The sequence below is a fragment of the Aeribacillus sp. FSL k6-2211 genome (assembly GCF_037966125.1).
GTDB classification, from domain to species: domain Bacteria; phylum Bacillota; class Bacilli; order Bacillales; family Aeribacillaceae; genus Aeribacillus; species Aeribacillus composti.
The window spans coordinates 272,662-330,332 of sequence record NZ_CP150190.1; the positions used below are offsets into that span (position 1 = coordinate 272,662).

Consider the following 57,671-nt stretch of genomic DNA (forward strand, 5'->3'; position numbering starts at 1 on the left):
AACGCTAGTAATTGGAATAGATGATAAATTTGCACCTATGGGGTTCCGGGATGAGAATAATGAAATTGTAGGGTTTGACATTGACTACGCCAAGGCAGCTGCCGAAAAAATGGGAACAAAGGTAAAATTTCAGCCGATCGATTGGAAAACAAAAGAATCTGAATTAAGCAGCGGACGGATCGATCTCATTTGGAACGGGTATACCATTACGGAGGAGCGCAAAAAGAAGGTTCTTTTTACAAAGCCTTATATGAAAAATGCACAAGTTGTGGTCACACTTGCTGATTCAAACATTTCTAAACTTGATGATCTAGAAGGCAAAGTGGTTGGTCTTCAATCTCTGTCTTCTGCAGCCGATGCGTTGGATAAAAATCCGATTAAATCGAAAATCAAGACGGTTACGGAGTATGCCGACAATGTTCTGGCATTGAAGGATCTAAAGCTAAAACGTGTTGATGCAGTAGTGATTGATGAAGTTGTCATTAAATATTACATGTCGAAAGAAAAAGATACTTATAAACTGCTCGATGAATCCCTTGCACAAGAAGAATATGGAATTGGTGTTAAAAAGGGTAATGAGGAACTGCTGAATAAACTGCAAAAAGCTCTCGATGAGCTGAATGAGGACGGCACTGCCGCCGAAATCTCGCAAAAGTGGTTTGGCGAAAATAAGGTATTAAAGTAAAATAGACCGAACTTGGATTTCCTTGAGAAACCCTGTTTTGCTTTTGGAGGAATTCTTTCATGTCCGTAGATTATTTCAACTCAATCATTAAGCCGATGCTGCTAGGGGCACAGATGACGGTTCTCTTGTTTTTGATCGTCATTGTGTTGTCAATTCCGCTCGGCTTCATACTAACACTTGCTGTAAGAAGCAGGTTCAAGCCTTTATCGTGGCTTACACAGATTTATATATATGTGATGCGGGGCACTCCATTGCTGCTTCAGCTGCTTTTTATATGTTTTGGACTGCCGATGATCCCTGTGATCGGAGATTATTTGGTATTAGACCGCTTTGTCGCAGCTTGTTTGGGTTTTATATTGAACTATGCTGCATATTTTGCCGAGATTTTCCGCGGCGGTTTGCTGGCTATTGATAAAGGTCAGTATGAGGCATCACAAGTCCTAGGCTTGAATAAATGGCAGACGATGACGCGAATCATACTTCCACAAATGTTCCGCATCGCACTTCCTGCCGTCGCTAACGAATCGGTTACACTAGTTAAGGATACCGCACTGCTCTATGCTGTTGCCGTACCAGAATTATTACACTATGCACAGACTGCTGTGAACCGTGATTTTACAATCGTGCCTTTCTTCATCGCAGGTATTATTTATCTGATCATGACGCTCTTATTAACTGTTCTCTTTAAGTGGCTCGAACGACGGTTCAAATTTGATTAAAAAGGAGTAGTGAGTGTGGTTCTCATTGAAGTATCCAACCTCAAAAAATCATATGGCAAGTTGGATGTATTAAAACAGATAACATTTGATGTTAACAAGAACGACGTAATTGCTGTGATCGGACCATCTGGTTCTGGTAAAAGTACAATGCTCCGTAGCCTGGTCCATCTTGAGGAAATAGACGGAGGCAGCATTTGTATATCCGGGGATTATTTGGTGAAGGACGGGATTTACTCAAAACCGCAGGAGATTAAGCGGATCACCTCTAAGATGGGAATGGTTTTCCAACATTTCAATCTCTTTCCTCACCTCACGGTTAAAGAAAATTTGGAACTTGCTCCTAAGCTAGTAAAGAAGGAGTTAAATGCGGAAATTGAACGACGCAGCACAGAACTTCTGAAGAAAATCGGGCTCTCCGATCGGGCATCAGCTTATCCTGCAAAACTTTCGGGCGGTCAAAAACAAAGAGTCGCCATTGCTCGTGCGCTTATGATGAACCCTGAAATCCTGCTGTTTGATGAACCTACTTCCGCCTTGGACCCGGAGTTAACCGGCGAAGTACTGCAAGTAATGAAGCAGCTGGCTGAAGAGCACATGACGATGATTGTGGTGACACATGAGATGGGGTTCGCCAAGGAGGTTGCAAACCGAGTCATTTTCATGGACAACGGGGAAATCATCGAATCCGGTCTTCCGACTGAGATTTTTACAAACCCGAAGTTTGAACGAACGAAAGCTTTCTTGAACCGCAGTTTGAAATAATCCGGGACGCTGTCTATTAGTAGATTACTTGACACTTGCTACTTAAAATAAATAGTAACTGATCAACAAATAAAACGTACTTTTAGCACATCCCAAATCCGTTTTAAATAAAACATATTAAGATTAGCAGCACAGACTACGGCCAAGTCTGTGCTGCTATTTTTGTACGCCCGTCAGAGTGTAATAATCTCTAGGGTGAAAGCCCCGAGCCGTGAAGGCAGAAGTAACGGTACGTACGGTGGTGTGAGAGGTCGGGGGTTAGTCACCCCCTCCTACTCGATTAGTAGAAGCGGTGAAAAGGTCATGAGCCCCGGAACCATAAGTTTGTTGTACAAATTCATTCGATGGGGTATGGAGCAGGATCATTTAGAAAGAGCCTTGCCTTTTTAGCATCGTTCCTAAGTGCTTTTTCTCAGTTTATTGATGAATTGCTCAGACAAAATGTTGAAGGAAAGAATATGGTCCATATACACTTCACCGATTTGTTGTATCTCTTCATTTTCATGCTGTAAAGAATATGGGAGAGTTTTTTCTATTAATGGTATATGTTTTTCTGGTTCTTGAACAATGGTGTTCCATGCACGTATGATCAGCTCTAAGTCTTCACTGAACAGTGCGCTTTCCAATTCTTCCGTCGGTAACGGCTCTGATAATAGGGGCATTTCATCCACGAACTGTTTTGAATAAAGTCCTTCTAAAAATTTTTCAAAGTTTTCAGCTAGCTCCTCTGTATTTGCACCAAGATAAAATATTTTCTGAGTTTCAAGGTGAAGGACAATATTTCCATTGGTACAAACTGCAATCGGGATGACGCTGCCTTCTAATTTCAATTCCTCAAGAGATAAAAAGCGGTCGATTTCTATAGCTTCCTTTTCCGTTAAAAAATACATTTTCTCCGCTTCTCCTTCGTGTAAAGCAGTCACGAAAGACGCATACTGATCCGGCAGTTTGTAAGGAAGACTATGTCTCTCTTTTTTTGCTTTATGGCGGCTATGATTTTCCTTCTCAAATTCCTGATCGTGGTGAAAAATTTGTGTTTTATAAAAATGGGTAATGGAAAATTGTTTTGCAGCTACCTTCCATTCCGTCATCGGATTGTCAAATAAAACACTTAAGATGAAGCTTTTGTTATTAAGATCCCCTTCTTCATAAAGCCAAAACATACCTGGTGTTAAAGGTATTTCGGATTGTTCCTCCTTGATTCCAGTAATCTCAATAACGATGGCATCCCCCTTGCTGAAACTGCCTTCCCCATTTAACGTTAATCTGAGTGCATCGTGATCGCGATGGATATATTGTAATTCTGCGTCATGTAATCCATCTTCCAAAATGCTGATCAGCTCTTCCGGCAGATTTTCGCGAATATGTTCAAAATGATTATTCGCTTCATCTAACACTTTTTCGCATTCCTCAATTTTAGCCTTCAACCAAATGATGAGTTCGTCCCGCACTTCCTTTGGCAGTGTCGGCTGATTAATGGTGCCGTCCAGAATATAGGGATGAAATGTTTCCGGCAATGTTTGCAATAATTCGTCTTTAATAGATTCAAGATCTTGCCGCAAATAGTCGTAAACATCCTCGCCGTCTTCTTCAAAGCTTTTGATAAAATCCATCCATTCTTCATCAGACTCGGGAATTGTAAGCAGGTGCGCCTTCTGCATTTTGTCATACCATTCTTTTGTAAAAAATTTCATTATATCTCTCCTTATATGCTATCCGCCATTTTTTCTCATATAATGAATTCATTTCTTATAAGCGTTTCACCTGCTAAAAAGGAGAAATTTAACAAAATAGGTGATGGGGGTGTCTAATAATTCGTTTTTACGGCTTATTGACGCCCCCATGAATGTTTTAGAAACGTTGATATATCGGTGTTTATGATTTTTTGTTTTCAATGGGGATCTGACTTTCTGGACAGCCCCATGATTGTACAGAAAAATATCCGGTTTTAACGGGCAGGATATAAAACAGAATTACTATCATGCATCTGAACTTAAAAGTAATTACTGTACAGAAATAGTGAAACTAATAGTTGAATAAATTCAAGTTCTATACTTACTAGACAACATCTTTCAAGCCTAACTGATCTGACGCGAAGAGAAATAGTTCGTCTACTTGCCCCTCATGACCGAACAGTATGGGAATTGGCGGAACCTTTTTGATATGTCTTTAGCAGCTTTGCTAAGCATATCAAAACATTAGAACGGTCAGCCCTGCTTGAAAGGACTGTGCAAGGACGAACGCATATTTGTCGTCTTACCTCCAAATCGTTTTCTACTGCTACAGATGGCTTCGATTTTATGAACATTTTTGGAACAGACAGTTTGACGTTCTTGAACATGAGCTGAATAAAGCAAAAAGGAGAAAAAAATAAAGTATTTGCAACAAATTCATTATTTTGTAAAGGGTGATGAGAATGGTTAGTACATCTACAATAACCTTAACGATGAAACGTTCTTTTGATGCCTCTGCAGATAGAGTATTTGACGCGCCACTTTGCATTCCCCCTGTTAATCCGAAATAAGAACGGGCTGGTCGTTGAGATAACGGATGGCACGGCAGAATACAACGAGAAAAACAACCGTTTATCACTGTTCTACGATCTAGCCAAGATGTCTGTCGTTCGTATGGCAAAGTCTTTAGCCCATAAGCATTTACCATATCAATGCACCGCCGTAGCATGACTCCGGGTTGGATGCGTTCTGACATTATGCTTGATCACTATGGTGTGATAGAAGAAAACTGGCGTGATGCCCTTGTGAAGAAACCCCATTTCATCATATCGGAAACGCCGCATTTTGTCGGCCGCTTTAGCCGGTGATCCGAAGGTTGCTCGCTGGAACGGTCAATCTGTGTCAAGCGGTCAGCTCGCGCAAGTGTATAGTTTTTATGATCTTGATGGCTCACAGCCAGATGCCTGGCGATATATCGGAGAAGTGCAGGATGCTGGAAAGCCAGCGAATGCTTTCGAGTACCGCTAACGGGAAGCGATAGCTCGATATGCACGGCAGTGCGGATCTTTATTTTCATGTTTAAAAAAGTGTCCAAGAAGTCGAACTTGATCACCAGACGCATGTTCGGCTTCTTCTTTTGTGGAAAATTGATGATATCTACTATTCTCTCGAAGCCTTGTAGCTGTATGGGAGTCGAAGGGTGAGGGGGGAGAAGGTGGATAGATAAGAGGAAGAAAGAATGATGAAAACCTGTGATAAAATATGCGTAGAAGGAAATTCTTTTTCAATTAATGGGAAGCAGTATAAAGGATTTGACAAAGATGGAGAGAAAAAATGACTTATTCGTTTATTTTTAAAGATTCATTTATGGATTTAACGAAAACTCGTATCCGTGAAATACAGACTGATGAAGAAGTGTTGCTTCATCCTAAATGGAGGTTCCAATTGGAAAGTATTCGTTTTTTTCTGGAAAAGAAGAAAATAAGGCAATATCTACAAAAGAACATTTCATACAAAACGCCTTTGTTGTGCTTCAACCAGACGGAAAAGAAATTGTACGAATTAAAAATTTGTCACTTCATAAGAAAAAATCTATTTTTAAAGAGCTTCGAATGGTTTATAGCCAGAACAGCTTTCATATAAACTCTACTCTTGCATTTAAAACGATAACGAATGGAAAAGAGGTCATTCTGACAGCGAAAAAAATTTCTTTGATATTTAAAAAATCTTTTAGAAATGTATGATTACGAAGTTCAAGTTCATCAAACGATGAACTTACCATTTATAGTGTGGGTGGCCATTTTCAAGGGGATCCATTTATTGATTAGACGTTAGATCCATTGTAAAAATCTCCTTGGACCTTTCCGGAATTCCTTTTTCTAACTCTTCTCCACGTAATGTTGCGGACATGATTTTTCCTAGTATTTTGTACTGGTTGCTGGTGAAAAGACGAGAGTCTGCGTGCATGACTGTGAGTAAGCGATGGTTTGGATTTTATCAGGTCAGTCAAAACGTATTTTTCGAAGACTATCAAATTGTTATATCAAAAAGGACAAAAGTGCGAAGGACCGTTAAGTTTTAGGAGGATTCACATGAAGGAATATGTAATTTTGGCGGTAGCCATCATAAGTGAAGTATTTGCAAGTTCAATGCTGAAAGTATCAAACGGATTTAAAAAGTTGTTTCCTTCCATCGGAGTCGTAATGGGGTATGGCGCAGCTTTTTATCTCTTATCTTTATCTCTAAAAGCAATACCGCTTGGTACGGCTTATGCGATATGGTCAGGCGTCGGTACGGCTTTAACTGCATTAGTCGGTGTTATCTTTTATAAAGAAAGTATTGATCTTAAAAAATGTTTAGGCTTAGTTCTAATCATTTGTGGAGTGGTTGTTTTGAAACTCAGCAGTTCTCATTAACGATGAGAGAGGAGGCAATTGTATGAAAGGTTATATCGCATTAGGAATTTCTATTATCAGCGAAGTATTTGGTACGACAATGCTTAAATTGTCAGATGGATTTACAAGTTTTTTCCCTTCCATTGGTGTTATAGTTGGTTATGGATTATCTTTTTATTGTTTGTCGTTATGTCTTAAGACAGTTCCGCTAAGCTTGGCCTACGCGATTTGGTCGGGGCTGGGGACAGCTTTTACAGCGTTAATTGGTGTTCTAGTATGGCGGGACCCATTTAATATTATTACATTAGTTGGTCTAGTATTGATCATTGGCGGGGTGATTTTATTAAATGCTCCAAAAAGTCCAGATAAAGTTTTATAAAACTGACCCCCTGTCTGAAGGGCGCAAGGAGTCAGCTATAGGTCTAAACGTTTGTATTTCGTTTATAGGCTGACTGCCGGTTCGTATTCTTTAATTCGCTGACGGACGAAATCAGGAATCGCTCTCGATTTTCCAGCGGCGGCATCATAATTGACATAGATCACTTCAGCCTGAACCAGCGGGTCTTTTTCTCCCGCTTTTGTGATGATAAACTCCATTGTCAGGCTAGAGCCGCCAATTCGTGATGTTCGGCACCAGATCTCAAGCGTATCTTTAAAACGGGCTGGCTTTTTATATTCCAGCGTTGATTTGACCATTGCAATATCAAATATATTTTCTTGGGCAAGCTCCTCGAGATCCCGCCCAAACACTTCCTCAAAATAGTCAATAACCGCAACGTCAATATATGTCAAGTAATGGGCGTTAAAGACAATTTTTTGTCCGTCAATTTCTGAGTAGCGCACCCGCAGGCGGTGTGAAAAACGGAATCCTTCCATTATGTACCCTCCTGAAAAAATGTTATTTTCATTATATAATGAAAATTCTATCAATTAAAGCGGGAAATAAGACTTTGTAAAGAAGTTCGAAATAAGCTGAGCATCTGTCAAAAATTCAAACATTGATGCTAAAGTTGCGTTCACCTCTTTGATTAGGACAGAGGTAGGAAATAACATAAAGAACAAAAATAAAAAAATATATTCAATAACAAACAAAAGTGTTATATAATTGAAATTACAGTAAAAACCAACTAGTATGTTTGGAATATTTTTATATTTATGCAAAAAGCGAAAATAAAAAATGTCATGAACTCTTCCCCCTTTCCTTGGCGCCGACGCTGGCATTTATCAAGCTAAAGAATTTAATTTGTCCAAAGGTGAAGGAATGTTCGACAGTTAGTGAAGAAAATTGAAACCGTTTACTTTAAAATTTCTAAATTTTCATAACAGTTCATAAAAACAGCATAAGGTACATTCATAATGTATTAGAAAAAAGTACTAGTTTACTAAAGGAGATGGATAATTTATGGTTATAAAAGAATCTTTTGAGCTAGCAAGGCAAGTCTATGAAAAATGGGGAATAAATATTGAAGAAGTATTAGAAAACTTGCAGCAAGCGTCAATCTCTATCCATTGCTGGCAAGGTGATGACGTAAAAGGATTTGAAGCAGATGCAAGCGAGCTTTCAGGGGGGATTGATGTAACAGGAAATTATCCGGGGAAGGCAAGAAATGCTGAAGAATTAAGGCAGGATTTAGAGAAAGCGCTGTCATTAATTCCAGGAAAACATCGTGTCAACCTACACGCCATTTATGCAGAAACAAATGGTGAAAAAGTGGAAAGAGATCAGTTAGAACCGAAACATTTTGAAAACTGGGTTAATTGGGCGAAAAAAATTGGTATAGGGCTGGATTTTAATCCTACCTTATTTTCGCATGAAAAAGCAGCAGATGGACTGACGTTGTCTCATCCTGATCCGGGAATTAGAGAATTTTGGATCAACCACTGTATTAGGAGCCGAAAAATCGGTGAGTACTTTGGCAAGGAGCTTGGAACACCATGCTTAACAAATATATGGATTCCGGACGGCTATAAGGACATTCCAAGCGACCGATTGACTCCAAGGAAGCGATTAAAAGAATCATTGGATAAAATTTTTAGTGTAGAGATCAATGAGAAATATAATTTGGATGCAGTCGAAAGCAAATTGTTTGGAATAGGATCTGAGTCTTTTGTTGTCGGCTCGCATGAATTTTATCTAGGGTACGCCTTACAAAATAATAAAATATATTTATTAGATACAGGTCATTTTCATCCTACTGAAACAGTCTCAAATAAAATTTCATCGATTTTGCTTTATAGCGACAGGCTTGCTTTACACGTATCGAGACCGGTTCGGTGGGACAGCGACCATGTCGTGATTTTGGATGATGAATTGCGTGAAATAGCGCTTGAAATCGTGCGCAATGATGCGCTGCATAAGGTTTTAATCGGACTTGATTTCTTTGATGCCAGCATCAATCGTCTTGCTGCATGGGTCATTGGAACGCGTAATATGATTAAAGCTTTATAGGAAATGGCGTAAAACCCCTATGGCTTTAGCCTAGGGGATGTAAGCTCTAATGACCTTGTTCTTGAATATATTTTTGGATAATCTCTTTGCTTACATTTCCAATACTACAAGAAAAATATCCATCACTCCAAAAGGTTCTTTCTTTCCAAAAATGTTGAGAAAGATATTCGTTATGCTTTTGCCATATTCGATAGGTTGTAAGTTGCTTCAATAATCTAACGATTTCAAGAATGCTCCATTTCGGAGAATAACGAATCAAAATATGAATATGGTCTTGGTCTATTTCTTGCTCGATAATTTGCCAACCATAACGATTAGATATAGATTCGATTTCGGTTTTAATATCATCACCAACTTTTAATAATAACTTTTTTCGATACTTACAAACAAATATCAAATGGCACAAAAGTAAATGCTTACTGTGATTTTCAGAAATGTATTCCATTATTTTTCTAAACCTTTACGAATTAATTCGTAAACTGCAACTGAAAAATTTTTAATATTGTTCTTTTTTTTGTACTCTTCGATTCTTGTTACTAAATCGACAGGAAATTTAATTAATTTTGGTATACGTTCCATTTTACAATCCTCCTCGGTATATACTATTGACATATATTTTAATTAAGTATATACTTTTAGTATATATTAAAGGAGGTGAAAAATCAATGATTGTAAATAAAGCATATAAGTTTCGGCTCTATCCGAACAAAGAACAAGAAATATTAATTAATAAAACCTTTGGGTGCTGTCGATTTGTATTTAATCATTTTTTAGCAAAATGGGATAATACTTACAAAGAGGCAGGAAAAGGTTTAACTTATAATTCTTGTTCTGCTCAGTTAACACAATTGAGCATTTTGCAAAATTAGATTTTTTGGATAAAAGTCAGTAGCGTTGCATAAAAAAATTTAATGTTTGTCAAGCTCAATAAAAATTCCAGTTATTTCATGTAACTGAATATTCAGACATACAATCTTTCTAAGCAAGCTTAAAAGGACAATGACGTCTTAATCGGCAGTCCATTTCCACAATTTGGTAATATATTACAGAAACATTGGATCATAAACTAAATCGTCTAGGTGTTCCACCTCCCCTTCTTCAAATTGGTACACGATGGTTTCAAAATCTTTTTCCCAATGGTATTTTTTCCGACCGTTGGACGTTCGAATTGGCTTTTTAAAAAGGGAGCGAACAAAACAGTCAAAACCTTTAAAAAGCAGATTCTGTAAAGTTCGCTTGATCTCTAATAAAGGACCATCGTGATTCACTTTTAATTGGAGCATGGCCTGTAAGCAATAGGTGATTAGGGCGATCCAAATTTGATTGTAAACGGCATTTTGACTTTTTCCATAAAATCTTTTTATCTTAAGGTGCTGTTTCATCCATTTAAAGAAGGTCTCTATCTTCCAGCGATATCGGTATAAATCTGCAATCTCTTCCGCAGAAAGATCAAAGCAATTGGTTATGATGATCACGGGATTCCCTTCGCTGTCGACCGTTTCGATCAATCGGAGAGGATGAGTCATTTTGGTATGATTACGGTCATTTCCTAAAATGACAATCTGATCCCTATAAATCAAACGTTCTGGATTGGGAATCCGTTCCGATAAAACTTCAATCTCTGCGTTCTTTTTAAGCCGGGTAATGAATCGCACCCCTTCTCGGCATAAGCGGTCGAACTGTTTGTAATCGACATACCCTCGATCAAACAAGTAAATCGCATTTGGATCGATTTCAATGAGTTCGTCCATCTGTGTGCGATCGGCATGTTTCGCGGGTAAGATAATCCCTTGATCCGGAACAGTGATATCCTTCGTTACAACAACCTTTAAATGGAGTCGAACACCAGCCTTTGTCTTACGAAAAGTTGCCCATGGATATTGGCTCAAACTCATGCTCATCGTGGTAGAATCAATGACCAGAAGACGACCAATGTTTCGGATGATCGGGGCATTTTTCATTTGCCCTTGGATCTTTAAGACCAGATATTTAAATACTTTTTCAAACAGTTGAGGGGATAATTGGCCTAATTTGCGAGAAAGTTGCGAAGTACTAATTGCATCAAATTCCAGATATGTCTGCAACTCTTCCTTGTCTTTCAAATGTTTGGCCAATTTTGTTAAGCTTTCCAATTCGTTTAACTGAGCGATGATACAAAGTTGTAAAAACTTATACGCCGTTAATTTTTTAATGTATTTGTCAACGTCAATCACATTAATTAGTTTTGAAAAAGTTATTGGATCGATCTCTTTAAATAGTTCATTTATTGTGGATTCTGTGGTATTCTTATCCATAATGGTTTCTCCTTATTCTTAGGATTTGGATAGGACTGCCAATCCTAATTATAAGGAGTTTTTTTATATCCAAAAAGATGAAATTTAACATAAAATTGGGCTTGACAAATTAAAATTAACTTAATGCAATGCTACTGATAAAAAATGAACTTGCAATTACTAAAATTAATAGAACTCCAATACTTGCAAAAATCTTAGATTTTTTCGTTGCCAGCACCGGTCTTCTTGATCTTGATCCCTCCCCTGCCGTCATTACATTTTGTGATTCTACGACTTTCGCGCCGCAATTCGTACAAAATGTTTGATTTTCTTCTAATTGGTGTCCGCATTGTTGACAATAGTTCAATCATATCACCTGCTTTCTTCATAAATTTCAAGGAAATTATACCATTTCATAAGGCTTTTGATAGATTTTCTGAATAATTAGACATTAAAACAAACAGCACTCTTCTTTAGAGGTTTTTCAAACATTTTTTAAGCTTCTATCAATCGGAGTGGAGACTTTGAACAAAAGGTGTTATATTTGCCCCTTTTTTCATTAAGTATAGGAAAACCCCCGACTGAGTTGAAATTCATACATTTTACTTATATAAGAAATTTTGTTATAATATTTATTAGCAACCAGTAGGTTTGAGTGCTAACAATATACGCCACTTTCATTTTTCATTCATCCATCTGTTGTGAACTTCATAATCATAGACTAATGGAGGGATGACAAATGAAAACATTACTGTTAGCTGGTGGTTTAGGAACACGTTTACGCCCATTAACTGAAAATTTGCCGAAACCGATGGCACCCATTGCTAACCGGCCATGGCTCGAACACCTCATCACTTATCTTCGCGATCAAGGAATCAACCAATTCGTAATAGCCTCACATCACTGTTCAGATGTCATAAAAAATTACTTCGGAGACGGCAAACGTTTCGGTGTAGACATTGAGTACTCTGATGAAACACATCAAATGGGAACAGCAGGAGCTATCAAAAATGCTGAAAGATTTTTGAAGGAAAGATTTCTTGTTGTAAATGCCGACATTGTTCACTTGCCAAACTTGATTCCTCTTCTTGAATTTCATGAACAAAGCGGCGGGATCGCCACAATTGCACTGACGGAAGTAGATGACCCTTCTTCTTACGGTGTCGTTCAACTGGACGATTCCAGCCGGATTTTGCGTTTTGTTGAAAAGCCTCGTCGTGAAGAAGCACCATCAAATTTGATCAATGCTGGTTTGTACATTCTTGAACCAGAAGTAATGCGCTACATTCCAGCAGGACGTGAAGTTTCTATCGAACGTGAAACATTTCCCACCCTTATTCAAAAAAGCAAAAGTGTATACGGAAAAATAAGCAGCGGTTACTGGTTTGATATGGGAACACCAGAACGTTACCGGAAAATTCATTGGGACGTTCTTGAAAATCGGAACCCGTTGCCTACTCGCGGAAATCAAGTTCAACCGGGCGTTTGGTTAGGAAAAGACACCAAAATCGGATCTGGCGTCCGCTTTATCCCTCCTGTTTTAATCGGGGATAATGTCGAGGTAGGCGATCAGTCAGTAATTGGTCCGTTTGCAGTGATTGGAGATCATTGCCACATTGGCTCCAAAGTGCATTTTTCAAACTCTATTCTTTGGGATCAATCAAGCATAAGCGATAATATTCGTGTCAACAACAGTATTATGGCTTACAAGACATTCTTAAATGAAAGTAAAGTGTACGACAACTTGATCTTGAACCAATATGAGAGGGTGATGCAAGCATGAGTCGAATTGCATATGTCAGCACATATCCTCCGCGCCGCTGCGGTATTGCTACCTTCACTGAACATGTATTTACAAACGTAAGCGCTGCTGGCAAACGCGGTAATCGTGACCCAATCATTGTACTTTATAATGAAAATGATGACAGAAATGTATATGAAAATAATCCGAGATTTTGGCCTTTGCCAATGCAAGATCGTTCAGCTTATGTGAAGATGGCCAAAAGGGTCAATCGAAGCGATATTTCTGTTGTAGTTTTGCAGCATGAATTCGGTATTTTCGGCGGTGAAGCGGGAGAGTACATAGTCGACTTTGTACGCGCATTAAATAAACCGCTCGTCACGACGTTTCACACGATTTTCTCTGATCCTAAGCCGCCATATCGGCAAGTCCAGCAGGAAATTGCCGATTTAAGCGACGCTATAGTCGTCATGAATCGCAAGGCTGTCTCTTATTTAGTCCGAGCGTATAATTTGCCCGAAAATAAAATTATCTACATTCCACATGGATCGCCTAAACCTCGAGATAACGAGCGGGTTCAGCTTCGCCGCCAGCTGGGATTTGAAGGCAGAAAAGTATTGCTTACATTTGGATTACTGAATCGCGGCAAAGGAATCGAGTCTCTAATTTCAGCCCTCCCAGAAGTTGTCCGTGAAGTACCGGAAACTTTATATATTATCGCGGGACAAACGCATCCTGAAGTGAAAAAGCGGGAAGGAGAATCATACCGTGAAGAGCTGCAAAACATGATTCGTCAGCTCGGATTAGAAGAGAATGTCCGAATGATTGACCGTTACTTTAATGAAGAGGAGCTCGTCTCCTACTTAACAGCGTGTGACCTATATGTAACTCCTTATCCGGGCTTGCAGCAAATCACAAGCGGAACGCTGGCTTATGCCGTTGGAATAGGGCGTCCGATCCTCTCCACGCCATACGAGCATGCGCAAGATTTATTAAAAGGCTGTGAAGAACTGCTTCTTCCGTATGGCGACATCAAAGCATGGGAACAGCGATTAAAAGAGCTATTAATGGATGACAATGCATTGCACCAATGGGAAAATCGAATTCGGCAGATTGGAAAGGCAACCCATTGGCCAACTGTCGGGATGCAATATTTGAAGCTGTTTGCCAAAATCGGCGAAATGGACTTGGATGAGAAGGGTGTGAAAGAGCCGAACGAAAGCGTGGTGAAACACGTTGCACCAACCAAATATTAATTTTGATCATTTGGAACGTTTAACTGACGATACAGGGTTGATCGAGCATTGCCTCGGCCGGATTCCGCGCCGTAAAGAAGGATATTCAACAGACGACAATGCGCGCGCCCTTTGGCTATGTATTGAATGGATAGAGCTTCTTCAAGATGAACCGTCTGAATTGAAGAGACTCTACGGAATGCTTGATCGGTATTTAGCCTTTTTGCTTTGGGCCCAAAGGGATGATGGATGGTTTCATAATAACTTTTATTATGACCGAACACCTGAATCGGAAACTCGTTCTGAAGATTGTCTTGGTCGATCAGTTTGGGCAGTGACAATGGCCTATTTAAAACTTAATGACAATGCCCGCCGCTATGTGGCAGCAGAAATTTTGCGCAATGCCCTTTCTGCATGCCGCAAGCTTCGTTTTGCCCGCAGCCAAGCATGGGTGCTGGCCAGCTGCAGCAAACTGCTCATGGAAAAGAAAAACAGCATTTCCTCTCTTGGAATAGCAGAAGATGAACTTAAACAATTGGCAGAGACATGCGAACATAGTTTATTAACAGCATACAAAGAGCACCGAACGGAAGATTGGCATTGGTTCGAAAAACAAATGACATATGCCAATGGAATTTTGCCTTGGGGATTATTTTTATCCTATCGATACAACCGTCGCAATGAAACATTGCGAATTGCCAAAGAGAGTCTTGATTTTCTCATCGAAAAGATGGGCGGATTCAACAGCTCCTCCATTCGTCCAATCGGCAACCGGGGTTGGTGCAGCCGCCACAATCGCGCCGACTGGGATCAGCAGCCCATCGATGTTATGAAACTAGCTTTAGCTGCAAACGAAGCTTATCATATTTTGGATGATTCTGCTTACTTACAAGTTGTACTGCGCTGCCGAGACTGGTTTTATGGTGGGAATGACCATCACATTCCTTTAGTCGATCCTAGCGATGGCAGCTGCTGCGACGGTCTGAACTCCGATGGCCCTAATCAAAATCGGGGCGCGGAATCAACACTTTCCTATTTAATGACTGAAGCTTTAGCACATCCGCTAAAATTGGAAGTATTCGAAAAGATTTAATAAAAAATCTTTTTTTCAGTGTTCAAAAAAGTGCATCCGCCTTTTCCTCTATTCTTCGGACGATATGGCGATTGCATTGGGGAGATCATCATCTCCCTAATTTTTTTGCTGTTTTCTTTTCCTCCAAGTTATTTCCTCGAGCTGGATCTGAAAACGTAAATGAATTTTTTGTTATTCCACAACCTTTTGCAATTTTTTTAAAATGTTCATCCAGCCATGATTCATCCGTTCACGAACAACAGAGCTTTTTTCATTTACTTTAGGCAGCACATCGTCAGGATGCTTCCATCCGCTGTGAATAAGAGTAAATTCAGTTTTATCCCCTAAATCCTTCAAAATAAATGAAACAACCCAGCCTTCTGTATCCCATGTGAAAGAGAGGCGGTAAGGCGGTTCAAGTTCTACCACTTTACATGGAGACGGCCCGAAAGGAGATTGCAGATGGAATTCATGTCCCAGCTTTGGCTGAAAATCATTTGATTTGGCATGAACCATGACGCAATCCCCTCTGACGTAGCCGCCGCCTCCCAAACTTTTTCAATTGAGGCTTCTAATACAATTGATTGATGAATGTCTTGTAATGGATTTTGATGATTTTTTTCCATAGTCTTGCTCCTTTTTACATCATTTAGTTTCAAATTATATGAAACCACAAGGTACTATGTCAAACGCACTGACTCATGAAATAGAAATTCTTAGATATACATGAAAAAAACCGTTCCGAACTAGAACGGTTTTTTATATTTGTAAACGCTATCATTTTTTGCATCAGTTTCAAAGGATCATAAAAACAAATCTTTATTAATGGGCAAATTATTTTTCTCGCAATAAGTTAAGTAATGATCGATAAACCAAAATACATCTACCGTTTCAATGATACGGTCTTGATCATCGAGAAATTCAAGCGGTCCGTTTAAATGAAACACAGTTTCCATCCCTTCGTCGGAAACGAGTGTATGTGTCCTGCCCGGACTTTCGCGAATAAAATCTCCCGGTTTTGCGATCCAGTCGTATTCTTTGTAATACCAGCTTCCTTTAACTACATAACCAGTGACAGGACCGCGGTGGCGATGCCTGCCAAGCGTGCCGCCAGATCCAACCCGAAGAACATTGACGGAAGTATTGCTGCGAATATCAAAAGACAAATGGCGTATCCAGACGTTTTCTACAAACGGGACCCATGGCGAAGTTTCTAAAGAAGAATGGATATAACCTTCAGAAAGCGCAAATTGGTCTCGTCTCACATCTATTCTTTTTTCCACCTGTACATAATGATCCACAATATCCCCCCGCACCTTTTTATTTTTCTTTTAAAACAAGGTGAAAAAATTCACTAAATGTATATGATTTCTTCATCCAAATATGACAAATTCTTTTTAGTCTAGAAGAAGGAAAGGTACTGCTAAAATTTACAATAATTAACATATTTGGTTATAATCTAATATGAATAAAAATTATTCATCTTTATCATTTCATTTAGTTCATTTTCTCCCCTGCTTTATGGGCATATGCAAAAATAAAGATCAAAACAGAGGTGAAAGCAAATGAGAATAAGCTTAAAAGCAAAAATGTTGTGCGGATTTCTTTAGCTGAACAGTCTGCAGCAGGAATTGAACAAACATCTGCCGCATCCGAACAGACGAACAGCTCGATGGAGGATATTTCAGTAAATTCCATGAAGTTGGCAAATCTGTCAGAAGAGCTCAACGGGTTCGTTCAACAGTTTAAGCTATCTAACTAATTTCTAATACCAATTATTTCAAGCTGGTCGAATACGTTTCATGCGAATGGCATGCCAAAATACAAATCGAGTAGGAGGGAGCGATTAACTCCCGTCCTCTCACACCACCGTACGTACGGTTCCGTATACGGCGGTTCAATTAAGATAATTGACGCAAGTCTTTATAACTTCCGTGAATAGCTGTTCTCTTTATGCCAGTGGTCACTCCACCCTCCAAGAGATCTCCCACGGGATTCACCGCTTCCTCCCTCAAGTGAGGTACTACGTTTTCTGTGTTCATCATGACTCACTGAATGCCAAGGGCTATTCTCTCTTAATTGTTCGGTCCTTCTTAGTTGTTCTAGACCAACTAATACTATGACCTCTGCTGACTTCTGACGGTTCAGCTACTTATCACTAAGTAGGTTATGAAGCGTACTTCACATATCCGCCAGACCTCCCCGGGTAAGAGTGTAATCTTTCCTTCCATCCATCTGCTTCATTTACTCTGTATCACCTTCGGCAGAAAGGGCTTTGTTTTGTCTTGCAAACTCACCCAGTGATACCTAGCCTCATATGAAGTTCGTGTTCCTCAGACCGGAAGTTTGCCGCTCGCTTCCTTCAGATTCCGCGTCACCACGGACACCCTTGCGTTAAGCTAACTGCTACTTCTGCCTTCGCAGCTCGGGACTTTCACCCTATAGATTACACCCATGCCGGGCGCACAAAAAGGACAGCCTTTGATTAAAGAGGCTGTCCAAAAATCCGTAAACGCCCAAGCGATCGCGCTTTATTTTCCTTGTACGACGGCTTCAATTGAACTTCGGCGCCAGCAAATGATCCATTCCCGCACTGTTTAAAAAAGTTACAGGTTGGAATCAATTTTCCCAACGAGAATAGATTTTTACAAGCCTATTCATCTTGTCACTTCGGTCTAAAAAAGGTGAGAAATAACAACAGTTCTTAGCGTTAACTAGACGACTTGGATTTGGCCAGTTTCGTATTTTTCAATGACTTGTTTTGCCAAAAGACAGTAATAAAAAGTGTAAACACTAATAAAATACATCCTAAAATGAAAGGATACAAAATTTGAATATCATATAATATTCCCGCCAACATCGGCCCCAATATATTTCCTATACTCATATAGGCGTTGTTTAACCCCATGGCAAAGCCTTGTTCATTTCCAGCCATCTTTGAAATAAGAGTGTTCAAAACAGGACGCAAGATGGATGTTGCAAGAAAAATCAAGAGGGTGATGACAAAAAACAGAGAATAGCTGTCGGCAAACAATGAAAGGAAAAATCCAATTGCAACTACGCCTAAAAAGAAATTTAAAACGGCTCCTTCCCCAAAGCGGCCGACAAGCTTATCGACCACAAACAACTGCACAATCACACTTATCAGTCCAGTTAATGTAACCATCCAAGCAATTTCTTGCGGTGTTGCCCCAAACTGATCATCCATATATAACCCGATGACAGATTCATAAGCCATTAAACCAAAGCTCATAACAAGAGTAATAATCAACAGCATAAAATACGGCTTATGAGCGGACGAAACCAATTTTTTTAACATCGGCTCATCATTGATTTGCGTTTTTTGTTCCGGGGTATGTTGTTGTTCAACACTTTCTTTTAAAACTGTTAATGAAAAAATAACAGCAGCTAAAGAGACGATCGTTGCAACAAGAAAAGGCATTTTCAACCCAAAATCAGCAAAGAAACCGCCAACCCCTGGTCCTATTACAATCCCAAGCGACATGGCTGCTGATATGAAACTGTTGCCTTTAGCCCGCTGCTCAATTGTCGTAATATCGGCAATATAAGCAAAAATAGCGGGTACCAGAAGCGCGGAGCCTATCCCTCCGACTACACGCGAAGCGTACAGCCACCAAATGGAATCAAATGCGTAAAAGATAAACATAGAAACAGTTAAACCGATTAATCCTAAAACAATCATTTTTTTCCGGCCATACTGATCTGTCCATTTCCCTGCAATTGGAGAAAACACAAGCTGGGCTCCTGCAAATATTGCGACCATTAAACCAGCTGCCGTACCGCCTTGACCAATGGACTCCAAATAAGCAGGCAATATGGGGATAATAATGCCGAAGCTTCCAATAGTTATAAACATGTTAATCATTAAAATAATCATTTTTCTCCACTGAGACATTGACATAGTGAGTACCTACGCTTTCTTCCGGTCTATTTCAAGCACATAGAAAACCTGCTATTCTGTTTTCTGGACAGCAGGTTTATTCTACAGGCATACTGCGGTGATTTGTATTTAGCATTTTCAAACACATACTAATCCTATCCAGAAAATATATTCGCTTCCTTAAAAATGCAACTTAAAGATAGAATTAGTTAGTCATATCCAAACCATCATCCTTCCGCTTTTTTACAGATTTATAATATCTTATAACATCAAACAAATCAAACAAAAATTTAAATTCAATGCAGGCAACATAATGCTGAAAAGGGAAAAAACAGAAATCCCGACCGAGAGCCTGAGGAAAAAATCCGAGCGTTGAAAAAGAAACTCGGCATAGGCGGTACGAATGAAAGCAAAATGATGTGCCATCAACATAAAAACTAACGTATATTATAATCAATACAGGCATTTAAACTTAGCAGACGCACTATCCGGCATGCTTTAAGATCCGCTGTCTTTCATTCTACTTGAAGTAAAATGTATTCGCTTAGAATTTGAAGATCCAGCGAAAACTCAAAAGGGCAAAATACATGTGGTTTTGCATGATACCAACTTTTTCCCCGTTTTGTTCGGGGGCTGTCTATGATAATTCATTTGATGAAATAAAATCCTCTGAAATTGATTCATTTGAAACGAATTTTTAGCACATAAAAAAACCCCCTCAAAGTTGTGAGAGAGTTTAACCCCTTAAACAAACGTTTGATTAAAACCCTGCATGACTTAAAGTCCCAGCAAACTTACCTCCATAAACAGCGCTCTCATCAAATTTTGTATTTGGTCAATATTATCGTTTCATGGGCATGTTTGGACAATTTTATTATCGACACTTAAAATGAATATCCTACATGTTTTCATCTTCATCAAACGTTTAGATGCCCCACGATGAACACCTCCTAATTTAGAGCCTGCCTTAATCTAAAAATGCCTTCCGCAATTTCTTCTTTTGTTAAATTTCCATATCCTAAAATAATTTTGTTTTGATGGATTCCTTTTTGAATAGCATGAACTTCTTCAGGATAAATTTTCACTTTATGCTTCTTCATTATTTCATTTACTACTTGATTAAAAACACGATGTTTTGAAATTCTGCGACTAAATGCAAACCGGTGGAATCGCCAAAAATTTTAACTGTGTCGCCAAATTGTTCAGTCAAACATTTTTTTACATAGTCACGCCGCGCTTTATATATTTTTTTCATTTTCCTGATGTGGCGCTCTAAATGCCTTTCATCAATGAAACGCTTTGTAACTGAAAGGGCTGAGGTGAAGGAAGTGGCAAGGTCTTCATATGGATTTGAGTTTATACAAAAACCGTAGCGTAAATCGCTAATCGCTGGTTGGATGATAAGGCTTACCGGTTGCTGAAACGGACATCCTGTATCAAAAGGCTAATAAGCATGAAACTTGTATCAATAATAAACAGCTCTTGCACCAATACAAGCTGTTATGAAATCTTTATATTAAATTTTCAAAAAATTATAACAAAATGACAATTTATTTCTTACTTCGACATTATCGCTATGCTAAATTTTAAACAGTTATATTTTATTCCAATAATGACCATTTTTAATTGGAAGGAGATGGGATTATGGAGAAGCAAAAAAAACAGTGGGAGCCAACAGCTATCAAGGAACTGAAAAAGCCAGCAGGCACCTCGATTGTGAAAGCGGCTGGATGTATGAGCTGCTGGGCCTCAAAAAGTATCTCGATGACTAGAGTCTGCTGGCTCCCACATCCGGCAATGCGCCTGCTATAACCATTATATTCAAAAGGATTGCAATGGAGCAGTTTTTTAACTGCTCCCTAAAATAAAGGAGTAGTGGCAGTGAAGCGCACCCATCCAATGTCATATATATACAGATTTGAGAAACAAAGTTAGAAAACGTGTCGAAAAAAAATTTTTTGACACCCCTTAAAACGGCTACAACCATTGATATATCAACATTTATAGAGGGAGGATTTTATGTCAAAATTGTTAGAAACGGCAACTAACACTTCACCAGAATTTGCGATCCACTTCCAACCTCATGGGGCCATTTTGCTTGACAGAAAAAGCATGTTCTATTTTAGACTTAGCGGCAGGGGAACAGAATTAGCTTTAATGCTTGCCAAAAATAACAGTGTTCAAAAAACGGCAAGAATTTGGGAGATTCTTTCAAAAGAAAAGGTAAGTGAGGAAGAATTAAATAACGAGCTAGATTCACATCCATTTACATCAGCGTGGAAAAAAGGCCTGCTAAATCACCCTTTGATGATCACCGGATCTACAGAGTACTATTTGCCAATCAGCTGCACCCTTCAATTAACAAATATGTGCAATTTGAAGTGTCCTTTCTGTTATGCAAGCTCAGGAAAACCGTATCCAGATGAACTATCATCTTCCCAATGGATAAAAGTGTTGCAAAAACTCGCATCTCACGGTGTAGCTGACATCACCATTACAGGCGGAGAAGCAAAGCTAACAAAAAATTTCTTGAAAATCATTGCCACAGCCAGTTCTTTATTTACGAACGTCAACCTTTTTAGCAATGGCCTAAATTGGCGCGACGATGAGATTGAACTGATCAGCCACTTGGGAAATGTCAGTGTCCAAATAAGTATAGATGGAAACAGCAGCACCCATGACAAGTTAAGAGGGAGAGAAGGAGGATTTTCCGAAAGCTTGAAAAATGCCGAACGTTTTGCTCAATCATCGGTTCCCGTCCTCATTGCTATGACTGTTAACCAACTCAACTACAAAGAAGTTTATGAAGTAATCGAAAAATCGGTGGAAGTTGGCGCAGTTGTATTTCGTGCGGGTCAAACTATTCCCGTAGGCAGAGCATCTGAATATCAAGACATGACAAGCGAAATGAAGGAGAAAGTAAAGCAGCAGTTGGCAGACGCAAAAAAAAGATGGAGTGATCAAATCATTATTATTGATTGGGAAGACCACCATCAAAATGATAGTCTTACAGATTTCTGCACGCCGGGATTTTTGTCATGGTATATTCGTGCGGATGGACAAGTTACACCTTGTCAAATTGAAGATACATCCCTTGGAAACGTCTTAAAAAACAGCATGCAGGAGATCGGTTCACCGGAAAGGCTAATGCAAGCGAAGCGACTTGCTAAACAATGTAGATGTATAGGAAAGATAGAATTACCTGAAGCCGATTTGCCTTTTACCATTCAAAAAGAAGCTGAGGTTAAACCATGATGACGACCATCATCCATTTATTATGGATCATCCTTCCTATTGCAGGAACCTTTCTGTTTTACAAATTCAAACCAAAAACGTACGAATCGCTATTATTACATAAAAAAGAAGCTCGGGAATTGGCAGTGCAATTCATTAAACGGTATTCCGGCATTGATGTATCAGATTGGGATTTTTATGCGATGTATTGGTACGACCGAAATACCGTCAATATGCTGCATCACCTAGGATTGTTAAACAAAGTTCGCCATATTTTATATCATTGGGGTTTAGTCGAATCATGGAGAATTAGATTCGTTCGAGAAAACCGATCAGTCATCATTGGCATCAATTCAAATGGAGAAATTACGTTTTACACCGCGAACCTGTCAAAGAAAGAAATGGCGAAACATAAAGGCGCTTTTTCCTCTCCGGAACAATTAAAAAAAGAGCTTGCCGTCTCAGATAATGGATTATGGGCTGCATCTCAATTCACAGGTGCAGGCAGAAAAGAAGAAGACTTGGAAAATATTGAAACGTACTGGTATATTGCCGAATCTCAACCAGTAAGAATGAAAATAACGGTTGAAATCCATAACGGGCAAATATTCTATATCGGTTCAGAACAAGAGATATTGACAGAAGACATCGAAACAGCGGTTAAGAAAGAGCAAATGGAATCTACCTTAAATATGACGGGAGTATTAGCGTCATGCCTGGCCGTTATTGCAGCGATCATCATCCTTATCAACCTTCGCCAAAATGCCGGCATCACTGCAAGCATCTTGCTGGGGGCGGTTCTATTCTTTTGTAACATCATAACAATAAAAGAAGACATTCAACTGAGCATCGTCAATACTTATGATTCCCGCCTCAGCATAAAAACGGTTTATGCTCTTGGAATCTTATCGGCAATTTTAGCAGGATTGGCCACAGGTTTCGTCGTATATATATGTTCATTGGCAGGGCACTCTTTGAGTAATGTTCTCCAAATAGCTTTTTTTGATAATGCTGTATGGCAGTTTTTCGTCGGCTTAAGTGTCGGCATCGGCTGCTTAGGTTTTTTTTCAGCAATTTTTTCATGGCTGGAAGAGAAAAATTGGCTGCGAATTTCTCCCGAGTTGTCCAATCGTACCATTTACTTGTCAGGCTTTACATTTAAACAAGGATTAAGCATCGGCCTGCAAAGCTCCATTGCAGAGGAAACAGTCTACCGTTTGTTGATCATTCCGACGATATGGTGGTTGAGCGGCAATTGGGCTTTGGCGATCATCATTTCCTCCATTCTATGGGCCATTATGCACCAAGGAACAGGATTTCATCCCAGATGGATCAGATGGATCCAATTAGTAATCTTTGGCATTATACTGGGATTCTTTTTCATCCAGTTCGGTTTTCTGTCCTCCTTAACCATTCATTTTATTTATAATTTTATTCTTGTCATGAAGCCGCTTTGGGATTACACTTTCCAGAAAAAATTGAAGGCCAGCGAAACCTTCAAACAACCCTCAGTATAACAATGGAGGAGAGGCATGAAGATCATCCAAGTAACCAATTTGAAGAAAAAATATCGTAACGGCGATGGTGTAGAAGATATAACTTTTTCCGTTCATTCAGGAGAAATCGTAGCCTTATTAGGGCCAAACGGGGCAGGTAAAACAACAACCATTAGGTGTCTCGCTGGATTATACACCCCTGATGATGGGACGATCAAAATTGCGGGGCATTCCCCTGGTACGGTTGAAGCGCAGCAATCCGCTTCGCTAATTCCGGATCACCCATATTTGTACCCTACCTTAACCGTAGCGGAACATTTGCAATTTCGCGCCAGAGCCTTCAAAGTTGAAAAAAAAGACCTTCAAAAAAAAGTTTATGAAGCTTTAAAAGAGGTAAATATTGAATCGTTGGCGGATCGATTAAGCGGGCAATTGTCAAGGGGACAAAAGCAAAGGGTTATTTTGGCTGGCGCCATTATACAAAACGCTTCTATATATATATTGGATGAACCAACAATCGGTTTGGATATTTCTTCCAAACAATGGCTTGCCAACTGGCTTGTCCGTAAATCAAAACATCATAGCGCCATTCTCATATCCACCCACAGCCTCGAATTTGTATTGGAAACGGCTAATAGAGTGTTATTAATTCGAGAAGGCCGTATTGTAAAAGAAATGGCCGTACCAAAAAACAACGAAGAATATCCAGCCTGGAAGCAAGAAGTCATACGCAGTTTAGGGGATTGGTCAAATGATTAATATTTGGTCATTTTTGTTCCTTCAAGCGAAAAGAGAAATCGATAGCCAAAAACACGGGATAAAATTCTTTCTGTTCATTTTTGTTTTATTTATATGGTTTTTTCATTTTCAACTTGAATGGGGGGCTAATTCCAGAAGTTGGGACATTACCTATACAGGATGGATTTGCTCAGGAATTTTTATTGTCATGACCATTTTTGGGCTGCTTTCCAACCGCATACCTGGGCTCATGCAAGACGTCATATGGCTTTATACCGCCCCTTATTCTTTCACTAAAATCGTTTATTCCATATTATTATGGCGATTGTCTTGGAAAGGGTTGCTCTGTCTTCTCTCAGGAATCACAGCTGATGCCGTTTATTTTTTGGCAGGAAATCCATTTGGCCGGTTAACAGCACAATCAATCCGATTACTTTGTCTCATTGTTTTATTAGAATCATGGATAATGGCTATGTCCTGTGCCAGAACTGTAAAAGGAACAAAAATTGCTTTCTCCTTTGTTGCCTTCATTCTCACCGTTATATATGGTATTGCTCTCTATGGTTCTTTTTTTCAAGCCAATGAATTGATTTGGCAGAAGTATATTAGCTACCATATCGGCTTTATCGGCTATTTATTTACAAACAGCTTTTTGCTGCAAGGGTTTCTTGCCTTTCTAATCATGATCGCCCTTTCGTTCATGATTATTCGAATAACAACGAAAAAATCGGAATGCAAAGAAAAATTGGTAAAAGAAGCTGATTTTTGGGCGGAGTTTCAAGATCATCAAACCGATTTTTTTAAAAACAGCCTGAAAGAGATGCACACATGGTGGGGGCTGAAAGGATTAAACGGTATTTTTTCTTTCCTTTGGCTCGAAATATTGCTTGCCAAGAAATACATTTTTTTTCATGCTACTCATTTGTTTGTTCTTCTCATCTTAGTTCCCGTTTTCATTGCAAAAAACATTTATTGGTTTTATATTTTGGTCGTTTTTACAATCGGAGCTTTTTTCAGCAGTTCCTACTATTCAGGATTAATTAGACATGCAAAGTCTGGAGATCTTTTTTTGCTGCCGGGAAAACTATGGAAAAAAGCATTGCTGCTGGAAGGATCGAATACCGCTTGGATCTTTCTATTTTATCTTTATTGCGTGGGTATGTGGCATTTCCATTTCAACACTGCTTTTACAGATTTCCTTTCATTTAGTTTGTACGGGCTTGGAGGATACATGCTCATGCTTTCCATCCGCTGGGCGGCATTTGTTAGAACATATAAAAAAGACCCCTCTCTCAGCCTGATTTCATACTATAAAAATTTTGCTTTCATTTGTATGGGGAGCACCCTTTGTTACATCCTTTTGTTTTTTCTTTTCAAAAACCTTCTTTTCTATTGGCTGCCTCTTTTCATGATCGTGTTAAGCACGATTTTATTCTTATCTTTCTATCAATATGAACGTTGAATCAGAAGGGATTTAATACTTTTTCTTAAGGAGATGAATTTTCATGAGTTCAAATGAAATAATCTCTCAAGCCTTAACGAAACTAAAAAGCAGCGATGAAGCAACGGTATTTCAAGGAGTGAAAGAGCTAAAAAAAACGGGAAAAGCCGCTGTCCCAATACTCATAAAAGCCTTAAAAGATGAGAAATCCCTCCGAATGATTTCATCCGTTGTGCTGGGGGAATTTGGTGCAGATGCAAAGGAAGCAGTTCCCGAACTCGCTTCGCTTTTAAAAGATGACGACGAAGATATAAGAATGTCAGCTGCTTTATCCTTAATGAGAATCGGACATCACAGTCTGAACGCCCTCGTTGAAGTTGCACGAAATACAGAAGGAAAACCGCGTTTTTGGGCATCATGGGCAATCTCCTTGATCGATCCGTCTAAAATTGAACCTCTTATGTTGAAGTGTCTAAAAGAAGAACTGGATAAGCCGTCCGGAATGGTCAGTCCTTTTGCCGCGGAGGAAGCAATTGGTAAAATTATCGCTATGCAACTAAAGGATCAATGAGGAGGAACAGCACATGGATTTAATACAAACAATGACAAAAGACTTGCCGTGGCTGAACGTTCCAAAAAACGGCCATGATTTCCCATCATCCAATCGGCTTTTGTTTTATTTTTGGTCAATTAGCTGCCCGTATTGCAGTGAATTAACGGATCAGTTATTAGAAGAAACAGTTAATCTTGAAACCTTTCATGTCATTGCCGTTCATGTACCTTATACAGCTGAAGAGAAAGCGTTGGAGCTTGTGAAAACACGAGTAGAGGAAAAAAAGATTACAATTCCTGTAGTTTTAGATCAAAACTATGCAATCGCACAATCTTTTGGTATTCAAGGAATCCCTGCTTTTTGCCTAGTCAATCAACAAATGAAGAAAGAATTATTAACAATGGGAGAGGAAGGTTTTCACAAAATGATGAAAAAAATTAAACAGCTAAAGTAAAGTCTTACCGCTTTTTTCTTGACTTTTTCACTGTAAAAAGAATCGGTTTACCTTTTTAAATATTTCTCTATTAAAATTTATGTTCAACATTCCGTTAACATTTTTCTTGGAGCAATAAATTGAGAGAAAAATTTTTTTGGTTCCTTTTGAAGTTCATTTATTTGCCTTTTGGAATAGTGTCTTTATTCTAAAATCTCTTTTATTGTACATGATCCGATAAAACGGCAGCTAATCTATTAAGACCATCAAAAGGAACCTTTCCATATTCTGTTTCATTTTGCGCCCCTAAGTTTAAATGAAATTTTTTGAGGCTGTTGGAAATGCTATTCCCCAACTCGATGTACTTTTTAATGATAATGCATTCCAATTGCTGGTGAACACAAATTGGAGCGCCGCTCATTCCTGATGTAACATAGGCACTATGAGTTATTGTGTTATGATCAATTTTTCTTATGGAGCCGGTACTCTGTACATATCCAGGAGAAAACAGCTTGTTTAAATTGTTCTTTTAATACATCGTTTCCGCTTTCTCTTGGATCAAAACGCTTTATAGAAAAAGAGTTCAAAACTAGATTCCGTCCTTCCTGTAAATTTGCAAGCTTTTTCTCCGCTATTAGCTGAATTAAAATATTTCCTACAGCCGTTGCTTCAGAGGGACCGGCAAAAACCGTTTTTCCGCTTACAGCAGCGGTCATTTCGTTTATGAAATCATTTTGCGAGCCGCCTCCGACAATATATAATGAATCGATTGTTCTGCCCGATATACTTTCAATTTCATCAATTGACAAGGAATATAGTATAGCCAGATTTGTAAATACACATCTCGCAATTTCTCCTGTTGATTGCGGCACAGGCTGAAGCGTTTCCCTGCAATATTTCTGAATTTCTTCTACCATATTGTCCGGATTAAAAAATCGCTGATCGTTAAAATTGATAAATTGTTTGCACGGAGGCGCCTTTCTTGCCTCATCAACCATTTGGGCAAAATTGTAATCTTTCGTTAAATGTCTTCTCACTTCTTGAATAATCCACATGCCCATAATATTTTTTAAAAAACGGTATGTCCCAAACACTCCCCACTCATTTGTATAATTGTAAAATAATGATTTTTCTGTAATGATTGGCGCATCCGATTCAATCCCAATCAAAGACCAAGTTCCGCTGCTTAAATACGCCCAATTTTTTTCAGCAGCAGGTACTCCTGCAACTGCGGAAGCTGTATCATGAGAACCGACTATAATCACTTTTGTTTCGGGCAGATCGTAATCAGGAAAATATTCGTTTCTGACATATCCGAGCATGTCCCCGGGGTAAGAAAACGGCGGAAACTGCTCACGCTCAATTGACAGCAGCTGAAGCAAATCTTGATCAAAATCTTTTTCTTTCACGTTTAAAAGCTGAGTACAAGATGCGCTTGTCACTTCCGTCACTGCACATCCAGTCAGTTTGTATCCTAAGTAATCAGGAACTGTCATAATCATTTTCGTTTTTTCAAGATTTTCTTTTTTTTCTTCATATAACTGGTATAAGGTGTTGAAGGATAAAAACTGAATGCCTGTTTTTTCATATATATCTTTTTTGGAAATATGCTTCGTAATCTTCTCAATCGTCCGTTCTGTTCTTTTATCTCTGTATGCTATGACCTCTTGCACCCTTTTTCCTTCTTGATCGACCAGCACATAATCTGTAGCCCAAGTATCGATTCCAAGTGTACACCTTTTCACTCCCAATGTTTTGGCATATGCCAATCCCTTTACAATTTCCGTCAGCAAATGATCAATATCCCAATAATACGTTCCATTTCGTTCCGTAAAACCATTGGCAAATCGGTGTATTTCTTCAATTGTCAATTTCCCATTTTTTATATCCCCTATGACAAGCCGTCCGCTTGATGCACCGATGTCAACTGCGATATGTGTCATTTTATCCCTCCTAAAATTCACACAATCTATGAAGCTGCTAAATGTTTCGCTTAAAAATTAGGATAGCATTCCATAACTAGACATTTTCTTGCTGCTCATGCAGCAGGTCAAAATCTGAGTAAACATTTGCAAACAACTTTTCTTCCATTCTTCAAAAAATTCATTGGCAGTAACCATTAAAAAAGTTTTCCCTTTCCACAAAGCAAGAAAAATCTCTTTACGTTTCCTGCCAATAAAAATATTGATATTTTAGCCTTCACTTTTTTATTGCAAGGCAAAGAACTTACCGGACCTGCAAAAATAGAAATACTTTCCAAAATAACGAAACCCCTCTCCAATTGCAAAAATGTGAGAGGGGTAATCTCTTTAACGAAAATTAGAAGTCATAGTCTTTGGCATTATCCTTTGTGAAATCTGTAGGCGGTCCCATAATGACCGTTTTACCATCCTCCCAAACTTCCACTTCTCCTACACCATCTATATTTTGGCCGTTTTCAGGCTTTTTGCCATCAACAAGATCTTTAGCTAAAGCGACTGTCAAATATCCTAATTTGTCAGGCTCCCAAAGGATTGCTACATCTAATGAGCCATCCTCTAAAAATGGAGCTGAATCCTTCGGAAGTGCTGTTCCGACAACAGCGATTTTGTCTTGAAGACCTTTCTCTTGAATAGCTTGAGCTGCGCCAAGAGGAGCAGGAGTTGAAAATGCCATAATCCCTTTAAGGTTCGGATATGATTTAATTAAATCAAGCGTTTTTTGGTATGCCACTTGCTGCTTTTCATCAGTCGCAATTTTATCTGTTACTAGCTTTATTCCTGGATAATTTTCTTCAAGCTCCTTCTTCGCTGCATCGATCCATGAATTTAAGTTTGCTGCCGCAAGACCACCTGTGAGAATGGCAATTTCCCCTTCTTCAGTCCCCATTTGTTCAACTAATGATTTTGCGATATGACGGCCATAAGCTTCGTCATCAATTTGGTGGACAGAAAGTTCAACTAAAGATTGATCTGCTGGTGTATCCCAGTCCATCACGATAATTCCTTTATCCTTCGCTTTTTGTAATACAGGCGATAATGCAGCTGCATCATTCGGTGCAACAGCAATTACATCCACATCTTGACTAATTAAATCTTCAATCACCTTAACCTGCTGGGCAGCATCTGCCTCTGTTGGACCTGTATAAATCACTTCGACTCCAAGATCTTTTCCCGCTTGAATTGCTCCTTTTTCAGATGCATTGAAATAAGGAATGCCAATTAGTTTAGGAACAACGGCAATTTTGATTTTTCCATCGCCCCCGCCAGCCTCATCTTTTCCATCTTTAGATGAATTTGAATTCCCCCCTGCACCCTGCTGAGAAACACATCCTGCAAGAAGACCAAATACAAGCAATAAAGCGACAAATAAACCTGCAATTTTTTTCATACTGTTCCTCCTTGTAAATTTATAGTTTATAAATCTTTTAACCAATTAAAGAAAAGTCATTATGCTGTTTCTGCAAGCTTTTTTTGCTTGTTTTCATCAGCCTTTACTTTAATAAAGTTAATAATTAACACCGCGATTAAAATAACCCCCATAATCACTGTCACAATCGGTCTCGGCACTCCCATTAGATTTAAGCCGCTGGATATCATTTGAAAAATCATAACTGCATATAACGTGCCGATCACTTTCCCATAGCCTCCTTGGATTTCAGTACCGCCAAGAACGGCTGCTGCAACGCTTTGCAATAAATAGGATGATCCAAGATCAACTTTTACTGTGTTATATCTTGATGTCATGATGATAGAAGCAATTGCTGCTAACAAAGCACTATATAAATACACCTTCATTAAAACCTTGCTGTTATTAACCCCTGAAAACAAGGATGCAACCGGATTGCTTCCAACCATATAAACTGATCTTCCCCATACTGTTTTATTCAGCAGTACGGAAGTCAAAATAGCGACAAAGAGAAAGATTATAATCGAAAGCGGAATGAGCCCCAGATAATAACCATTTCCAATCAGCGTGTACTCAGGGCTGAATCCGGATATTGAATTTCCTTTTGTAATGCTGAGAATAAGCCCTTCAAACAATACCATTGTCCCAAGGGTTACAAGAATCGGTGATACTCCGATCTTGGCAATAATAAATCCATTCATAAAACCGCAAAGAAGTCCAACTGCAATGCCTCCTAAAATCGCAATGATTATCGGATATCCATTGCTTGATAATATCGCAATTGCTACCCCTGCCAGCGCTGCCGTATACGTGATCGACAAATCGATTCCGCCTGTTACGATCACCACCATCATGGCTAAAGCAAACAAACCGAACTCAGGCAGCTGAAACATCATATTTGTCAAGTTATTGCTTGATAAAAATCCCGGAACACTTATGCTCATCAAAACAAATAGACCGATGGCAATGAGTCCGAGTATATTTTCTTTTGAAAGCGTAACCTGTTTCATCCTCTCCCCCCTTATGCTTCCACTTCAATTTTTGAAAGCTGCTTTTGCGAGCGTTTATATTGAATATGGTCATACGATACAGCGATTAATATAATTGCCCCTGTAAAAACCTTTTGCCAGAAAGTATCAATTTTCGCTAATATTAATCCATTTTGTATAATTCCTAGCAGAAGAACACCTAATATCGTTCCAAATATTGTTCCGCGTCCTCCCATTATATTGGCTCCTCCCAGCACCACTGCAGCAATAACCATTAATTCCAAGCCAATCATTCCGTTCGGATCTACCGCTTTTGTATAAGAAGTTTGAGCAATCGCAGCAATCCCTGTTAAAAAGCCCATATAAGAAAAAACAAATATTTGAACTTTGCTGTAGTTAATTCCGACTCGGACAGCCGATTCTTTGTTTCCGCCAATAGCCATTACTTCGCGGCCGATTAATGTATATTTAAGAATGTACCATGTCAAAGCTGCTGTAATGATAAAAAGCCAAATAATAATGGATATTCCAAAAACAGAGAAATTCGAAAATTTCAAGAAAACAGTTGGGAAGTTGCTGCTGTTCAAGTATTGGCCGTTTGTAATATACAGAACAAGTCCGTTAATAATACTCATCATCCCTAAAGTAACGACAATCGCCGGAATTTGAATTTTTGCAACTAAAATTCCATTGATGGAGCCTAACAGCACTCCGAAAAGCGGAGCAATGACAAAAATTAACACAATGGTCAGTGGGCTATCAGGCAAAAACATCATCGTCTTGCCCAAAACGACACATACCGCGCTTGTCACTGCTGCAACAGATACATCAATCCCCCCTGTAATGATGACAAGCGTCATTCCAATAGCCAAAATGCCTAATACTGCATTTCCTTTCACAACATCCAACAAATTATCTGCTGTTAAAAATACCGGGCTAATGAAGGCCAATATGATGCATAGAAGTAAAATAATGACAGCAACGCTCATTTCTTTTGATTTTAAAAACGCTTTCATAATTGTGCCTCCTCGCGGACCTTACCCTTTTGCCCAAGCAATGCAAGGTTCATGATGCTTTCCTGTGTCGCTTCATGAATCCCGAGTTCGCCTGCAATTCGTCCATGGCGCATAACGATAATGCGATCGCTAACAGCAAGCACCTCAGGAAGTTCAGAAGAAATCACAATGATTCCCATTCCATTTGCCGCTAATCCTCTTAAAAGCTTATGGATTTCTGACTTGGCACCGATGTCAATTCCGTTAGTCGGCTCATCGATAATCAAAATTTTAGGATTTGTTGACAGCCACTTTCCTATGACTACCTTTTGTTGATTTCCGCCTGACAAATCGCCGGCAGCCCTGTATGGCAGCGGCGGTCTGACATCTAATGATTGTATATAATGCTCAGCTAATTCTATTTCTTTTCTTCGATTAATCAGCAAAAATTTATTTTTTAATTTTTTCAACACAGGAAGCGAAATATTGTTAATGATTGATTGTCTTAAAATAAGCCCTTGCGTCTTCCGGCTTTCAGGAATATAAGCAATTCCTTTTTTTACTGCCTCTTCTGAAGACTTGATCACAGTCTTTTGACCGTTAATGATGATGTCCCCTTTGTAAGGACGATTAATGCCAAAAATAGCTTGCGCCAGCTCGGTGCGACCAGAGCCTACTAGCCCTGTAATTCCAAGAACCTCCCCTTCCCTCAGTTCAAATGAAATATCTTTGAAATTTCCTTCTTTCGCAAGGTTTCTTACTTCAAGCAATGTTTTGCCTGAGGCTGCCTTTTCTTTATTTTTTTCATATAAAATTTTCCGGCCAACCATTAACGTAATTAGTTTTTCTTCTGTTAATTCATTTGCATGATACGTACCGACATATTTGCCATCACTTAGAACGGTGAATCGATCAGAAACTGTAAAAAGTTCTTTTAATTTATGGCTTACAAAAATAATTGAAATCCCTCTTTTTTTCAAAGAAAATATAACTTCGTACAGCTTCTCTACTTCACCGGCGGAAAGTGATGATGTCGGCTCATCCATGACGATTAATTTCGCATCAAACGCAAGCGCCCTCGCTATTTCGACCATCTGCTGCTGGGCTATGCTCAGTTTTTCTACCGGTGTTGAAACATCAATCTCAAAATCAAGCTCTTTTAAAGCCTTTTTGGCCGTTTTTTCCATAAGAGCCCAATCAACTTTTTTCCAAGAATGCTTATCGCTGTCTCTTCCTATTTGAACTACCACTAGGCTAAAGCCGTAGTGGATTCCTAAGTACAGAGTTCTACCGAACTCTAATTGATTAGGCTATCCCCGTAGTTCCTACGGTTAATCGCAAGGCTTCCTTGCGAAGATTTAAACTTGCGTTAATATCTCGGTTATGATGGGTATGACAATTAGGACACACCCATTCACGCAATGCAAGATTTTTAACGTCTTTGTTTTTGTAGCCACAGCACGAACAAAGCTGGCTGGATGGAAAATTTTTCGATACGGTAACAACTTGCTTTCCGTACCATTTCGCTTTGTATTCTAACATCGTTCTAAATTGTGACCATGATACTTCGCTAATTGCTTTAGCAAGATTGTTATTTTTTAACATATTACTTACAGACAAATCTTCCATCCCGATAATGTCGTGGTTTTTGACAATATAGGTGGAGATTTTATGCAAGTAATCGTTTCTAGCGTTTGTGATTTTTTCATGAATACGAGCAACTTTAATTCGTTGTTTGTTCCAATTAGAACCACCTTTTTTACGTCTTGATAGAATCCGTTGTGCTTTTGCTAATTTTTCTTCTAATCTTCGAAAAAACTTAGGATTAGAGTAAATCGTTCCATCTGAAAGAATAGCAAATTCTTTCAAGCCGACATCTATGCCAACAGCAGAGTCAGTTTTAGGTAATTCCTGAACTTCTGTTTCTACAAGAATGGATACAAAATATTTTCCACTTGGATTACGTCTAATTGTTGCATTGAGAATGCGACCTTCTACTTCACGACTCTTTGCAAAACGAATCCATCCAAGTTTAGGCAGCTTGATTTTATTATCATCAATAGCAATATTGTCATTTGTATACTTTGTCGTGTAAGACTGAACAGGATTTTTCTTGGACTTAAAACGTGGTTTATCGTTTTGTTTCTTGAAGAAACGGGAATAAGCGTCAGCAAGATTTTTTAATGACGATTGAAGTGCAATACTATCCACTTCTTTTAGCCAAGTTAATTCTTTTTTTAATTGAGCATTTTGCATATTTTTTGACCCAAGAGCCATAAGGATTTCAAAGACATAAAAAAGGACTTCACCCCTAAAATGTAGAATTTTTGAAGTGACGAAACCACAAAAATTCAAAAGGAGGAAGTCACTTTGTATATTCTACAAGAAAGCCTATTTTCCTTTGAAGAACTGCAAAAATTAGAGTCAAAAGAGAAATTACCTATCTTTTTTAGCTCGCTTGATTTACGCCCTTATGCTAAACAGTTGAGAAGTTCTTCACCCCGAGGGGCTGACGGTCATTCCAGAGAAGGGATTCTAAGGGCTCTCATCGCTGCCCCACTCGAAGGCATCGACACCTTTACCGCCCTTCATCATCGATTGGATAAAGACCTTCGTTTCCGTTATCAATGCGGTTTATCGATTGATCGCCCCGCACCGTCTATCTCCACTCTCAGCCGGGTTTTTGCGGCACTTACCAAAAAAAAGCTGGCTGAAAAGATCTTCCTTGACTTGGTACAGTTAGCTCAGGAGGAAGGAATAATTGACGGCAGCCACCAGGCCATCGACAGTGCCGCCATTGATGCCTATGAAAAGAAACAGCCCAAAAAGCGTAGTGAACAAACGGGTAATGCCAATTGGGGCGCAAAATATGATTCCTTCGGCAATAAAATTACCTGGTTTGGCTATAAGATGCATCTTTCAGTCGATACCGCAAGCGAACTGCCAATAGCCATAAAAGTAACCCCTGCCCATGTGAACGATGGAGAAGTCGCACCAGAATTAATAGAGCAAGTGGCAGAGCGTACCAAATCCAAAATTGAATTTCTGATCATGGATGGCGGATATGACCAACTAAAAAACTATGAATCAGCCAAAAACATTGGAGCGCAAGCCATTATCCCGCTCAATTTGCGCAACGAAAAAGAGCCTCCTGAAGGGATTTCTTCCAATGGAACTCCGCGTTGTTCCATGGGTTATGAAATGACTTATTGGGGAGCTGATAAGGACCAGCTCAAGTTCAGATGTCCTCACGCAACCGGCAAAGTGGATTGCCCATTAGGAATGGCAGCCTGTTCATCTTCCAACTATGGAATGGTGGTAAAAGTCGACATCAAAAAGGATGTGCGCCGATATTCCAATCCGCACCGTGATACAAAACGTTGGAAAGAGCTTTACAACGAGAGGACAAGTGTAGAACGCTGTAATTCAAGAATGAAAAGCTACCTTACGGCGAACTCCCTACATGTATGGGGAATTGAAAAAGTAAAGACCCATATTTACCTGAACGCTATTGTATTACTTGTTTCAGCGCTAGCGATGGCAAAGGAAAATAAAGGGAAGAAAGCCGCTTAAAAAAATTCAATGTGAAAAATTCTGTAGGTATGCCCGAAAACAAGATTATTGTAATATTTTGTAAAATAACATGCTGGTAGCTATTTGCCGAGTGCTTTATTTTTTATACTTTTATCCAGTAGCATTGCATTAAGTTAATTTTAATTTGTCAAGCCCAATTTTATGTTAAATTTCATCTTTTTGGATATAAAAAAACTCCTTATAATTAGGATTGGCAGTCCTATCCAAATCCTAAGAATAAGGAGAAACCATTATGGATAAGAATACCACAGAATCCACAATAAATGAACTATTTAAAGAGATCGATCCAATAACTTTTTCAAAACTAATTAATGTGATTGACGTTGACAAATACATTAAAAAATTAACGGCGTATAAGTTTTTACAACTTTGTATCATCGCTCAGTTAAACGAATTGGAAAGCTTAACAAAATTGGCCAAACATTTGAAAGACAAGGAAGAGTTGCAGACATATCTGGAATTTGATGCAATTAGTACTTCGCAACTTTCTCGCAAATTAGGCCAATTATCCCCTCAACTGTTTGAAAAAGTATTTAAATATCTGGTCTTAAAGATCCAAGGGCAAATGAAAAATGCCCCGATCATCCGAAACATTGGTCGTCTTCTGGTCATTGATTCTACCACGATGAGCATGAGTTTGAGCCAATATCCATGGGCAACTTTTCGTAAGACAAAGGCTGGTGTTCGACTCCATTTAAAGGTTGTTGTAACGAAGGATATCACTGTTCCGGATCAAGGGATTATCTTACCCGCGAAACATGCCGATCGCACACAGATGGACGAACTCATTGAAATCGATCCAAATGCGATTTACTTGTTTGATCGAGGGTATGTCGATTACAAACAGTTCGACCGCTTATGCCGAGAAGGGGTGCGATTCATTACCCGGCTTAAAAAGAACGCAGAGATTGAAGTTTTATCGGAACGGATTCCCAATCCAGAACGTTTGATTTATAGGGATCAGATTGTCATTTTAGGAAATGACCGTAATCATACCAAAATGACTCATCCTCTCCGATTGATCGAAACGGTCGACAGCGAAGGGAATCCCGTGATCATCATAACCAATTGCTTTGATCTTTCTGCGGAAGAGATTGCAGATTTATACCGATATCGCTGGAAGATAGAGACCTTCTTTAAATGGATGAAACAGCACCTTAAGATAAAAAGATTTTATGGAAAAAGTCAAAATGCCGTTTACAATCAAATTTGGATCGCCCTAATCACCTATTGCTTACAGGCCATGCTCCAATTAAAAGTGAATCACGATGGTCCTTTATTAGAGATCAAGCGAACTTTACAGAATCTGCTTTTTAAAGGTTTTGACTGTTTTGTTCGCTCCCTTTTTAAAAAGCCAATTCGAACGTCCAACGGTCGGAAAAAATACCATTGGGAAAAAGATTTTGAAACCATCGTGTACCAATTTGAAGAAGGGGAGGTGGAACACCTAGACGATTTAGTTTATGATCCAATGTTTCTGTAATATATTACCAAATTGTGGAAATGGACTGCCGATTAAGACGTCATTGTCCTTTTAAGCTTGCTTAGAAAGATTGTATGTCTGAATATTCAGTTACATGAAATAACTGGAATTTTTATTGAGCTTGACAAACATTAAATTTTTTTATGCAACGCTACTGATTTTTTATTGTAAAATCGATCTATAAACCGACAAAACTTGTGGAAAATTTTATTCTAGCTGTCAACAATCATGATGCAAAAAAAGTGGCTCATTTACTAAACTCGAAGCAATCGGATATAAAAATAGATGAAAAAGTGGCCAAACAATTAATTGACTATTATCAAATGAACCCATCGGAATTTTCTGAACTGAAAAATAGCTTGCATGAAGAAGCCGTTATTTATGAAAAAGGGGCATTTCCTGAGCATACGGATGCAGATATTTCGATCAATAAATTAGGGAAAAAATGGTTATTTTTTGATTATTATGCACTCATACCTAAAAATTTATATATTGTCGTAACGGCAAATCATGATAGCCATATTTACATAGATGGGAAAAAATATGAACCTATAAAAAAAGACGAAGAACGGACTTACGGGCCGTTTTTGCCAATCAATCATAAAGTACAAGCAGTATACAAAGGAGAATACGCAGACGTAAAGCAAGTGGAAGAAGTTTCGCCAAGTGATGCAGAAGAAAATAAAGTGTACATAAATTTTGATTTAACTGGAGATTATGTATATTTATATTCAAATATTGAAGATGCCACTTTATTCGTCAATGGAAAGAGCACAGGTTTAAAAATTTCGGATGTAGAAGAGTTTGGGCCAGTTGCAACAGACGGTTCGATGACGCTTCATGCCGAAATCAAAACTGCTGATGGTACGTTGAAAAGCAATAAAAAGACAATTAAAGAAGCCGGGGAAACGATTGATCTATTATTTGAACAAGAAATTCCAATGGAAGATTTCGAAGATATTGGAGATTCATTAAAAGACTATCATGATGAACAATCGGAGATCGAAAATGTGATTATGAGCCATTATACTAGTATTTCAAGCGGTGATTACGAATCGGCATATGCACTGTTTTCCTCAAGCCGTCGCAGTAAAATTAGCTATGAAAAATGGTCTAAAGGGCTAAAAAACAATTTTAAAAATGAAGTTACGAATGTAAGTGTGGAAAGTATAGAAAATGATCAAGCGACAGTGAGTTTTCAATTAACTTCTTATGACAAACAGGACGACGGCTCCACATTAGTACAAGAATGGGGAGGGAAATGGTATTTAGTGAAGGAATCAGACGGCTGGAAATTAGCAACGCCTGAAATTAAAAAGCTAAATACTAGAACGGAATGAAATGGAAATCTTTGCTTCTCATTTTCGCCATATTTATTTTGAGTATTTTTGCCATTATATCAATCCCGAAATTGCCGCTCTTTCAGGAAAATCAAAAAACAAAGATTCAAGACCAGCATGAAGAACCGGAAGTAAAAGAAGCGGGTAATGTTGCAGCTTTGCAAGAAGAAAAAAACGATAAGAAAGAAGAAACGGTCGAAGAAAAAGCAGCTAGAATAGTGGATGATATGTCTTTGGGCGAGAAGGTCGGCCAGCTTTTGATGGTGGGCTTTAAAAGCACGGAAAAAGACGAGGAAATAACCGATTTAATCGTAAACAAACATATCGGTTCTGTCATTTTGTTTGACCGCAACATGGAGACTCCGGAACAAGTTGCGCAATTAAATAATTCTTTGCAAAGGCTCGCGCTGAAAAAGCGGTTTGGAGTGCCGCTTATGATCGGAGTGGACCAAGAAGGGGGAGACATTTTGCGGATGAGAGAAAAAGTGTCTCCCATCCCGTCCCAACAGAAGCTAGGGCAAGCTGCAAATGAAAAAGCGGTGTACGATATTGCTCTTCTGAACGGAAGGGAATTGGCTGCCATGGGATTTCATCTAAATTTTGCACCCGTTTTGGATTTGTCAGAGACTGACAGCCGATCTTTTGGTACAAATCCGGAAGCGGTCTATACGTATGGTGCAAAAGTGGTTCAAGGATTGCATGAAGCGAAGATTACAGCAACGCTCAAGCATTTTCCCGGCAACGGAAGAAGCAGTGTTGATCCGCATATTGACACTTCTTCTGTAAAAGCGGACAAATTGGATTTGGAGAATTCCGATATTTATCCATTTAAAAAGCTCATTGAAAATACAGATCACAATCAATTTTTCATTATGATGACTCACATTAAATATCCAAGTTATGATCCTAGCAAACCAGCAAGTTTATCTTCTGTTATGATTCAAAAGCTGCTTCGGGAAAAGCTGGGGTATAAAGGAATTGTTGTCACGGATGATCTTGAAATGGGCGCAGTAAATAAATATTATTCATATGAAGATATGGCAATCGAAGCGATTAATGCCGGAGCGGATTTGCTGCTCGTTTGCCATGAATATGAGCATCAAGTGGAGGTTTATAATGGCTTAGTGAAAGCAGTGAAAGACGGAAAAATTCAAGAAAAACGCATCAACGAAGCGGTGACAAGAGTGCTAATGCATAAATTATCCACTATTCAAAATCCGATCGTTGATCCGCAATATGCGAAAGAAACAGTTGGAAGCAAGGAGCATAAAACACTGATCGAAAATTGGATGAATACAAAGGAACAGTGATTCAATTAAATTCGTAGAAGACCTTCATTCAATGTTTGGGCAAGCCGATTGTAGGCGGCTGCCCATGTTATACCAATAAATAGAGGAGGAACAATAGAGGAAAATGATTTGTCATCAATGTGGAAATGAACAAGAAAAAGGAAATTTTTGTGGGAAATGCGGAGCAAAATTGAATAATGATCCAAATCTACAAGAAACAGCGGGAGGCGGCGGGGATCAGGTTTCAATTAACAGAAATCCCCAACCGTCTTATGGCCAAGCAGCTTCCACGCAAATGAATGAACATGTAGAAAAGGTTAAAAAGCAGTCGAAAGTGTATGGAAGCTATTTCGTTCATTTTTTGAAACATCCGTCATCCATTTTTGGCAAAGAAAAAAATGAATGGGTGAATGGCTTTATCAGCATTATTTTATTTGTGTTCATTGTCACACTAACGGTTAGCGTTTTTGTCCGCAATCTATTTAAATCGGCAATTCATGGTACTCAAGGACTGATAAATGAGTTTTATGATGGACCTTCGTATGTTTCGGTATTTTTTAATGTTTTTATATTTGTTTTTCTTATTGTTGCGCTCGTGTTATTGTGTATGTTCATTGTTAATAAATTGTTTGGATCAAGTGCATCTTTTAAAGAGGTAACAGCTATATATGGAGCACATCTTACCACCGCGATCATTGTTTCGCTTATCGCGTTATTGCTAGTTTTGTTAAAATCCCATGTTTATGGAAACATTGTGCTGAGCATTTCACTTTTGCTTGCGATCGTTTTAATTCCATATTATTTGATAAGTGTACTGCTAACGAAATATTCAAAAGGAATAGATCCTTTATACTCATTTATTATCTATGTTGCTATATTTTCCATCGTGTTTGCGATTTTTATCGGTATATTGGCTGATTCGGCAATGGGGAGAATTGTTGATCAATGGAGATATTTTTGGTGATGGAGTGACATTGAACATTTTGAACGAATCTAAATATTAGCTGCTTTAATTTTCATACAATATAGACTACACAATGAGTACCGTTAAGCCTTAAAAGCATCAGATCACCTTCTGCGCTGGTATGCCCGCCGCATACCAGCGTTTCATATGTTAATAGGCTGATTTTCATTCTATTGTATGATATGACGTTTTAAGTTGAGGTCATTATGAGAGAATTGGAAGCAGTATGGAACAATTGGCCGATATTCTAGGTAAACGACAAGCAAAAACTGGACATATTATGATCGTTTGCCTAAAATGAAGGTAAAGGAATACCAAAACAAACCAAAAATTGATTTCAAAGGAAGGTGATGTTCAAAATGGATGCAAAGGCGAAAAAAACGGCTTTACGTGGAATTACATATGGCTTGTACATTGTTGGTACGAAAGATGAAAACGGTGCCAATGGATTTGCTGGAAATTGGTTGACTCAAACCTCTTTTGAACCGCCTTTAGTTGCAGTTGCTGTAAAAGCGGGTACACGTTCACAACAACAAATTGCCAAAAGCGGGGTATTTAGCGTCAATATTTTGGAGACGGGGCAGAAGGAAATGGTTACTGCTTTTTTCCGATCCATTGAACCGGAAGGAAACAAGCTGGCTGGATACGAATTTTATACGGAAGAAACAGGATGCCCGATTTTTAAAGATGCGTTGAGCTTTTTTGAGTGTAAAGTGGTGGAAAAAATAGAAAAAGGTGACCACTACATTTACGTCGGTGAAGTGATCAATGCCGGTGTGCACCGGGAAGGCGATCCGCTAACATTGAAAGAAACCGGTTTTTATTATGGAGGCTAAACTTTTTATAAGAAAAATGTTTCGGTTAAAAAGACCTGCAAATTTTATTATTTGAGACAAAAAATAAGAAAATAGTTTTGTTCGGCAAAAGGTTGAAGCAAGATTTTAAAGAATAAGCGATGATGACTTACGATTGCTTGAAGCAGGCGTTCATTTCCGTCTGCTTCAAGCGTTTTTTCCAAGTGAATGTACGTAGTATAAGTATATGAATTCATTGAAATTTTCGTAAAAAAATAGTATAATATAATTTATTGTACGAATCATGCAAATTATTTTAATAAATTAATTTTAAAAAATTTCATCATGGTGGGATAAATAATTATGGATAAGGATAACAAGCTATCATTTTCATCACTTACTGTTATTGGTGTTATGTTGTTTGCCCTATTTTTTGGGGCAGGGAATCTAATATTTCCGGCTCAGCTTGGACAAAATGCCGGGGAAAATCTTTGGTTTGCTGTGACTGGATTTATCATTACTGGAGTTGGATTGCCGTTTCTCGGGATTATAGCGATGAGTTTTTCCGGAAGCAGTGATTTGCAAGAGCTTTCTAGTAGAGTTCATCCGACTTATGCCGTCTTTCTTACATCATTGCTCTATTTAACAATTGGTCCTTTTTTTGCAGCACCGCGGACTGGAACTGTTGCGTATGAAGTCGGTATTACGCCGTTTGTTGCTGAGGAATTTCATCAAGTTGGATTGTTTATTTATACGCTGCTATTTTTTGCTGTGACTTTTTGGTTTTCTTTATACCCGTCTAAGATTGTCGATAATGTTGGAAAACTTTTAGCACCTGGAATTGTGATTCTTCTTGCCATACTTTTATTTATGGTAGTTGTGAATCCTATTGGGGATATTGGTTCAGCGCAAGGCGTGTATAAAATTCATGCGTTTTCCCAAGGTTTTATAGATGGCTATAGTACAATGGACGCCCTTGCATCACTTGTATTTGGCATTATTGTGATCAATGCCATACGCAAATTAGGTGTAACATCAAAAAAAGATATTCTGAAAGCTACAGCAAAATCAGGAACTGTTGCCATTTCACTGCTTGCACTGATTTATATTGGAATTGCTTATTTAGGAGCAACAAGTGTAGAAGCTTTCGGAATTTTTAAAACAGGTGGACCCGTTCTCAGCAATGCGGCTTCACATTATTTTGGCACATTCGGTTTAATTATGCTGGCTATTATTATCATCCTTGCATGTTTAACGACTGCCATTGGTTTAATAACGGCGAATGCTGAATATTTTCATAAATTGATTCCGAAAATCGGCTATAAAACGTGGGTTGTCTTCTTTAGCTTACTTACTTTTGTAATAGCAAACTTTGGATTAACAAACATTATTTCATTTTCTATCCCTGTCTTAATGTTCATCTATCCGCTAGCGATTGTTTTGATTTTGTTAACGTTCTTGTCGCCGCTTTTCCATCACGCACGCATTGTATATGTTTCAGCGACTGGAGTTACATTTTTAATCAGTATTTTTGACGGTTTGAAATCATTATGTGATTCACTTGGAATTGATTATTTCGGATGGATGGTACCAATTGTTTCGTTTTATGAACAGATATTACCATTTTATAAACAAGGACTCGGTTGGTTTATTCCAGCGATCATTGTCATTATTATTACAGGTATTGTCGGAAGGGTTCAGGCCAAATCAACTGTTAGAGCGTAAAATGTTCTATTATAATAATAGAAAGAATAGTTTGAATTTTTGTAAGCTATAAAAAAGGAACTTTCTTAAGGAAGGTTCCTTTTTTTGATCAAACTTGACCATTGACAATTTTTTAAAACTAAAGGAAGATTCTTTTTATTATTTAGTGATTATGGTATTTTTCTTGTAGAGGTTAAAGTCTATTCACCCTTCGCAAGTTCGGATTTAAAAATAAAGGATATTTAGCAGCTGCTAGAAGTATCCCCTTTACAATATAATGGAATGATATCAGAAGCTTTGAAGATGTATGCCGTTCTTTAGACTTTATTAATTGAGAGAAAACCTTTAAGGAAGGGAAATAGGAATATATATTGTAAGGGTAACATCGGCCGCCAGATGGTTCTATGTTCGGCAGCTGAATGCAATTGGTGATTAGTTGATGAACAGAAAAGAAGGATTTCATTACACTTTATAAAAGGAAGTGTGACGTTGTGAAAGCCAAACAATTATTGGTATTACTATTTATTACAATAATCATTTCTGCTTGCAGTTCAAATAAAGAACAATCAACCATGGAGCACGCGCCGAATGGCGACTTGTGGGAAACAACTGCTTCAAGGGATGAACTGCCGACCTTTTTAAATGAATATAGCGAAAACATTCAAATCATCTATCAAGCAGCCGGAAAATCAATGGAGCTGCTGCAATGGATTCCTTGTTATTGTGGCTGCGGCGACCATGCCGGACATCGGAGCAGTCTAAATTGTTTTGTTAAGCAAGTAAATCAAAATGGTTCTGTTGTATGGGATGACCATGGAACACGCTGCAACGTCTGCTTAGAAATTGCAGCAGAAGCAATCGAAATGAAGCAAGATGGAAAAACGGTAAAAGAAATTCGCCAATATATAGATGAAAAATACAAAGAAGGCTATGCGAACCCGACAGACACACCAATGCCGTTATAAAGAAAAGGATGAGACCAATTATTGGTTTCATCTTTTCTATGTTTTATGCTTTGTCGAAACTGTTTTTGTCCTCAGGACTTGATCATGATGGAAAAAGGCTTGTGATTAGACATTTAATCTTGAATATCCGTCAATACTGTTTTTTGTTATTTTTACATAATAAAATTGTCGGAGAAAGCTCCTTCGGCTTTTTTTTGACCGATCCTCCACGCTTTCCAACAAAGAATTATTTATAATCATATTCCCTTTCGCTCCATGACCCATTTTCCATTCTGCCTTTCCCTCATGTCTAATTCTAAGGACTGATCTAATAAAACTAGCAAGAAAAGTCGAAATTTTTAAAAACATACTTGACAAATAGGAATAATGGAATTAATATCATACTTAAATCTTTTACTTTTATCCGGTTGCCCACTGGACCGCCAGAGGCTCATATCAGTTCCTAATATTAGGGATCTGATATGAGCCTTTTTTATTAAAATTTAAGGAGGGAAAATCAATGGGTTTACAATTTGCTTATTGGGCGCCAAACGTTAGTGGAGGGCTTGTGATCTCTAATCTGCCACAGAAAACAGGCTGGTCATTTGAGGATAACAAACGTTATGCACAAATAGCTGAAGAAAATGGTTTTGATTACGTCCTGCTGCAAACAAGATTTTTCGCCAGCTACGGAGCTGAAAAACAATTAGAAGCCGCTGCGCTTGCTTCTGCACTTGCCGCTAGTACCAAAAAATTAAACATTATTACAGCTGTGCTGCCCGGTCTTTGGCATCCAGGTGTCATAGCAAAAATTATTTCAACGATTGATCATATCAGTAATGGTCGTGCTTCAATTAATATTGTCAGCGGATGGTTTAAAAATGAATTTATCGGTTATGGGGAACCGTGGTTAGACCATGATGAACGTTATCGACGGTCTGAAGAATTTATACAGGTTCTACGAGATTTGTGGACAAAGGAAACCACTACTTTTAAAGGAGATTTTTATCGTATAAATGAAGCGCCATTAAAGCCTAAACCTATTAATATCCCAAAAATTTTCCAAGGCGGAAACTCGAAAGCAGCAAGAGAAATGGCTGGACGAGTTTCAGATGTTTATTTCATGAATGGAAACTCGCTGGAAAATCTGAAAAAGCAAATTGATCATGTGAAATCATTGGCTGAATCGAACGGAAGAAACATCCAATTCGGTGTTAATGGCTTCGTGATTGTTCGTGATACAGAAGAAGAAGCAAAACAAGTTTTAAAAGATATTGTTTTACATGCAGATAAAGAAGCTGTGGAAGGCTTTGAAAGTCAAGTGAAATTCGCAGGGAAAGCCTCTCCTGAAGGTGAAGGAATGTGGGCGGAATCCACCTTCGAAGATCTTGTGCAATATAATGACGGTTTCAAAACAGGTTTGATTGGGACGGCAGAACAAGTGGCGGATCGCATCATTGAGCTGAAAAAAATAGGAGTTGATATTGTTTTGACAGGATTTTTACATTACGATGAAGACTTAAAAGCCTTTGGTGAAAAAGTCATTCCGCTCGTAAGAGAAAAAGAAGCAAAATTGGAGGGAATCCTAGCCAACTAATATAAAGAAGCATAAGACTCGAAATGAGTAAGCTTTCGGAACAACTAACAAATGAATATGAATGATGTTGGGCATTCAACATCAAGAAATGAGGAGTCTCTTTCTTTAAATAATACTTGACATATAGGAATAATATGTATTAATTTAGTTATAAACAAGATAGTTTGATGAATGCTGACTGGACAACTAGAGGCTCTCAATTCAAGATCATATTTCTTGAAATGAGAGTCTCTTTCCTTTTTTTACAAACATGGAAAGGTGGATTAGCGGTGGCAAATAGTTATGTGAACATATTGGATTATAAAGCGGAAAAACAAAAATCTTTGCGAGAAAATGAATATTTGAATTTGCCGGATTTACAATTTTTCCTTTGGTGCCAAAAGAATTATCGGATAAATAAAGGTGTTTTCAATACGATTGACAATTGGTTTTATACAAATGGAGTCGTTTCTATTATTCATCGTCGAATTTATATTTTAGCTTTTCTGGAATTTGTCAAAAGAGAAGATGCGGATTTTAAAAAACGCAAATATATCCGTTTTGGAAACGGAGGTCTTTCAAAGAAGCTTCATCAATTTATGAATGAAATAATGGAACAATAGAACGAATATGTCAGTAAACTATTAATCACAAACATTATTTAGATAAAGAAGACAAAGGGGTAACTAATGATGAGTGTTGCAGAAGGAACAGGTCATTACCTTGACACAGCTTTGCAGTTAGCAAAGGAGTTTGCTAAAACTGCAATTGAAAGGGATGAACGAGGAGGAACAGCAAAAGCAGAACGTGACCTGCTTAGAAAAAGCGGATTACTTTCACTTATCATCCCGAAGTCTTTAGGCGGACTGGGGAAGGATTGGAAAGCTGTGCTGCAAATTACACGTGAGCTGGCAAAAGTAGACGGGTCATTGGCTCACTTATTCGGCTATCATTTCTTATGCTTGACATCCGTACATCTATTCGGTTCCCCTCAGCAGAAAGAGAAGTATTATAAGGAAACGGCTGAAAATAATTTGTTTTGGGGAAATACCTATAATCCTCTTGATGAAAGCTTGCTCGTAAAGCGAGAAGGGGATCAGTTAAAGCTAATTGGGAAAAAAAGCTTTTGCTCGGGTGCTAAAGATTCAGAGCGGCTGCTTATATCAGCTAAAAGTCCAAATCAAGATCGCCCTGTTATTGCCGTTATTCCTACTAATCGGACAGGAATAATCATTAATGATGATTGGGATAGCTTCGGCCAACGGCAAACGGACAGCGGCACTGTTGTTTTTCAAGATGTACTGCTGAAGGAAGAAGAGATATTAAATTTCTATGAACAAGAACCTGAAAGCTTTTTCCCTACTATAAGGACGCATACTGCTCAAACCATTTTAGTTCATGTTCTTCTTGGAATTGCGGAGGGAGCATTTGAAGAAGCGAAAAACTATACGAAAAATATCACTCGTCCTTGGCTGACCTCTAAAGTAGATCAGGCGACGAGCGATCCATATACGATTCGCCAGTATGGAGATTTATATGTGCAGCTAAAAGCTGCAGCTGCATTGGCCCAAGACGCTTCAAATGCTCTGCAAGAAGCATGGGATAAAGAAAGGGCATTAACAGAAAAGGAACGTGGAGAGTGTGGAATTATCATTGCGACTGCAAAGGTTGCAACAGCAAAAGCAGCTTTAGAGGTTACCAGCCGTATGTTTGAAGTAATGGGGGCAAGGGCAACTTTAGGAAAATATCGGTTTGACCGCTTTTGGCGAAATGTAAGGACTCACACGTTGCATGATCCCATTGAATATAAAATCCGTGATATCGGAGAATGGGCTCTTAACGGTAAATTGCCTGAGATTACACCGTATTCTTAATGTAAAAACGATCGAATTTAATTGAAGAAAGGTGATGACATTATGTCAAATATCGTGATTATTTCCGGAAGTCCATCTAAACCATCAAGAAGCTTAGCTATCTCAGCTTATTTAGAAAAAAGGATCAAGGCTGAAGGGCTGAATGCGTCTACCATTTCAGTTCGTGACCTGCCGGCAGAAGATCTTTTATTTGCCAACTTCAACAGCCCAAAAATTCAAGAGGTTTTAGCACAGATTGAACAAGCACAGGCAGTTATTATTGTAAGTCCTGTATATAAAGCAAGCTATCCAGGGGTGTTAAAAGCCCTGTTAGATTTCATTCCTGAAAAAGGATTCGTTGATAAAGTTGTTCTCCCGGTGGTTACCGGCGGAACAGCAGCTCATCTTTTAACATTGGAATATGCTATTAAGCCGATTGCTTCTGTGTTAGGCAGCCAGGAGATTTTAAAAGGAGTGTATTTCGTAGATTCTCAAATTGGCTATCACGAAGATCAGGTTACTTTTATTGATGCGGAAATAGAATCGAGATTACAAACATCATTGAATGATCTATTAAGCCGGTTAAAAGTTGAACAATTAAAATAGTGATTTATATATTGTTTGCACCGAACAGAAAGGATGTTTCATCCTGCTCACGGAGATGGAAAATAATGGTGACAGAACTGTCACCAATAAATTGCTTAAGCTGCCGTTGATTCCAACCAAAAAATTCTTACCTTTGTATAGGGAAATATATTACTTTAGCAAAAATTTCATACGATCAAATGTATCATGTTGACTGGACGACCAGAGACATATCATCGCAAGTTTCGTACTTGCAAAGATAGTCTCTGTTTTTTTTCGTTATAAACCTTTAAATAAAACGAAGAAAAAGATGTAACAACAAGTATTTGAGAAAGAGACACGTACCTTTCAAAAATGATCCCACTCCATTTCAGTTTTGATATATAGAATCACAGACATTATCGGTCCATGGAATGATAACTAAACGACAATGTCAAATTTACGGTTAGTCGGGAGGAAATCATATGAAGAAAAAGCGAATTTATTTAAACGCTTTTGATATGAATTGTGTGGCGCATCAATCTCCGGGATTATGGGTGCATCCTGAAGATCAGTCATACCGATATAAAGATATTGAATATTGGGTTGAGCTGGCGCAATTACTGGAAAAAGGGCGGTTCGATGGATTATTTATTGCAGATGTAATCGGCATTTATGATGTGTATGGAAATGATAAAACAACAGCAGTACGTGAAGCAACCCAAGTTCCAGTCAATGACCCTATTTTACTTGTTTCTGCAATGGCGCATGCAACGGAGCATTTAGGCTTTGGGATCACATGCTCTACAACATTTGAGCATCCATATACATTTGCACGCAGAATGTCGACTTTAGACCATTTAACAAAGGGCCGAGTAGGCTGGAATATTGTTACTTCCTATTTGGAAAGCGGAACGAAAAACATCGATATTGGCGATCGGTTCCTCCATTCAGAACGATATAATATTGCGGAAGAATATTTGGAAGTTTGCTATAAATTATGGGAAGGCAGTTGGGAAGACGATGCTGTTATAAAAGATAGAGATAGAAAAATTTTCACAGATCCAGCGAAAGTTCATGAAATAAATCATCACGGCAAATATTTTAATGTGCCAGGCATTCATTTGTGCGAGCCGTCGCCGCAAAGAACACCTGTTTTATATCAAGCAGGCGCTTCAGCGAGAGGGCGTCAATTTGCAGCAAAACATGCTGAGTGCACATTTGTTTCGATGCCAGGAAAAGAGCCTATCGCTTCATATGTTAAAAATTTAAGAGCCCAGGCTGCTGAATTTGGCAGGGATCCGCAAAGCATAAAAGTATTCGCTTTGTTCACACCGATTGTTGGGCGGACGGAGGAGGAAGCGTGGGCGAAATATGAAGAATTATCGCAATATATCAGCTATGAAGGGGCCCTTTCTTTATTAGGCGGCTGGTCAGGTGTTGATTTTTCAAAATATGATCCTGATCAAGAAATTGAATACATTGATACTAACGCCATCAAATCAGTGCTCGAATCATTAACGAAAGCAAGTCCAAATAAAAAATGGACTGTCCGCGAGCTGGCGAATTTTGCTGGAATAGGCGGAATGGGTCCTGTAGTAGTCGGAACACCAAAGCAAATAGCTGATACGTTTGAGGAATGGATTGAAGATACGGATATCGATGGATTTAATCTCGCCTATGCAATAACGCCGGGAACTTTTAAAGATTTTGTTGATCTTGTCATTCCGGAGCTTCAACAACGTGGAGTCGTGAAAAAAGAATATGAAGAAGGAACTTTGCGGGAAAAATTGTTTGGCAAAGGCCAGTCCCGTTTACCGGAAGACCATATTGGAGCTAAATATAGAAATTTAAGCTATCAACTGCAGGATTAACCTTACTTTTTTGTATCAAAAGAAGCTTTGAACTTCGTATGATCAGCCTTGAAAAAAAGGAAACTGTAGGTTAGTCGTTAGCCAGTATTACTTTTGCATCTTCTTTATTTGACTTGTTGCCAATTTTGCTGCGGATTTATAAGTCCTTTAAGTCATTTATGAAATGAATTCTTTTTTTGGTTAAACAAATTTTTAGGATAAATGGAGATATGGGGAATATGACAAAGCCATTATCATTTTCTGCTTTTGTTATGAATACACCTTCTCACATTCTTCACGGGATGTGGCGTGATCAAGAAGGTCATCAGCTTAACTTTAATGACGTAAATCTTTGGGTTTCTTTAGCGAAACGGCTGGATGAGGGAGGTTTTGACGTCATCTTTTTCGCCGACGTCGTCGGGCTGTACAATGACTTTCGAGGAGGATGGGATTTCCATATTGAAAATGGCTTGCAAGTACCTAGTAATGACCCAATGGTACTGCTTTCAGCACTTGCAGTAAATACAAAACATTTGGGCTTAGCTTTTACGGCGGCTCCGGTTCAAGAACCTCCCTTTAACTTTGCACGCCGTGTATCAACATTAGATCACATCACCAAAGGACGAATTGCCTGGAACATGGTTACCAGCTACTCAGCAAATGCCTTTCGCAACTTTGGCTATGACGGCTTAGTTCCGCATGATGAACGATATGAGTGGCTGGATGAATATGTTGATGTTTTATATAAGCTTTGGGAAGGTTCATGGGATGAAGGAGCGCTTTTGCAGGACCGTGAAAGCGGAATTCATGCGGATCCGGCGAAAGTCCATAAAATTCATCATGTCGGCAAGCGCTACAAGGTGGAAGGACCGCACTTAGTGGCTCCATCACCGCAGCGCACACCGTTGCTTTTTCAAGCTGGTTCGTCCCCTACTGGCAGAGATTTTTCGGCTCGCAATGCTGAAGCGATCTTCATTGGAGCACCTGATCCTGAAAATGCCCGCAAGCTGATCGATGAAACACGAAGGTTGGCGGTTGAAAATGGCAGAAAGAGTGAGGATATCCACTTTTATCAGGGATTGTACTTTGTGATCGGAAAGACGGAGGAAGAAGCTCGGCAAAAAGAATATGAACTTGAAAATAAGATTGATTTCGATATGATGATCGCTCATTCCGCTGGGGGGATGGGAATTGATTTAGGGAATGCTACTTTAGATACTCCATTGGAAGATATCAAAACTGAAGGGATCAGAAGCACATATGAATGGCTAAAGCAAAGCACGCCGGGAAGGACTCCTACAGTTAGAGATCTTGCTAGGCTCAGGAGCAAAACAAACCGTATTGTCGGCACTCCTGAAATGATTGCAGACCAGCTTGAGCTTTGGAGGGATGCAGGTGTTGACGGCATCAATGTCATCAATGCGACGATTCCCGGTTCCTATGAAGAATTTATTGATCAAGTCATGCCTGTGCTTCGAAAGCGCGGTTTAGCGCGCAATGGATATGGAAAGCCAGGAACATTGCGGCGCAAATTGTTTGGGACAGATCGTCTCAATGAGCGTCATCCTGCTACAAAATACCGAGGTGCATTTGCAGCGAAAAGCCCTGTAAATTGATCTGAGGTGCTTGTAATTGCTGTTTGGCTCTTTTTTTTACAAATAAATATTACTAAAAAGATGTGAATAGTGAAATTTAAAATACGATTAAAGGAGTGCATAAAAGATGTCAATTCAAAATCAATTAAATGAAGCAAGCTCTTTGACTTTTAACGGTCCGGTAAAAGTTGATTCGCCTGAATTAGATCAATTGATTGATGTAATTGCTAAAGACGCTGAGGAACGAAGAAATGCCGGCAGTGAAGAACTGCCTTATCACGCCTTCGATTTAATTCGGCAATCTCGATTGGGTGCTTTACGTCTGCCTGTTGAACTAGGCGGTGGAGGAGCTAGTATTCGTGATCTTTTCTATGTCCTAATCCGTTTAGCTGAAGCCGATCCGGATGTGGCGCACAGCCTTCGTGCCCATTATTGGCAAGTAGAAGAAATACTTCGAAATCCGGATAAAGAACGACGTGAGCAATTGTTGGGAATCGTGGCAAAAGGAGATATTATTGGGAATGCCTTTACGGAAATTTCATCAAAAAATGTTGGTCATTTGATTTTTGAAACAACTTTGACTCAAGATGGCGAAGGGTACCGATTAAACGGTACGAAATATTTTAGCACCGGTACCATATATTCCGACTGGGTAATCGTTATGGCATCAACCCCTGAAGGAAAACCTGTTTCCGCGTTTATTCCGACAAATCGTGATGGCGTCATCATTGAAGATGACTGGGATGGTATCGGACAAAAATTAACAGGAAGCGGTACAACACGCTTAAACAATGTATATGTCAATCGAGAAGAAGTAACATTTATTGATGAGACGAAGACGCCTTTCAATTCATTTTTACAGCTCTATCTGCAAGGAGTGATAGCGGGTATTTTGCGGAATGTGGTGACAGACGCTAAAGCTTTAGTTCATGGAAGATCCAGAACCTTTACTTTTGCATCGGCAGATACGCCAGCGGCTGATCCGCTGCTTCAGCAAATTATTGGGCAGCTTTCAAGCAGCGCGTTTGCCGCAGAAGCACTTGTGCTGGCTGCCGCAGATGCATTAGACATAGCAGTGAATGAGGCGGTTAATGGAGAAATAGACTTTGATTTAAGTCATGAGGCTTCCCTGCGAGCTGCTCAGGCGAAAGTTATTATCGATCACCTTGCATTACAAGCAGCTACACTTCTCTTTGAGGTTGGCGGCGCTTCAGCTACGAGACAATCCAAGCATTTTGACCGCCACTGGCGCAATATTCGCACACTTGCTTCCCATAATCCGATAGCCTACAAAGCAAGAGCTATTGGCGATTATGTTGTGAATGGTACGAAGCTTCCGATAAGAGAGGTTTACTTCTAAGGATTTTATTGGAGGATGCACAATGGATTTTAACGCAAGCAATCAGACGATTCGAAATGAACGAGATGCAAGGCTCGTAGAATATGCGGAGCGCATTGCAGAGAAAATTCGACAGACAGCTGATAAATATGATGAAACAGGAGAATTTCCGTTTGAGCATATCGAAATCCTAAAAAAAGAGGGGTATCATAAGCTAACAATCCCTAAAGAATATGGCGGTGAAGAACTTTCATTATATGAAATTTTGCTGGTACAAGAACGATTAGCGAAAGCCTGTGGTTCTACGGCACTGGCGATAGGATGGCACTTAATGGCATTCTTTAGCCTTAGGGATTTCCGGCCTTGGAAAGAAGAAATTTTTGCGAAAATATGCAGAGAGGCTGTTGAGGAAGGTTCATTATTAAATGTTTTTGTCACGGAGCGGACATCAGGCAATATTGTAAGAGGCGGAACCCCATCAACAATTGCGAGAAAAACGAAAGACGGATATATCATTTCAGGAAGAAAGGCATTTGCAACATTGGCGCCAATTGTGTCGCATTTTACGATTTTGGCATATGTCGAAGAAGAAGATAAAACGGCCGAATTTTTAATTAAAAAAAATGATTCGGTACAATTGATAGATACATGGAATGTTTTGGGAATGAGAGCAACAGGCAGCCATGATATCGAACTGCATGATGTGTTTGTGCCGGAAGAGGCGTTATTGTCTTACATTGACAAGGGGAAGAACAACCGCTTTAAGGGCAACAGCAGTGCCTACACGCTGCAGTTGCCAGCCATTTATTTAGGGATTGCGATTGCTGCCAGAGATTTTATTTTAAAGTATGCGGCTGAGAAATTTTCACCAAGTCTAGGAGATGTTATTCTAGAGGCGCCGCATGTTCAGGATAAAATTGGAGAAATCGAAATTTTAATCGCTGTATCAAGATACCTGTTATACGGTTTAGCTGAAAAATGGGACCGAAATTTACATGTTCGAGACAAGTTAAGCAATGAAGTCTCTATTACAAAATATACAGTATGTAATAATGCGATCAAAATAGTAGAGCTGGCTATGAGAATCGCAGGCGGTCATTCGTTATCGAAAGATTTGCCATTAGAAAGATATTTTAGGGATGTTCAGTGTGGTTTATATAATCCTCCTTTAAATGACATGGTCGTGAGTCAAGTTTCGAAATCCGTGATTGAAGAATATCGAAATAGCTTGAAAGAAGTGCAATTTAAATAGGAGGATGCTGGAGACTGTGGGAGCATTTTCTGCTGCTGAGCAGAAAAGTTCATAATATTTGCTGACTGGAACACCAGAGGCCTTAATTTCATGAAAAATGAAATTAAGGCCTTTCTTGTGCGCCCGGCATGGGTGTAATCTATAGGGTGAAAGTCCCGAGCTGCGAAGGCAGAAGTAGCAGTTAGCTTAACGCAAGGGTGTCCGTGGTGACGCGGAATCTGAAGGAAGCGAGCGGCAAACTTCCGGTCTGAGGAACACGAACTTCATATGAGGCTAGGTATCACTGGGTGAGTTTGCAAGACAAAACAAAGCCCTTTCTGCCGAAGGTGATACAGAGTAAATGAAGCAGATGGATGGAAGGAAAGATTACACTCTTACCCGGGGAGGTCTGGCTGGCACGCCAAGTAACCTTGGTAACCTATCTAGTGATAGATAGCTGAACAGTCAGAAGTCAGCAGAGGTCATAGTATTAGTTGGTCTAGAACAACTAAGAAGGACCGAACAATTAAGAGAGAATAGCCCTTGGCATTCAGTGAGTCATGATGAACACAGAAAACGTAGTACCTCACTTGAGGGAGGAAGCGGTGAATCCCGTGGGAGATCTCTTGGAGGGTGGAGTGACCACTGGCATAAAGAGAACAGCTATTCACGGAAGTTATAAAGACTTGCGTCAATTATCTTAATTGAACCGCCGTATACGGAACCGTACGTACGGTGGTGTGAGAGGACGGGAGTTAATCGCTCCCTCCTACTCGATTTTCACAATATGACAAGGAAAAAAATTTTTTGCATTGCACAAATGTGTCAAAGTATTATGGTTCATCGCCATTTTTCCAAGTTAAACAAATTAAATTAAACATAAAGAGTTAAGATGGGAGAAGCACCATCCCCAAACGCTCGAGTAGTTCCCGCATTAAACGTTTTGAACAAAGGGGATATTGTATATAGATCTGGATAAATTTTCGGTTGGTGGAGGAAATTGATGATTAGGCTAGAGAGAGTTAGTAAAATATACGAGTCTGGTGGGAAAAAAGTAGAAGCTGTAAAAGATGTTTCGCTTCACATTAAAAAAGGCGACATTTTTGGAATCATCGGCTTTAGCGGAGCCGGAAAAAGTACACTGCTTAGGTTAGTGAATTTACTCGAACGTCCGACAAAAGGAAATATTATAGTCGATAATTATGATTTGAATTCCATATCTTCGAAAGATCTGCGGCAATTAAGAAGAAAAATTGGAATGATTTTTCAAACATTTAATCTATTTAATTCTCGCACGGTATATGGCAATATTGCTTACCCTTTAAAATTGGAGAAAAAATCGAAGGAGGAAATCCACCAACGAGTTACAGAGCTATTACAATTTGTTGGTCTTGAAGACAAAGCTGACAAATTTCCAGAACAGTTGTCTGGAGGTCAAAAACAAAGAGTAGGGATTGCACGAGCGCTTGCAACTTCACCAGACATTCTGTTATGTGATGAGGCTACCTCGGCTTTAGATCCAGAAACCACTAATGAAATATTAAATCTATTGAAAAAAGTGAATGAAGAATTCAATATTACGATTTTATTAATAACACATGAAATGAACGTGATTCGAAAAATTTGCAATCGCGTAGCGGTTATGGAAAACGGGAGAATCATTGAAGAGGGCGAGGTTTTTAATATATTTTCAAATCCTCAAGAAAAAACGACGAAAAATTTTATCAGTTCGGTTGTAAATGAAAAATTATCTTCGAGCTTGCTTGAAAAGTTAAGGAAGGATCATGAAAGAAAGCTTTATCGAATTGTATTTTCAGGAGACACTGCGAGTCAACCTATATTATCGACATTAACAGCTAAACATAATATTCACTTTAATATCATTTACGGAAGCATCAATGAACTTCAAAATCAATTGTTTGGCAATTTAATCGTGGAATTCATTGGAGCTGATTCTCAAATTGAAGAAGTATTAAAAGAGTTGACAGAGATAGTTGAAGTAAGGGAGGTCACAAACGGTGAAAGTTGATTGGACGACGTTTTGGCCTAGAATACTTCAAGCAACAGGTGAAACGATTACAATGGTCATTTTCACATTGATTTTTGCTAGTATTTTAGGAATTATCATGGGACTACTGCTATTTGTCACCCGTAAAGGCAATATTTTAGAAAATAGATTCATCTTTTCATTTTTGAATTTATTAATCAATATTATTCGACCTATACCGTTCATCATATTTTTAGTTGCCATCAGCCCGCTTACGCGATTCGTTGTGGGAACTACAATTGGAACGACAGCGGCTATTTTTCCGATGACCATTGCTGCAGCTTTTGCCATTGCCAGGGTGGTAGAAAATAATTTAGTCTCAATTGATCCAGGTATTATCGAGGCTGCAAAGGCGATGGGGGCATCACCTATTCAAATAATATTTGGGGTACTAATTCCCGAAGCATTAGGGCCTTTAATTTTAGGAATTACATTTATCACCGTAGGACTTATTGATTTTTCCGCCATGGCTGGAACGGTTGGCGGAGGGGGCCTTGGGGATCTTGCGATGACATATGGTTATCAGCGGTTTGATACATCCGTCATGATTGTTACGGTTGTCATATTAATTATTCTTGTTCAAATTGCTCAATTTATTGGCAACATGCTTTCACGTTTCTTTTTACGCAGATAGATCAATCATATATTAGGGGGATTATTATTTTATGAAAATCAAACTATTCCATTTACTAGTTACAATTTTGGTGATTGGCCTCCTGGCGGGCTGCAACAGCAATTCAGCATCTGGGGATAAAAAAGAAAAAGTCGTTACTGTTAAGGTGGGGATTACCGGATCAGATGGACAGTATTGGGACATCATTAAGAAAAAAGCGTTAGAAAAAAATATTAAGGTAGAATATGTCGAATTTTCCGATTATGTGCTGCCAAATACTGCACTTGTCAATGGCGAGGTAGATGTGAACGCCTTCCAGCATCTTGCATTTTTAAGCCAATTTATCGCGGAAAATAATGTGAATATTGTGCCGATTGGCTCAACTGTTGTTGCTCCTTTAGGATTGTATTCGGAAAAATATAAAGATGTATCCGAGA

49 protein-coding genes and 5 pseudogenes (2 of these 54 only partly in view) are annotated in these 57,671 nt (G+C 38.9%); 38 read left to right on the forward strand and 16 right to left on the reverse strand.

What is annotated here, in order from left to right; translation table 11 throughout:
- The 3 genes in view from NSU19_RS01405 to NSU19_RS01415 are tightly spaced (at most 59 nt apart) and all read left to right on the forward strand, a layout consistent with a single transcriptional unit that may run on beyond the window.
- Positions 1–685, forward strand: partial view of an amino acid ABC transporter substrate-binding protein gene (locus NSU19_RS01405; protein ID WP_063386498.1) — the 3' portion only. Its footprint begins 86 nt before the window's first position; only the last 685 of its 771 coding nucleotides appear in the window; its start codon lies off the left edge, out of view; the stop codon is at positions 683–685.
- A gap of 59 nt (positions 686–744) precedes the next feature.
- Positions 745–1,404, forward strand: a complete 660-nt coding sequence (locus tag NSU19_RS01410) for an amino acid ABC transporter permease (protein ID WP_063386499.1) — start codon at positions 745–747, stop codon at positions 1,402–1,404.
- Between the two features lie 15 nt (positions 1,405–1,419).
- Positions 1,420–2,166, forward strand: coding sequence for an amino acid ABC transporter ATP-binding protein (locus tag NSU19_RS01415; protein ID WP_063386500.1), 747 nt, complete (start codon positions 1,420–1,422; stop codon positions 2,164–2,166).
- A 398-nt stretch (positions 2,167–2,564) separates the two neighbouring features.
- On the opposite strand, the gene NSU19_RS01420 is transcribed toward NSU19_RS01415, so the two are convergent.
- Positions 2,565–3,860: a DUF4085 family protein gene (locus NSU19_RS01420; protein WP_339198375.1), complete on the reverse strand. Its 1,296-nt coding sequence runs from the start codon at positions 3,858–3,860 to the stop codon at positions 2,565–2,567.
- 789 nt (positions 3,861–4,649) lie between these two features.
- On the opposite strand from NSU19_RS01420, the pseudogene NSU19_RS01425 reads away from it, so the two are divergent.
- The 3 genes and pseudogenes from NSU19_RS01425 to NSU19_RS01435 form a co-directional block, all read left to right on the forward strand.
- Positions 4,650–5,147, forward strand: a pseudogene (locus NSU19_RS01425) (short-chain dehydrogenase); the annotation flags it as partial.
- Positions 5,148–6,211: 1,064 nt separating this feature from the next.
- The gene (locus tag NSU19_RS01430) at positions 6,212–6,535 is read left to right on the forward strand and encodes a multidrug efflux SMR transporter (protein ID WP_066250422.1); all 324 of its coding nucleotides are present in this window, start codon (positions 6,212–6,214) and stop codon (positions 6,533–6,535) included.
- 22 nt (positions 6,536–6,557) lie between these two features.
- Complete coding sequence (locus NSU19_RS01435; RefSeq protein WP_066250425.1) at positions 6,558–6,893, forward strand: multidrug efflux SMR transporter; 336 nt, start codon at positions 6,558–6,560, stop codon at positions 6,891–6,893.
- Between the two features lie 62 nt (positions 6,894–6,955).
- Here NSU19_RS01435 and NSU19_RS01440 read toward each other — a convergent pair whose 3' ends face one another.
- A complete protein-coding gene (locus NSU19_RS01440; RefSeq protein ID WP_311066768.1) occupies positions 6,956–7,390 on the reverse strand; it encodes a thioesterase family protein in 435 nt (144 codons plus the stop codon).
- A 526-nt stretch (positions 7,391–7,916) separates the two neighbouring features.
- Between NSU19_RS01440 and rhaA the strand changes: the two are divergent.
- Positions 7,917–8,960 (forward strand): annotated as a pseudogene (gene rhaA, locus NSU19_RS01445) (L-rhamnose isomerase); the annotation flags it as partial.
- 49 nt (positions 8,961–9,009) lie between these two features.
- Here rhaA and tnpA read toward each other — a convergent pair.
- Positions 9,010–9,408, reverse strand: coding sequence for an IS200/IS605 family transposase (tnpA, locus tag NSU19_RS01450; protein ID WP_339193942.1), 399 nt, complete (start codon positions 9,406–9,408; stop codon positions 9,010–9,012).
- A complete protein-coding gene (locus NSU19_RS01455; protein WP_264467635.1) occupies positions 9,408–9,542 on the reverse strand; it encodes a hypothetical protein in 135 nt (44 codons plus the stop codon). The genes tnpA and NSU19_RS01455 overlap by 1 nt, the downstream gene beginning before the upstream one ends.
- 86 nt (positions 9,543–9,628) lie before the next feature.
- Here NSU19_RS01455 and NSU19_RS01460 point away from each other — a divergent pair.
- A pseudogene (locus NSU19_RS01460) lies at positions 9,629–9,829 on the forward strand (helix-turn-helix domain-containing protein); the annotation flags it as partial.
- A gap of 177 nt (positions 9,830–10,006) precedes the next feature.
- On the opposite strand, the gene NSU19_RS01465 reads toward NSU19_RS01460, so the two are convergent.
- On the reverse strand, positions 10,007–11,257 hold the full coding sequence (locus NSU19_RS01465) for an IS4 family transposase (RefSeq protein ID WP_339192832.1): 1,251 nt from the start codon (positions 11,255–11,257) through the stop codon (positions 10,007–10,009).
- Positions 11,258–11,372: 115 nt separating this feature from the next.
- Complete coding sequence (locus NSU19_RS01470) at positions 11,373–11,603, reverse strand: zinc-ribbon domain-containing protein (RefSeq protein ID WP_339198378.1); 231 nt, start codon at positions 11,601–11,603, stop codon at positions 11,373–11,375.
- Positions 11,604–11,975: 372 nt separating this feature from the next.
- Between NSU19_RS01470 and NSU19_RS01475 the strand changes: the two genes are divergently transcribed.
- From NSU19_RS01475 to NSU19_RS01485, 3 genes are read left to right on the forward strand one after another with little or no spacing between them, the layout of a single operon-like run.
- Complete coding sequence (locus tag NSU19_RS01475) at positions 11,976–13,019, forward strand: NDP-sugar synthase (protein WP_339198381.1); 1,044 nt, start codon at positions 11,976–11,978, stop codon at positions 13,017–13,019.
- Positions 13,016–14,233, forward strand: a complete 1,218-nt coding sequence (locus NSU19_RS01480; protein ID WP_063386530.1) for a glycosyltransferase family 4 protein — start codon at positions 13,016–13,018, stop codon at positions 14,231–14,233. The genes NSU19_RS01475 and NSU19_RS01480 overlap by 4 nt, the downstream gene beginning before the upstream one ends.
- The gene (locus tag NSU19_RS01485; RefSeq protein WP_094244956.1) at positions 14,214–15,305 is read left to right on the forward strand and encodes a glycosyl transferase; all 1,092 of its coding nucleotides are present in this window, start codon (positions 14,214–14,216) and stop codon (positions 15,303–15,305) included. The genes NSU19_RS01480 and NSU19_RS01485 overlap by 20 nt, the downstream gene beginning before the upstream one ends.
- Before the next feature lie 171 nt (positions 15,306–15,476).
- On the opposite strand, the pseudogene NSU19_RS01490 reads toward NSU19_RS01485, so the two are convergent.
- Positions 15,477–15,910 (reverse strand): annotated as a pseudogene (locus tag NSU19_RS01490) (SRPBCC domain-containing protein).
- 177 nt (positions 15,911–16,087) lie between these two features.
- Positions 16,088–16,585, reverse strand: coding sequence for a 2,4'-dihydroxyacetophenone dioxygenase family protein (locus NSU19_RS01495; protein WP_339198386.1), 498 nt, complete (start codon positions 16,583–16,585; stop codon positions 16,088–16,090).
- A gap of 254 nt (positions 16,586–16,839) precedes the next feature.
- Between NSU19_RS01495 and NSU19_RS01500 the strand changes: the two genes are divergently transcribed.
- A complete protein-coding gene (locus NSU19_RS01500) occupies positions 16,840–17,046 on the forward strand; it encodes a hypothetical protein (protein ID WP_339198389.1) in 207 nt (68 codons plus the stop codon).
- A 948-nt stretch (positions 17,047–17,994) separates the two neighbouring features.
- On the opposite strand, the gene NSU19_RS01505 is transcribed toward NSU19_RS01500, so the two are convergent.
- Positions 17,995–19,206, reverse strand: coding sequence for an MFS transporter (locus NSU19_RS01505; RefSeq protein WP_066250471.1), 1,212 nt, complete (start codon positions 19,204–19,206; stop codon positions 17,995–17,997).
- A gap of 929 nt (positions 19,207–20,135) precedes the next feature.
- Positions 20,136–20,285, reverse strand: coding sequence for a hypothetical protein (locus tag NSU19_RS01510; protein ID WP_186439321.1), 150 nt, complete (start codon positions 20,283–20,285; stop codon positions 20,136–20,138).
- Between the two features lie 544 nt (positions 20,286–20,829).
- Between NSU19_RS01510 and skfA the strand changes: the two genes are divergently transcribed.
- The 7 genes from skfA to NSU19_RS01545 all read left to right on the forward strand — a co-directional run bounded on the left by skfA (position 20,830) and on the right by NSU19_RS01545 (position 27,101).
- Positions 20,830–20,997 (forward strand): sporulation killing factor, encoded by a 168-nt coding sequence (skfA, locus tag NSU19_RS01515; protein WP_063386524.1) that lies wholly within the window; start codon positions 20,830–20,832, stop codon positions 20,995–20,997.
- Positions 20,998–21,204: 207 nt separating this feature from the next.
- Positions 21,205–22,440 (forward strand): sporulation killing factor system radical SAM maturase, encoded by a 1,236-nt coding sequence (gene skfB / locus NSU19_RS01520; protein WP_066250467.1) that lies wholly within the window; start codon positions 21,205–21,207, stop codon positions 22,438–22,440.
- Positions 22,440–23,936 carry a type II CAAX endopeptidase family protein gene (locus NSU19_RS01525; RefSeq protein WP_066250462.1) on the forward strand — a complete coding sequence of 499 codons (1,497 nt, stop codon included), beginning with the start codon at positions 22,440–22,442 and terminating at the stop codon, positions 23,934–23,936. Before skfB ends, NSU19_RS01525 begins: the two co-directional genes overlap by 1 nt.
- 15 nt (positions 23,937–23,951) lie before the next feature.
- Positions 23,952–24,674, forward strand: a complete 723-nt coding sequence (locus tag NSU19_RS01530) for an ABC transporter ATP-binding protein (RefSeq protein ID WP_063386521.1) — start codon at positions 23,952–23,954, stop codon at positions 24,672–24,674.
- Positions 24,667–26,115, forward strand: a complete 1,449-nt coding sequence (gene skfF / locus NSU19_RS01535; protein ID WP_339198393.1) for a sporulation killing factor system integral membrane protein — start codon at positions 24,667–24,669, stop codon at positions 26,113–26,115. The genes NSU19_RS01530 and skfF overlap by 8 nt, the downstream gene beginning before the upstream one ends.
- Positions 26,116–26,158: 43 nt before the next feature.
- The gene (locus NSU19_RS01540) at positions 26,159–26,665 is read left to right on the forward strand and encodes a HEAT repeat domain-containing protein (protein ID WP_063386519.1); all 507 of its coding nucleotides are present in this window, start codon (positions 26,159–26,161) and stop codon (positions 26,663–26,665) included.
- A 13-nt stretch (positions 26,666–26,678) separates the two neighbouring features.
- On the forward strand, positions 26,679–27,101 hold the full coding sequence (locus NSU19_RS01545) for a TlpA disulfide reductase family protein (RefSeq protein ID WP_094244947.1): 423 nt from the start codon (positions 26,679–26,681) through the stop codon (positions 27,099–27,101).
- Positions 27,102–27,541: 440 nt separating this feature from the next.
- Here NSU19_RS01545 and rhaB read toward each other — a convergent pair whose 3' ends face one another.
- From rhaB to tnpB, 6 genes and pseudogenes are all read right to left on the reverse strand, one after another.
- Positions 27,542–29,023 (reverse strand): rhamnulokinase, encoded by a 1,482-nt coding sequence (gene rhaB / locus NSU19_RS01550; RefSeq protein WP_327873478.1) that lies wholly within the window; start codon positions 29,021–29,023, stop codon positions 27,542–27,544.
- A 376-nt stretch (positions 29,024–29,399) separates the two neighbouring features.
- Complete coding sequence (locus NSU19_RS01555; protein ID WP_144596905.1) at positions 29,400–30,449, reverse strand: autoinducer 2 ABC transporter substrate-binding protein; 1,050 nt, start codon at positions 30,447–30,449, stop codon at positions 29,400–29,402.
- A gap of 59 nt (positions 30,450–30,508) precedes the next feature.
- Positions 30,509–31,477 (reverse strand): ABC transporter permease, encoded by a 969-nt coding sequence (locus tag NSU19_RS01560; protein WP_311066776.1) that lies wholly within the window; start codon positions 31,475–31,477, stop codon positions 30,509–30,511.
- 11 nt (positions 31,478–31,488) lie between these two features.
- Entirely contained in the window at positions 31,489–32,472 is a 984-nt protein-coding gene (locus NSU19_RS01565) for an ABC transporter permease (RefSeq protein WP_311066775.1), read from the reverse strand.
- Positions 32,469–33,701 (reverse strand): sugar ABC transporter ATP-binding protein, encoded by a 1,233-nt coding sequence (locus tag NSU19_RS01570; protein WP_339198397.1) that lies wholly within the window; start codon positions 33,699–33,701, stop codon positions 32,469–32,471. Before NSU19_RS01570 ends, NSU19_RS01565 begins: the two co-directional genes overlap by 4 nt.
- A 55-nt stretch (positions 33,702–33,756) precedes the next feature.
- A pseudogene (gene tnpB / locus NSU19_RS01575) lies at positions 33,757–34,692 on the reverse strand (IS200/IS605 family element RNA-guided endonuclease TnpB); the annotation flags it as partial.
- A gap of 129 nt (positions 34,693–34,821) precedes the next feature.
- On the opposite strand from tnpB, the gene NSU19_RS01580 reads away from it, so the two are divergent.
- The 19 genes from NSU19_RS01580 to NSU19_RS01670 form a co-directional block, all read left to right on the forward strand.
- Positions 34,822–36,024 (forward strand): transposase, encoded by a 1,203-nt coding sequence (locus NSU19_RS01580; protein ID WP_339192838.1) that lies wholly within the window; start codon positions 34,822–34,824, stop codon positions 36,022–36,024.
- Positions 36,025–36,277: 253 nt separating this feature from the next.
- A complete protein-coding gene (locus NSU19_RS01585; protein ID WP_339192832.1) occupies positions 36,278–37,528 on the forward strand; it encodes an IS4 family transposase in 1,251 nt (416 codons plus the stop codon).
- A 242-nt stretch (positions 37,529–37,770) separates the two neighbouring features.
- Positions 37,771–38,868 carry a hypothetical protein gene (locus NSU19_RS01590; RefSeq protein WP_339198399.1) on the forward strand — a complete coding sequence of 366 codons (1,098 nt, stop codon included), beginning with the start codon at positions 37,771–37,773 and terminating at the stop codon, positions 38,866–38,868.
- Complete coding sequence (gene nagZ, locus NSU19_RS01595; RefSeq protein WP_117017021.1) at positions 38,865–40,178, forward strand: beta-N-acetylhexosaminidase; 1,314 nt, start codon at positions 38,865–38,867, stop codon at positions 40,176–40,178. The genes NSU19_RS01590 and nagZ overlap by 4 nt, the downstream gene beginning before the upstream one ends.
- A 103-nt stretch (positions 40,179–40,281) precedes the next feature.
- On the forward strand, positions 40,282–41,121 hold the full coding sequence (locus NSU19_RS01600) for a zinc ribbon domain-containing protein (RefSeq protein ID WP_339198402.1): 840 nt from the start codon (positions 40,282–40,284) through the stop codon (positions 41,119–41,121).
- A 359-nt stretch (positions 41,122–41,480) separates the two neighbouring features.
- The gene (locus NSU19_RS01605; protein WP_327863033.1) at positions 41,481–41,957 is read left to right on the forward strand and encodes a flavin reductase family protein; all 477 of its coding nucleotides are present in this window, start codon (positions 41,481–41,483) and stop codon (positions 41,955–41,957) included.
- Positions 41,958–42,278: 321 nt separating this feature from the next.
- A complete protein-coding gene (gene brnQ / locus NSU19_RS01610; protein ID WP_339198405.1) occupies positions 42,279–43,640 on the forward strand; it encodes a branched-chain amino acid transport system II carrier protein in 1,362 nt (453 codons plus the stop codon).
- A gap of 470 nt (positions 43,641–44,110) precedes the next feature.
- Complete coding sequence (locus NSU19_RS01615; protein ID WP_339198407.1) at positions 44,111–44,584, forward strand: PCYCGC motif-containing (lipo)protein; 474 nt, start codon at positions 44,111–44,113, stop codon at positions 44,582–44,584.
- A gap of 499 nt (positions 44,585–45,083) precedes the next feature.
- Positions 45,084–46,160, forward strand: coding sequence for a dimethylsulfone monooxygenase SfnG (sfnG, locus tag NSU19_RS01620; protein WP_063386537.1), 1,077 nt, complete (start codon positions 45,084–45,086; stop codon positions 46,158–46,160).
- Positions 46,161–46,429: 269 nt separating this feature from the next.
- Entirely contained in the window at positions 46,430–46,762 is a 333-nt protein-coding gene (locus tag NSU19_RS01625) for a hypothetical protein (protein WP_235600401.1), read from the forward strand.
- 69 nt (positions 46,763–46,831) lie between these two features.
- On the forward strand, positions 46,832–48,013 hold the full coding sequence (locus NSU19_RS01630) for an acyl-CoA dehydrogenase family protein (RefSeq protein ID WP_144596896.1): 1,182 nt from the start codon (positions 46,832–46,834) through the stop codon (positions 48,011–48,013).
- A 42-nt stretch (positions 48,014–48,055) separates the two neighbouring features.
- Positions 48,056–48,598 carry an NADPH-dependent FMN reductase gene (ssuE, locus tag NSU19_RS01635; RefSeq protein ID WP_063386539.1) on the forward strand — a complete coding sequence of 181 codons (543 nt, stop codon included), beginning with the start codon at positions 48,056–48,058 and terminating at the stop codon, positions 48,596–48,598.
- Between the two features lie 443 nt (positions 48,599–49,041).
- The gene (locus NSU19_RS01640) at positions 49,042–50,430 is read left to right on the forward strand and encodes an LLM class flavin-dependent oxidoreductase (RefSeq protein ID WP_066247175.1); all 1,389 of its coding nucleotides are present in this window, start codon (positions 49,042–49,044) and stop codon (positions 50,428–50,430) included.
- A 218-nt stretch (positions 50,431–50,648) separates the two neighbouring features.
- The gene (locus NSU19_RS01645) at positions 50,649–52,025 is read left to right on the forward strand and encodes an LLM class flavin-dependent oxidoreductase (protein WP_339198411.1); all 1,377 of its coding nucleotides are present in this window, start codon (positions 50,649–50,651) and stop codon (positions 52,023–52,025) included.
- Between the two features lie 106 nt (positions 52,026–52,131).
- Entirely contained in the window at positions 52,132–53,364 is a 1,233-nt protein-coding gene (locus tag NSU19_RS01650; RefSeq protein ID WP_144596894.1) for an acyl-CoA dehydrogenase family protein, read from the forward strand.
- A 22-nt stretch (positions 53,365–53,386) separates the two neighbouring features.
- Positions 53,387–54,595: an acyl-CoA dehydrogenase family protein gene (locus tag NSU19_RS01655; RefSeq protein WP_144596892.1), complete on the forward strand. Its 1,209-nt coding sequence runs from the start codon at positions 53,387–53,389 to the stop codon at positions 54,593–54,595.
- 982 nt (positions 54,596–55,577) lie between these two features.
- Positions 55,578–56,603 (forward strand): methionine ABC transporter ATP-binding protein, encoded by a 1,026-nt coding sequence (locus NSU19_RS01660; protein WP_130157495.1) that lies wholly within the window; start codon positions 55,578–55,580, stop codon positions 56,601–56,603.
- On the forward strand, positions 56,593–57,255 hold the full coding sequence (locus NSU19_RS01665; protein ID WP_066247161.1) for a methionine ABC transporter permease: 663 nt from the start codon (positions 56,593–56,595) through the stop codon (positions 57,253–57,255). The genes NSU19_RS01660 and NSU19_RS01665 overlap by 11 nt, the downstream gene beginning before the upstream one ends.
- A gap of 31 nt (positions 57,256–57,286) precedes the next feature.
- Positions 57,287–57,671, forward strand: partial view of a MetQ/NlpA family ABC transporter substrate-binding protein gene (locus NSU19_RS01670; RefSeq protein ID WP_063386546.1) — the 5' end (the start) only. It continues 506 nt past the right edge of the window; the window shows 385 of its 891 coding nt (coding positions 1–385); it begins with the start codon at positions 57,287–57,289; its stop codon lies beyond the right edge, outside the window.

What these genes read in the sequence shown, in the direction of transcription:
- tnpA (WP_339193942.1), bottom strand. Translation starts at nt 9,408, where the DNA reads ATGGAATACATTTCTGAAAATCACAGTAAGCATTTACTTTTGTGCCAT.
- NSU19_RS01410 (WP_063386499.1), top strand. Translation starts at nt 745, where the DNA reads ATGTCCGTAGATTATTTCAACTCAATCATTAAGCCGATGCTGCTAGGG.
- NSU19_RS01655 (WP_144596892.1), top strand. Translation starts at nt 53,387, where the DNA reads ATGGATTTTAACGCAAGCAATCAGACGATTCGAAATGAACGAGATGCA.
- rhaB (WP_327873478.1), bottom strand. Translation starts at nt 29,023, where the DNA reads ATGACACATATCGCAGTTGACATCGGTGCATCAAGCGGACGGCTTGTC.
- NSU19_RS01640 (WP_066247175.1), top strand. Translation starts at nt 49,042, where the DNA reads ATGAAGAAAAAGCGAATTTATTTAAACGCTTTTGATATGAATTGTGTG.
- NSU19_RS01660 (WP_130157495.1), top strand. Translation starts at nt 55,578, where the DNA reads ATGATTAGGCTAGAGAGAGTTAGTAAAATATACGAGTCTGGTGGGAAA.
- NSU19_RS01630 (WP_144596896.1), top strand. Translation starts at nt 46,832, where the DNA reads ATGAGTGTTGCAGAAGGAACAGGTCATTACCTTGACACAGCTTTGCAG.
- NSU19_RS01585 (WP_339192832.1), top strand. Translation starts at nt 36,278, where the DNA reads ATGGATAAGAATACCACAGAATCCACAATAAATGAACTATTTAAAGAG.
- NSU19_RS01475 (WP_339198381.1), top strand. Translation starts at nt 11,976, where the DNA reads ATGAAAACATTACTGTTAGCTGGTGGTTTAGGAACACGTTTACGCCCA.
- NSU19_RS01435 (WP_066250425.1), top strand. Translation starts at nt 6,558, where the DNA reads ATGAAAGGTTATATCGCATTAGGAATTTCTATTATCAGCGAAGTATTT.
- NSU19_RS01480 (WP_063386530.1), top strand. Translation starts at nt 13,016, where the DNA reads ATGAGTCGAATTGCATATGTCAGCACATATCCTCCGCGCCGCTGCGGT.
- NSU19_RS01600 (WP_339198402.1), top strand. Translation starts at nt 40,282, where the DNA reads ATGATTTGTCATCAATGTGGAAATGAACAAGAAAAAGGAAATTTTTGT.
- brnQ (WP_339198405.1), top strand. Translation starts at nt 42,279, where the DNA reads ATGGATAAGGATAACAAGCTATCATTTTCATCACTTACTGTTATTGGT.
- NSU19_RS01545 (WP_094244947.1), top strand. Translation starts at nt 26,679, where the DNA reads ATGGATTTAATACAAACAATGACAAAAGACTTGCCGTGGCTGAACGTT.
- ssuE (WP_063386539.1), top strand. Translation starts at nt 48,056, where the DNA reads ATGTCAAATATCGTGATTATTTCCGGAAGTCCATCTAAACCATCAAGA.
- NSU19_RS01465 (WP_339192832.1), bottom strand. Translation starts at nt 11,257, where the DNA reads ATGGATAAGAATACCACAGAATCCACAATAAATGAACTATTTAAAGAG.
- NSU19_RS01650 (WP_144596894.1), top strand. Translation starts at nt 52,132, where the DNA reads ATGTCAATTCAAAATCAATTAAATGAAGCAAGCTCTTTGACTTTTAAC.
- NSU19_RS01455 (WP_264467635.1), bottom strand. Translation starts at nt 9,542, where the DNA reads ATGGAACGTATACCAAAATTAATTAAATTTCCTGTCGATTTAGTAACA.
- NSU19_RS01530 (WP_063386521.1), top strand. Translation starts at nt 23,952, where the DNA reads ATGAAGATCATCCAAGTAACCAATTTGAAGAAAAAATATCGTAACGGC.
- NSU19_RS01645 (WP_339198411.1), top strand. Translation starts at nt 50,649, where the DNA reads ATGACAAAGCCATTATCATTTTCTGCTTTTGTTATGAATACACCTTCT.
- NSU19_RS01555 (WP_144596905.1), bottom strand. Translation starts at nt 30,449, where the DNA reads ATGAAAAAAATTGCAGGTTTATTTGTCGCTTTATTGCTTGTATTTGGT.
- skfF (WP_339198393.1), top strand. Translation starts at nt 24,667, where the DNA reads ATGATTAATATTTGGTCATTTTTGTTCCTTCAAGCGAAAAGAGAAATC.
- NSU19_RS01510 (WP_186439321.1), bottom strand. Translation starts at nt 20,285, where the DNA reads ATGAAGAAGCATAAAGTGAAAATTTATCCTGAAGAAGTTCATGCTATT.
- NSU19_RS01525 (WP_066250462.1), top strand. Translation starts at nt 22,440, where the DNA reads ATGACGACCATCATCCATTTATTATGGATCATCCTTCCTATTGCAGGA.
- NSU19_RS01565 (WP_311066775.1), bottom strand. Translation starts at nt 32,472, where the DNA reads ATGAAAGCGTTTTTAAAATCAAAAGAAATGAGCGTTGCTGTCATTATT.
- NSU19_RS01430 (WP_066250422.1), top strand. Translation starts at nt 6,212, where the DNA reads ATGAAGGAATATGTAATTTTGGCGGTAGCCATCATAAGTGAAGTATTT.
- nagZ (WP_117017021.1), top strand. Translation starts at nt 38,865, where the DNA reads ATGAAATGGAAATCTTTGCTTCTCATTTTCGCCATATTTATTTTGAGT.
- NSU19_RS01505 (WP_066250471.1), bottom strand. Translation starts at nt 19,206, where the DNA reads ATGTCAATGTCTCAGTGGAGAAAAATGATTATTTTAATGATTAACATG.
- skfA (WP_063386524.1), top strand. Translation starts at nt 20,830, where the DNA reads ATGGAGAAGCAAAAAAAACAGTGGGAGCCAACAGCTATCAAGGAACTG.
- NSU19_RS01440 (WP_311066768.1), bottom strand. Translation starts at nt 7,390, where the DNA reads ATGGAAGGATTCCGTTTTTCACACCGCCTGCGGGTGCGCTACTCAGAA.
- skfB (WP_066250467.1), top strand. Translation starts at nt 21,205, where the DNA reads ATGTCAAAATTGTTAGAAACGGCAACTAACACTTCACCAGAATTTGCG.
- NSU19_RS01605 (WP_327863033.1), top strand. Translation starts at nt 41,481, where the DNA reads ATGGATGCAAAGGCGAAAAAAACGGCTTTACGTGGAATTACATATGGC.
- NSU19_RS01540 (WP_063386519.1), top strand. Translation starts at nt 26,159, where the DNA reads ATGAGTTCAAATGAAATAATCTCTCAAGCCTTAACGAAACTAAAAAGC.
- sfnG (WP_063386537.1), top strand. Translation starts at nt 45,084, where the DNA reads ATGGGTTTACAATTTGCTTATTGGGCGCCAAACGTTAGTGGAGGGCTT.
- NSU19_RS01560 (WP_311066776.1), bottom strand. Translation starts at nt 31,477, where the DNA reads ATGAAACAGGTTACGCTTTCAAAAGAAAATATACTCGGACTCATTGCC.
- NSU19_RS01420 (WP_339198375.1), bottom strand. Translation starts at nt 3,860, where the DNA reads ATGAAATTTTTTACAAAAGAATGGTATGACAAAATGCAGAAGGCGCAC.